This window comes from Candidatus Nitrosopumilus sp. bin_6a, assembly GCF_054095695.1.
Genome location: NZ_JBSWSR010000003.1, coordinates 1 through 54639, shown reverse-complemented (window position 1 = coordinate 54639; position 54639 = coordinate 1). Strand labels below are relative to the sequence as shown.

General features: G+C 33.6%; 74 protein-coding genes, 5 tRNA genes and 1 pseudogene (1 of these 80 only partly in view). 43 read left to right on the top strand and 37 right to left on the bottom strand.

Annotation, left to right across the window (positions count from 1 at the left end):
• Positions 1–328, bottom strand: partial view of an SIS domain-containing protein gene (locus ACW9XA_RS04285; protein ID WP_457763152.1) — the 5' end (the start) only. The gene continues 683 nt to the left of window position 1, outside the view; 328 of the gene's 1011 nt are visible here — the first part of the coding sequence; it begins with the start codon at positions 326–328; its stop codon lies beyond the left edge, outside the window.
• A gap of 81 nt (positions 329–409) precedes the next feature.
• Here ACW9XA_RS04285 and mtnA point away from each other — a divergent pair, with 81 nt between their 5' ends.
• The 9 genes from mtnA to ACW9XA_RS04240 are packed head-to-tail and all read left to right on the top strand — an operon-like array spanning position 410 to position 8608.
• A complete protein-coding gene (mtnA, locus tag ACW9XA_RS04280; RefSeq protein ID WP_457763151.1) occupies positions 410–1468 on the top strand; it encodes an S-methyl-5-thioribose-1-phosphate isomerase in 1059 nt (352 codons plus the stop codon).
• 36 nt (positions 1469–1504) lie between these two features.
• Positions 1505–2146 carry a PqqD family peptide modification chaperone gene (locus ACW9XA_RS04275; protein WP_457763150.1) on the top strand — a complete coding sequence of 214 codons (642 nt, stop codon included), beginning with the start codon at positions 1505–1507 and terminating at the stop codon, positions 2144–2146.
• Positions 2147–2185: 39 nt separating this feature from the next.
• Entirely contained in the window at positions 2186–3769 is a 1584-nt protein-coding gene (locus ACW9XA_RS04270) for a hypothetical protein (protein WP_457763149.1), read from the top strand.
• 59 nt (positions 3770–3828) lie between these two features.
• Positions 3829–3972, top strand: a complete 144-nt coding sequence (locus ACW9XA_RS04265; RefSeq protein ID WP_457763148.1) for a hypothetical protein — start codon at positions 3829–3831, stop codon at positions 3970–3972.
• Positions 3973–3976: 4 nt separating this feature from the next.
• Complete coding sequence (locus ACW9XA_RS04260; RefSeq protein WP_457763147.1) at positions 3977–4801, top strand: sugar phosphate isomerase/epimerase family protein; 825 nt, start codon at positions 3977–3979, stop codon at positions 4799–4801.
• A 1-nt stretch (position 4802) separates the two neighbouring features.
• A complete protein-coding gene (locus tag ACW9XA_RS04255) occupies positions 4803–5603 on the top strand; it encodes a TatD family hydrolase (protein ID WP_457763146.1) in 801 nt (266 codons plus the stop codon).
• Position 5604: 1 nt separating this feature from the next.
• Positions 5605–6432 carry a sugar phosphate isomerase/epimerase family protein gene (locus tag ACW9XA_RS04250; protein ID WP_457763145.1) on the top strand — a complete coding sequence of 276 codons (828 nt, stop codon included), beginning with the start codon at positions 5605–5607 and terminating at the stop codon, positions 6430–6432.
• Positions 6425–7261 (top strand): UbiA family prenyltransferase, encoded by an 837-nt coding sequence (locus tag ACW9XA_RS04245; RefSeq protein ID WP_457763144.1) that lies wholly within the window; start codon positions 6425–6427, stop codon positions 7259–7261. Before ACW9XA_RS04250 ends, ACW9XA_RS04245 begins: the two co-directional genes overlap by 8 nt.
• Before the next feature lie 39 nt (positions 7262–7300).
• Complete coding sequence (locus ACW9XA_RS04240; protein WP_457763143.1) at positions 7301–8608, top strand: alkaline phosphatase family protein; 1308 nt, start codon at positions 7301–7303, stop codon at positions 8606–8608.
• A gap of 1 nt (position 8609) precedes the next feature.
• Here the strand turns inward: ACW9XA_RS04240 and ACW9XA_RS04235 are convergent, their stop codons facing one another.
• From ACW9XA_RS04235 to ACW9XA_RS04225, 3 genes are all read right to left on the bottom strand, one after another.
• Entirely contained in the window at positions 8610–9590 is a 981-nt protein-coding gene (locus ACW9XA_RS04235; RefSeq protein ID WP_457763142.1) for an alcohol dehydrogenase catalytic domain-containing protein, read from the bottom strand.
• A gap of 71 nt (positions 9591–9661) precedes the next feature.
• Complete coding sequence (locus tag ACW9XA_RS04230) at positions 9662–10309, bottom strand: SDR family oxidoreductase (protein ID WP_457763141.1); 648 nt, start codon at positions 10307–10309, stop codon at positions 9662–9664.
• Between the two features lie 24 nt (positions 10310–10333).
• On the bottom strand, positions 10334–10573 hold the full coding sequence (locus ACW9XA_RS04225) for a hypothetical protein (protein ID WP_457763140.1): 240 nt from the start codon (positions 10571–10573) through the stop codon (positions 10334–10336).
• A 118-nt stretch (positions 10574–10691) separates the two neighbouring features.
• On the opposite strand from ACW9XA_RS04225, the gene ACW9XA_RS04220 reads away from it, so the two are divergent.
• Positions 10692–11285: a hypothetical protein gene (locus ACW9XA_RS04220; protein WP_457763139.1), complete on the top strand. Its 594-nt coding sequence runs from the start codon at positions 10692–10694 to the stop codon at positions 11283–11285.
• On the opposite strand, the gene ACW9XA_RS04215 is transcribed toward ACW9XA_RS04220, so the two are convergent.
• Complete coding sequence (locus tag ACW9XA_RS04215; RefSeq protein WP_457763138.1) at positions 11249–11740, bottom strand: hypothetical protein; 492 nt, start codon at positions 11738–11740, stop codon at positions 11249–11251. The two genes, ACW9XA_RS04220 and ACW9XA_RS04215, sit on opposite strands and share 37 nt — an antisense overlap.
• A gap of 42 nt (positions 11741–11782) precedes the next feature.
• Positions 11783–11857: transfer RNA gene (locus ACW9XA_RS04210), tRNA-Arg, on the bottom strand.
• A gap of 44 nt (positions 11858–11901) precedes the next feature.
• On the opposite strand from ACW9XA_RS04210, the gene ACW9XA_RS04205 reads away from it, so the two are divergent.
• Positions 11902–13089: an aminotransferase class I/II-fold pyridoxal phosphate-dependent enzyme gene (locus ACW9XA_RS04205; protein ID WP_457763137.1), complete on the top strand. Its 1188-nt coding sequence runs from the start codon at positions 11902–11904 to the stop codon at positions 13087–13089.
• Here the strand turns inward: ACW9XA_RS04205 and ACW9XA_RS04200 are convergent.
• The 3 genes from ACW9XA_RS04200 to npdG are packed head-to-tail and all read right to left on the bottom strand — an operon-like array spanning position 13070 to position 14372.
• On the bottom strand, positions 13070–13471 hold the full coding sequence (locus ACW9XA_RS04200) for a pyridoxamine 5'-phosphate oxidase family protein (RefSeq protein ID WP_457763136.1): 402 nt from the start codon (positions 13469–13471) through the stop codon (positions 13070–13072). The genes ACW9XA_RS04205 and ACW9XA_RS04200 overlap by 20 nt on opposite strands.
• Positions 13455–13688 carry a hypothetical protein gene (locus ACW9XA_RS04195; protein WP_457763135.1) on the bottom strand — a complete coding sequence of 78 codons (234 nt, stop codon included), beginning with the start codon at positions 13686–13688 and terminating at the stop codon, positions 13455–13457. The genes ACW9XA_RS04200 and ACW9XA_RS04195 overlap by 17 nt, the downstream gene beginning before the upstream one ends.
• A 12-nt stretch (positions 13689–13700) precedes the next feature.
• The gene (gene npdG / locus ACW9XA_RS04190) at positions 13701–14372 is read right to left on the bottom strand and encodes an NADPH-dependent F420 reductase (protein WP_457763134.1); all 672 of its coding nucleotides are present in this window, start codon (positions 14370–14372) and stop codon (positions 13701–13703) included.
• Between the two features lie 52 nt (positions 14373–14424).
• Between npdG and ACW9XA_RS04185 the strand changes: the two genes are divergently transcribed.
• From ACW9XA_RS04185 to ACW9XA_RS04160, 6 genes are read left to right on the top strand one after another with little or no spacing between them, the layout of a single operon-like run.
• The gene (locus ACW9XA_RS04185; protein ID WP_457763133.1) at positions 14425–15048 is read left to right on the top strand and encodes a histidine phosphatase family protein; all 624 of its coding nucleotides are present in this window, start codon (positions 14425–14427) and stop codon (positions 15046–15048) included.
• A gap of 55 nt (positions 15049–15103) precedes the next feature.
• Complete coding sequence (locus ACW9XA_RS04180) at positions 15104–15364, top strand: heme transporter CcmC (RefSeq protein WP_457763132.1); 261 nt, start codon at positions 15104–15106, stop codon at positions 15362–15364.
• A 2-nt stretch (positions 15365–15366) separates the two neighbouring features.
• Entirely contained in the window at positions 15367–15795 is a 429-nt protein-coding gene (locus ACW9XA_RS04175) for a hypothetical protein (RefSeq protein WP_457763131.1), read from the top strand.
• A gap of 49 nt (positions 15796–15844) precedes the next feature.
• The gene (locus ACW9XA_RS04170; protein ID WP_457763130.1) at positions 15845–17371 is read left to right on the top strand and encodes a cytochrome c oxidase subunit I; all 1527 of its coding nucleotides are present in this window, start codon (positions 15845–15847) and stop codon (positions 17369–17371) included.
• 12 nt (positions 17372–17383) lie between these two features.
• The gene (locus tag ACW9XA_RS04165; RefSeq protein ID WP_457763129.1) at positions 17384–18355 is read left to right on the top strand and encodes a plastocyanin/azurin family copper-binding protein; all 972 of its coding nucleotides are present in this window, start codon (positions 17384–17386) and stop codon (positions 18353–18355) included.
• A gap of 10 nt (positions 18356–18365) precedes the next feature.
• Complete coding sequence (locus tag ACW9XA_RS04160) at positions 18366–18809, top strand: COX15/CtaA family protein (protein ID WP_457763128.1); 444 nt, start codon at positions 18366–18368, stop codon at positions 18807–18809.
• Here the strand turns inward: ACW9XA_RS04160 and ACW9XA_RS04155 are convergent.
• The gene (locus ACW9XA_RS04155; protein WP_457763127.1) at positions 18799–19323 is read right to left on the bottom strand and encodes a hypothetical protein; all 525 of its coding nucleotides are present in this window, start codon (positions 19321–19323) and stop codon (positions 18799–18801) included. The genes ACW9XA_RS04160 and ACW9XA_RS04155 overlap by 11 nt on opposite strands.
• Before the next feature lie 97 nt (positions 19324–19420).
• Here ACW9XA_RS04155 and ACW9XA_RS04150 point away from each other — a divergent pair, with 97 nt between their 5' ends.
• The 3 genes from ACW9XA_RS04150 (at position 19421) to ACW9XA_RS04140 (ending at position 20988) form a co-directional block, all read left to right on the top strand.
• The gene (locus ACW9XA_RS04150; RefSeq protein WP_457763126.1) at positions 19421–20023 is read left to right on the top strand and encodes an SRPBCC family protein; all 603 of its coding nucleotides are present in this window, start codon (positions 19421–19423) and stop codon (positions 20021–20023) included.
• 61 nt (positions 20024–20084) lie between these two features.
• Positions 20085–20158 (top strand) — tRNA-Lys (locus ACW9XA_RS04145).
• Positions 20159–20340: 182 nt separating this feature from the next.
• Complete coding sequence (locus tag ACW9XA_RS04140; protein ID WP_457763258.1) at positions 20341–20988, top strand: sensor histidine kinase; 648 nt, start codon at positions 20341–20343, stop codon at positions 20986–20988.
• 6 nt (positions 20989–20994) lie between these two features.
• On the opposite strand, the gene ACW9XA_RS04135 is transcribed toward ACW9XA_RS04140, so the two are convergent.
• From ACW9XA_RS04135 to ACW9XA_RS04125, 3 genes are read right to left on the bottom strand one after another with little or no spacing between them, the layout of a single operon-like run.
• The gene (locus ACW9XA_RS04135; RefSeq protein ID WP_457763125.1) at positions 20995–21549 is read right to left on the bottom strand and encodes a class I SAM-dependent methyltransferase; all 555 of its coding nucleotides are present in this window, start codon (positions 21547–21549) and stop codon (positions 20995–20997) included.
• Positions 21550–21587: 38 nt separating this feature from the next.
• Positions 21588–21749, bottom strand: a complete 162-nt coding sequence (locus ACW9XA_RS04130) for a hypothetical protein (protein ID WP_457763124.1) — start codon at positions 21747–21749, stop codon at positions 21588–21590.
• 40 nt (positions 21750–21789) lie between these two features.
• Positions 21790–22704 carry a branched-chain amino acid transaminase gene (locus ACW9XA_RS04125; protein ID WP_457763123.1) on the bottom strand — a complete coding sequence of 305 codons (915 nt, stop codon included), beginning with the start codon at positions 22702–22704 and terminating at the stop codon, positions 21790–21792.
• Between the two features lie 94 nt (positions 22705–22798).
• On the opposite strand from ACW9XA_RS04125, the gene ACW9XA_RS04120 reads away from it, so the two are divergent.
• A complete protein-coding gene (locus tag ACW9XA_RS04120; protein WP_457763122.1) occupies positions 22799–23005 on the top strand; it encodes a hypothetical protein in 207 nt (68 codons plus the stop codon).
• A gap of 149 nt (positions 23006–23154) precedes the next feature.
• On the opposite strand, the gene ACW9XA_RS04115 is transcribed toward ACW9XA_RS04120, so the two are convergent.
• Positions 23155–24570, bottom strand: coding sequence for an amino acid kinase family protein (locus tag ACW9XA_RS04115; RefSeq protein ID WP_457763121.1), 1416 nt, complete (start codon positions 24568–24570; stop codon positions 23155–23157).
• 45 nt (positions 24571–24615) lie between these two features.
• Entirely contained in the window at positions 24616–25632 is a 1017-nt protein-coding gene (locus ACW9XA_RS04110) for a glycosyltransferase (protein WP_457763120.1), read from the bottom strand.
• A gap of 79 nt (positions 25633–25711) precedes the next feature.
• On the opposite strand from ACW9XA_RS04110, the gene ACW9XA_RS04105 reads away from it, so the two are divergent.
• Positions 25712–25786: transfer RNA gene (locus ACW9XA_RS04105), tRNA-Val, on the top strand.
• 9 nt (positions 25787–25795) lie between these two features.
• Here ACW9XA_RS04105 and ACW9XA_RS04100 read toward each other — a convergent pair.
• Both ACW9XA_RS04100 and ACW9XA_RS04095 read right to left on the bottom strand, forming a co-directional pair.
• Positions 25796–26092, bottom strand: coding sequence for a hypothetical protein (locus tag ACW9XA_RS04100; protein ID WP_457763119.1), 297 nt, complete (start codon positions 26090–26092; stop codon positions 25796–25798).
• Positions 26093–26174: 82 nt separating this feature from the next.
• A complete protein-coding gene (locus ACW9XA_RS04095; protein WP_457763118.1) occupies positions 26175–26666 on the bottom strand; it encodes a hypothetical protein in 492 nt (163 codons plus the stop codon).
• Positions 26667–26747: 81 nt separating this feature from the next.
• On the opposite strand from ACW9XA_RS04095, the gene ACW9XA_RS04090 reads away from it, so the two are divergent.
• Both ACW9XA_RS04090 and ACW9XA_RS04085 read left to right on the top strand, forming a co-directional pair.
• Positions 26748–26999 carry a hypothetical protein gene (locus ACW9XA_RS04090; protein WP_300326679.1) on the top strand — a complete coding sequence of 84 codons (252 nt, stop codon included), beginning with the start codon at positions 26748–26750 and terminating at the stop codon, positions 26997–26999.
• 40 nt (positions 27000–27039) lie between these two features.
• Positions 27040–27492, top strand: coding sequence for a hypothetical protein (locus ACW9XA_RS04085; RefSeq protein ID WP_457763117.1), 453 nt, complete (start codon positions 27040–27042; stop codon positions 27490–27492).
• Here the strand turns inward: ACW9XA_RS04085 and ACW9XA_RS04080 are convergent.
• The gene (locus tag ACW9XA_RS04080; RefSeq protein ID WP_457763116.1) at positions 27489–28370 is read right to left on the bottom strand and encodes a radical SAM protein; all 882 of its coding nucleotides are present in this window, start codon (positions 28368–28370) and stop codon (positions 27489–27491) included. The two genes, ACW9XA_RS04085 and ACW9XA_RS04080, sit on opposite strands and share 4 nt — an antisense overlap.
• Before the next feature lie 102 nt (positions 28371–28472).
• Between ACW9XA_RS04080 and ACW9XA_RS04075 the strand changes: the two genes are divergently transcribed.
• From ACW9XA_RS04075 to ACW9XA_RS04050, 6 genes are all read left to right on the top strand, one after another.
• The gene (locus ACW9XA_RS04075; protein ID WP_457763115.1) at positions 28473–28775 is read left to right on the top strand and encodes an ArsR/SmtB family transcription factor; all 303 of its coding nucleotides are present in this window, start codon (positions 28473–28475) and stop codon (positions 28773–28775) included.
• Between the two features lie 25 nt (positions 28776–28800).
• On the top strand, positions 28801–29085 hold the full coding sequence (locus tag ACW9XA_RS04070) for a hypothetical protein (RefSeq protein ID WP_300326668.1): 285 nt from the start codon (positions 28801–28803) through the stop codon (positions 29083–29085).
• 35 nt (positions 29086–29120) lie between these two features.
• Entirely contained in the window at positions 29121–29564 is a 444-nt protein-coding gene (locus ACW9XA_RS04065; protein ID WP_457763114.1) for a hypothetical protein, read from the top strand.
• Positions 29554–29910 (top strand): reverse transcriptase-like protein, encoded by a 357-nt coding sequence (locus tag ACW9XA_RS04060; RefSeq protein WP_457763113.1) that lies wholly within the window; start codon positions 29554–29556, stop codon positions 29908–29910. The genes ACW9XA_RS04065 and ACW9XA_RS04060 overlap by 11 nt, the downstream gene beginning before the upstream one ends.
• Before the next feature lie 63 nt (positions 29911–29973).
• Complete coding sequence (locus ACW9XA_RS04055) at positions 29974–32070, top strand: 4-hydroxybutyrate--CoA ligase (RefSeq protein WP_457763112.1); 2097 nt, start codon at positions 29974–29976, stop codon at positions 32068–32070.
• 73 nt (positions 32071–32143) lie between these two features.
• The gene (locus ACW9XA_RS04050) at positions 32144–33670 is read left to right on the top strand and encodes a 4-hydroxyphenylacetate 3-hydroxylase family protein (RefSeq protein ID WP_457763111.1); all 1527 of its coding nucleotides are present in this window, start codon (positions 32144–32146) and stop codon (positions 33668–33670) included.
• A 191-nt stretch (positions 33671–33861) separates the two neighbouring features.
• Here the strand turns inward: ACW9XA_RS04050 and ACW9XA_RS04045 are convergent, their stop codons facing one another.
• On the bottom strand, positions 33862–34638 hold the full coding sequence (locus tag ACW9XA_RS04045) for a signal peptidase I (RefSeq protein ID WP_457763110.1): 777 nt from the start codon (positions 34636–34638) through the stop codon (positions 33862–33864).
• A 43-nt stretch (positions 34639–34681) separates the two neighbouring features.
• Positions 34682–35425: a hypothetical protein gene (locus tag ACW9XA_RS04040; protein WP_457763109.1), complete on the bottom strand. Its 744-nt coding sequence runs from the start codon at positions 35423–35425 to the stop codon at positions 34682–34684.
• Positions 35426–35540: 115 nt separating this feature from the next.
• Here ACW9XA_RS04040 and trxA (ACW9XA_RS04035) point away from each other — a divergent pair, with 115 nt between their 5' ends.
• Entirely contained in the window at positions 35541–35867 is a 327-nt protein-coding gene (gene trxA, locus ACW9XA_RS04035) for a thioredoxin (protein ID WP_179361089.1), read from the top strand.
• Positions 35868–35934: 67 nt separating this feature from the next.
• Positions 35935–36468 carry a zinc ribbon domain-containing protein gene (locus tag ACW9XA_RS04030; protein ID WP_457763108.1) on the top strand — a complete coding sequence of 178 codons (534 nt, stop codon included), beginning with the start codon at positions 35935–35937 and terminating at the stop codon, positions 36466–36468.
• 24 nt (positions 36469–36492) lie between these two features.
• Here the strand turns inward: ACW9XA_RS04030 and ACW9XA_RS04025 are convergent, their stop codons facing one another.
• Positions 36493–36852, bottom strand: a complete 360-nt coding sequence (locus ACW9XA_RS04025) for a zinc ribbon domain-containing protein (protein ID WP_300327056.1) — start codon at positions 36850–36852, stop codon at positions 36493–36495.
• Between the two features lie 44 nt (positions 36853–36896).
• Positions 36897–36968, bottom strand: a tRNA-Ala gene (locus ACW9XA_RS04020).
• A 273-nt stretch (positions 36969–37241) separates the two neighbouring features.
• On the opposite strand from ACW9XA_RS04020, the gene ACW9XA_RS04015 reads away from it, so the two are divergent.
• The 3 genes from ACW9XA_RS04015 to ACW9XA_RS04005 are packed head-to-tail and all read left to right on the top strand — an operon-like array spanning position 37242 to position 40345.
• Complete coding sequence (locus ACW9XA_RS04015; protein WP_457763107.1) at positions 37242–38645, top strand: dihydroorotase; 1404 nt, start codon at positions 37242–37244, stop codon at positions 38643–38645.
• A gap of 53 nt (positions 38646–38698) precedes the next feature.
• Positions 38699–39619: a hypothetical protein gene (locus ACW9XA_RS04010; RefSeq protein WP_457763106.1), complete on the top strand. Its 921-nt coding sequence runs from the start codon at positions 38699–38701 to the stop codon at positions 39617–39619.
• Between the two features lie 60 nt (positions 39620–39679).
• Complete coding sequence (locus tag ACW9XA_RS04005; RefSeq protein WP_457763105.1) at positions 39680–40345, top strand: protein-L-isoaspartate(D-aspartate) O-methyltransferase; 666 nt, start codon at positions 39680–39682, stop codon at positions 40343–40345.
• A gap of 8 nt (positions 40346–40353) precedes the next feature.
• Here ACW9XA_RS04005 and ACW9XA_RS04000 read toward each other — a convergent pair whose 3' ends face one another.
• Entirely contained in the window at positions 40354–41184 is an 831-nt protein-coding gene (locus ACW9XA_RS04000) for an MEMO1 family protein (RefSeq protein ID WP_457763104.1), read from the bottom strand.
• A 21-nt stretch (positions 41185–41205) separates the two neighbouring features.
• Complete coding sequence (locus ACW9XA_RS03995; RefSeq protein ID WP_457763103.1) at positions 41206–41826, bottom strand: TIGR00296 family protein; 621 nt, start codon at positions 41824–41826, stop codon at positions 41206–41208.
• 34 nt (positions 41827–41860) lie between these two features.
• Here ACW9XA_RS03995 and amrS point away from each other — a divergent pair, with 34 nt between their 5' ends.
• Positions 41861–42931 (top strand): AmmeMemoRadiSam system radical SAM enzyme, encoded by a 1071-nt coding sequence (gene amrS / locus ACW9XA_RS03990; RefSeq protein ID WP_457763102.1) that lies wholly within the window; start codon positions 41861–41863, stop codon positions 42929–42931.
• Positions 42932–42950: 19 nt separating this feature from the next.
• On the opposite strand, the gene ACW9XA_RS03985 is transcribed toward amrS, so the two are convergent.
• Entirely contained in the window at positions 42951–43424 is a 474-nt protein-coding gene (locus tag ACW9XA_RS03985; RefSeq protein WP_457763101.1) for an Hsp20/alpha crystallin family protein, read from the bottom strand.
• A 313-nt stretch (positions 43425–43737) separates the two neighbouring features.
• On the opposite strand from ACW9XA_RS03985, the gene ACW9XA_RS03980 reads away from it, so the two are divergent.
• Positions 43738–44400, top strand: coding sequence for a hypothetical protein (locus tag ACW9XA_RS03980; RefSeq protein WP_457763100.1), 663 nt, complete (start codon positions 43738–43740; stop codon positions 44398–44400).
• 43 nt (positions 44401–44443) lie between these two features.
• Here ACW9XA_RS03980 and rpiA read toward each other — a convergent pair whose 3' ends face one another.
• The 7 genes from rpiA to ACW9XA_RS03945 all read right to left on the bottom strand — a co-directional run bounded on the left by rpiA (position 44444) and on the right by ACW9XA_RS03945 (position 48251).
• A complete protein-coding gene (gene rpiA, locus ACW9XA_RS03975; protein WP_457763099.1) occupies positions 44444–45118 on the bottom strand; it encodes a ribose-5-phosphate isomerase RpiA in 675 nt (224 codons plus the stop codon).
• Complete coding sequence (locus tag ACW9XA_RS03970) at positions 45119–46069, bottom strand: hypothetical protein (protein WP_457763098.1); 951 nt, start codon at positions 46067–46069, stop codon at positions 45119–45121.
• Positions 46070–46237 (bottom strand): 50S ribosomal protein L37e, encoded by a 168-nt coding sequence (locus ACW9XA_RS03965; RefSeq protein WP_014964369.1) that lies wholly within the window; start codon positions 46235–46237, stop codon positions 46070–46072.
• 10 nt (positions 46238–46247) lie between these two features.
• Complete coding sequence (locus ACW9XA_RS03960) at positions 46248–46484, bottom strand: LSm family protein (protein WP_014964370.1); 237 nt, start codon at positions 46482–46484, stop codon at positions 46248–46250.
• A 58-nt stretch (positions 46485–46542) separates the two neighbouring features.
• Positions 46543–47265, bottom strand: a complete 723-nt coding sequence (locus tag ACW9XA_RS03955; RefSeq protein WP_457763097.1) for a creatininase family protein — start codon at positions 47263–47265, stop codon at positions 46543–46545.
• Between the two features lie 9 nt (positions 47266–47274).
• Positions 47275–48111, bottom strand: coding sequence for a formyltetrahydrofolate deformylase (locus tag ACW9XA_RS03950; protein WP_457763257.1), 837 nt, complete (start codon positions 48109–48111; stop codon positions 47275–47277).
• A gap of 55 nt (positions 48112–48166) precedes the next feature.
• Positions 48167–48251 (bottom strand) — tRNA-Leu (locus tag ACW9XA_RS03945).
• 47 nt (positions 48252–48298) lie between these two features.
• Here ACW9XA_RS03945 and glmM point away from each other — a divergent pair.
• From glmM to infB, 6 genes are all read left to right on the top strand, one after another.
• The gene (glmM, locus tag ACW9XA_RS03940) at positions 48299–49645 is read left to right on the top strand and encodes a phosphoglucosamine mutase (RefSeq protein ID WP_457763096.1); all 1347 of its coding nucleotides are present in this window, start codon (positions 48299–48301) and stop codon (positions 49643–49645) included.
• 62 nt (positions 49646–49707) lie between these two features.
• Positions 49708–50094 (top strand): 50S ribosomal protein L7Ae, encoded by a 387-nt coding sequence (rpl7ae, locus tag ACW9XA_RS03935; RefSeq protein WP_300326928.1) that lies wholly within the window; start codon positions 49708–49710, stop codon positions 50092–50094.
• Positions 50091–50303: a 30S ribosomal protein S28e gene (locus ACW9XA_RS03930; RefSeq protein WP_457763095.1), complete on the top strand. Its 213-nt coding sequence runs from the start codon at positions 50091–50093 to the stop codon at positions 50301–50303. Before rpl7ae ends, ACW9XA_RS03930 begins: the two co-directional genes overlap by 4 nt.
• 8 nt (positions 50304–50311) lie before the next feature.
• Positions 50312–50512: a 50S ribosomal protein L24e gene (locus ACW9XA_RS03925; protein WP_014964376.1), complete on the top strand. Its 201-nt coding sequence runs from the start codon at positions 50312–50314 to the stop codon at positions 50510–50512.
• 2 nt (positions 50513–50514) lie between these two features.
• A complete protein-coding gene (gene ndk, locus ACW9XA_RS03920) occupies positions 50515–50916 on the top strand; it encodes a nucleoside-diphosphate kinase (protein WP_457763094.1) in 402 nt (133 codons plus the stop codon).
• A gap of 6 nt (positions 50917–50922) precedes the next feature.
• Positions 50923–52704: a translation initiation factor IF-2 gene (gene infB / locus ACW9XA_RS03915; protein ID WP_457763093.1), complete on the top strand. Its 1782-nt coding sequence runs from the start codon at positions 50923–50925 to the stop codon at positions 52702–52704.
• Between the two features lie 35 nt (positions 52705–52739).
• Here infB and ACW9XA_RS03910 read toward each other — a convergent pair whose 3' ends face one another.
• The 5 genes and pseudogenes from ACW9XA_RS03910 to ACW9XA_RS03890 all read right to left on the bottom strand — a co-directional run.
• The gene (locus ACW9XA_RS03910) at positions 52740–53156 is read right to left on the bottom strand and encodes a hypothetical protein (RefSeq protein ID WP_457763092.1); all 417 of its coding nucleotides are present in this window, start codon (positions 53154–53156) and stop codon (positions 52740–52742) included.
• A 60-nt stretch (positions 53157–53216) separates the two neighbouring features.
• The gene (locus ACW9XA_RS03905; RefSeq protein ID WP_457763091.1) at positions 53217–53468 is read right to left on the bottom strand and encodes a hypothetical protein; all 252 of its coding nucleotides are present in this window, start codon (positions 53466–53468) and stop codon (positions 53217–53219) included.
• A 68-nt stretch (positions 53469–53536) separates the two neighbouring features.
• Positions 53537–53938, bottom strand: coding sequence for a thioredoxin (gene trxA, locus ACW9XA_RS03900; protein WP_457763090.1), 402 nt, complete (start codon positions 53936–53938; stop codon positions 53537–53539).
• A gap of 31 nt (positions 53939–53969) precedes the next feature.
• On the bottom strand, positions 53970–54137 hold the full coding sequence (locus ACW9XA_RS03895) for a hypothetical protein (protein WP_457763089.1): 168 nt from the start codon (positions 54135–54137) through the stop codon (positions 53970–53972).
• A 48-nt stretch (positions 54138–54185) separates the two neighbouring features.
• Positions 54186–54639: pseudogene (locus tag ACW9XA_RS03890) on the bottom strand (hypothetical protein); the annotation flags it as partial.

Below are 54639 nucleotides of genomic sequence, written 5' to 3'. Positions count from 1 at the left end.
GATCTAAAGTAGATTTTAATACACTAAGTGTTTCCACAGTATTTCCTGAAATACTGGTAGCTATAACTAAAGAATTAGAATCAATCGTTTTTGGAAGGTGATATCCCTTTACTACTGAAACATGAATGTTAGTTTTTGAAAGAATTGATGAAAAAATATCTCCCAAAGTACCTGATCCGCCCATTCCTGCAAAAACAATATTATTGATATTTGAATAGTTTACAGGTTCTAATTTAGAAGAAAATACCTCTTTTGCTATTTGTGGCCATTTATCATATATCTGATACATTCTTTTCGAATCATACAATTCAATTTCATTTAGTTCCAATTTGCTATTCTAATGTTATAGAAATATAATAATTGATGACTCGACTATTCATTTTTAATATGGTTTCATTTTCAATATTTAGTGGATGAAATTCAAGTAAACCCTTCATTGAGAACTGTTGAATGGAAAAATAATAAAGTCGTCATGATTGATCAGACTAGATTACCAAATGAATTAACTTTTGTAGAATATGATGATTATAATCAAGTAGCAAACGCAATTAAAACTCTGATTGTTAGAGGTGCTCCTGCAATTGGAGTTTCAGGTGCGTTTGGATTAGCATTGGCTGCATTACAAAGTCATGCAACTTCAACAAACGAATTGATCTTAGATTTAGAAAAAGCAAAACAAATTCTATTTGAAACAAGACCTACTGCAGTAAATTTAGGATGGGGATTAGAAAAAATTATGAAGATTGCAAAAACTGGAAATTCAGTTGAACAAATTAAAGAATTAGTGATTTCTACTGCTAAAAATATGGCAGATGAAGATATTGAAATTAATAAAACTATGGGAAAGAATGGTTCAGTTCTTTTTGATAATAATGATACTATTATGACTCATTGTAATGCAGGTGCATTAGCTACTGTAGCATATGGAACTGCTTTGGGTGTAATTAGAGCAACTAGAGAGAGTGGAAAAAATGTTAAAGTTATTGCTACTGAGACTAGACCAATACAACAAGGTTCACGATTGACAGCATTTGAATTAAAACATGATGGATTTGATGTTAGTTTAGTACCTGATACTGCTGTCGGATATTCTATGGCAAATGGTTTGGTGAATAAAGTTGTAGTAGGTGCTGATAGAATTGTAAAAACTGGCCATGTCTTTAATAAAATTGGAACATACCAAGTAGCAACAATGGCAAAACAACATGGTATTCCATTTTATGTTGCAGCCCCATTATCTACAATAGATTTAGAAACAAAGGCCCAAGATGTAATTATTGAAATGCGAAAAGATTCAGAGGTTACTGGAATTGGTGAGAATAAGACTGCGCCTGATGATATTGGTGTGATTAATCCCGCATTTGATATGACTCCACCTGAATTGATTTCTGGAATTATTACTGAAAAAGGAATCGCTATGGCTCCATATGAAGAATCAATTCCAAAATTATTTGAAGCTAATAATTAGAAAGTTTTTATTGTTTTTCAAACTACCATTGATAATATGAGTACTGTTTCTGCCCAAGCAATTGAAGAATCCCTCAAACAGTGTATGGATCCTGAAGTTCCACTAAACATTGTAGAAATGGGATTAATTTATGGAATTGATGTTACAGAAAATAATGATGTTAACATCAAAATGACAATGACTACACAAGGCTGCCCCTTACATGAAACTCTTGTTGAAGATGCAACAAGATTTGCTAAAAAAGTACCTGGAGTAAATAATGTCAAAATAGACATTGTATGGGAACCTGCATGGTCAATGGATAAAATGACTGAAGAAGGAAAATTAAAAATCAAAAATATGGGTGCTGCTATGAATACCCCTGCACCAATAAACTATGAAACTGCATTACCTCAAGGAGTTGGAAAACTAGTGCAACAAGAAGATGGTTCAATTGTATTGGCAAACGATCATGAACAAGGCTTTATGGTAAATCAAGCAATTGTTGACTTTTGGAAATCTTGTAATGGACAACGTAAAGTAACAGAACTTGTGGAAGTTTTTGCTCAACAAACTGGATTACAAAGAAAACAAGTTGAAAAAGAAGTCATGCAATTGTTACAACAACTTCGTGATGGTGGATTAATTGCTATTGCTGGTCAATCAGATACCCCAAATGTTGAATTCAAACATGATTAACTCACTCAATTTTAAATATTAAGAATTTTTTCTAGAATTATGAAAAGTTTCTATGATCATTTGCGTTCCAGACTTGAATTTGGAGAAGATATACAAGATAAAAGAAAACCTGTCATGCGTAGTTCTGCTATTTTTCCAGTTGTTCAAAACTCTAAATACAAAACACAAATTTTGTTTATGGGTTACTGGTTAATCAAGAGGGATATCACTAATATCAGTTCCTTAGTAACACTTCGTGATAAATCTGGGAATATTTTAAAAAGAGAATTTATGTCTATTTCAGAGCCTAAATCTTATTCTTTAAACCTTGATTCAATGTTAAAAGATCATTATTCCAAAAATGATTTTTTGGGATCATTAGAAATTGAATTCTTCTCTACATCTGATATGGTTTATCCTTTTCCAGCTGTAGTATTGAATTATTTTAATGATGAATTCAATACATGTGTACACACAACAGGAAGAATTTATAATGATTTTGAAGATTTGATTGAAAATGAAAAATTTTCAGTTCCTGAATCTGGTTTTGATATTCATTCCGACAAAAACTTATCATCATTTTTAGCATTTGTCAACGGGCCAAAAATTAATGACAATGGAATTATTGATTTTACTTTAACAAATCATGAATCAAAAAAATTGTCTGGAACCTTTTCAATTGGCAAAATAAATTCATATGAAACTGTCTTCTTGAATTTTTCAGAATATATCCCAAAACTAAATGAATTTTTAGAAGGGAAATCTGGTTCTATTTCTTTAAAACATAATTTTACAGGTTTTTATCCTAGATTCCTTGTTGGAACCATTCAAACATCTTTTCCTTCAGTAAGTTTCACTCATAGTTATTATGATTGTACATCATGTGATTCTGCATCTGATTATTGGGATCGAATAAGTGATGATTACTACGATAGCTCTCTTTACATACCCTTATTTACAAAAAATAACCGGTTCACTGAATTAATTATATATCCAAATCTGTCTCCTTCACAACTTAGTCTACAAATTGATTTGTACGATGATGAGGGACATATTTTAAATTCTTTTTCTAATTATATGATAATTGATAGCTCCAAGTCAAAATTAACAAAAATTAATTTTAACGAATTACTTTCTGAATCTAAATTATCTTCTAAAAAAGTTTTTTGCGCTCATATTATTACCAATTCTCAAGATAGAAAAATCCCCACACGTATGAAATTTGGTTTGAATATAGGTGTCAAAAATCAAAAATCACAAATTCCGTGTAATATTTGTTTTAATTCTAAATTAGGAAATCCTCTCATTGAAAATAAACCTGGTTCTTTCCATTGGTGCCCAATTTTTACAAATGATACATCAATTATAACCATTGGAAATTTTTCTCCAAAAAAATCATATTCTAAACCTGCTCAAATCATAATCAACTTTTATCGTGAACAAGACTCTGAAACCTTACAAAAAACAATCAAAATTCCACCTAATGGAGAATACCGTTTCATAATGGAAGAAAATGATGATGTAAAATCATTTCTTAATGATTCCAATGGGTGGATTACTTTCAAATCTGATAATCCTTTCATTCAGGGTTACTACTTTAATTTTCATTTATCTGGTTCTGTTGCAGGTGATCATTGGTTTTAGGCATATTTAATTTTTAAAAATTAAATATGTTTTTTAATAAAAACAATTTATTGATCACAATGTCCAAAGATGAACACAATAAAATTGCAAAAGTAGAAAATTTAATTTGGGAGATTGCAGAAATATTACAACCAAACATTATAATTGAAAATTCAAAAATACAAGAAGCAAAACAAACTTTACTATTGATTTTTAAAGAATAAAATCATGAAAATAGGTTTTAGTTCAAATGCTTTTATAAAAACCACACTTTATTATGGAATAAAAAAATTATCTGAATTTGGATATGATGGAATAGAAATAGTTCTTGACTCACCTCATGCATTTTTACCCTTGACAAATGAAGAGGTATCTAAAATTCAAAATTCTCTCAAAGAAAATCATCTTGAAATATCGAACTTAAATTCAAATACTGTTTCTGGATTTGACTCTTACAACAAATCTCCTTTTGAGCCATCTCTTTCAAATAAAAACGAAAACCTACGTAATTGGAGAATTTCATATACTAAAAAAGCAATTGATCTTGCATCTCGGATCAATTCCCCTTCAATTTCAATAACTTCTGGTCTCATGAACAAATCAAATCAAATTGATGAGTTTGACTTTTTTAAAAATTCTTTAAAACTTTTAGCCGAATATGCTGAACAAAAAAATATTTTATTGGGGATAGAATATGAGCCTGGACTTTTAGTTAACAATTCTGAAGATCTTTGGGATTTAATTTCAAATGATTTTAAAAATATTGGACTAAATCTAGATACTTGTCATGCTGCAGTTCTTAATGAAGATATTTCTAAAATTATTCAAAAATTCAAGAAAAAAATTTTTCATACTCATATCAGTGATTGTAAAAATAATGTACATTTTCATCTAATTCCTGGTTTGGGAGAGATTAATTTTCAAGAAATCTATATCTCGTTAAAAAAAGTGAATTATTCTGGATATTTAACTGCCGAATTATATCCTTATTCTGAATTTCCTGAAGAAGCAGCATCAAAGGCTTTTATCTATTTAACAAATCTGACTAAATGAATTGAACTTCGTTGATCCTCATATACACATGTATTCTAGAACTACTGATGATTATGAAAAAATGGCTTTAGCTGGAATTAGAACAGTCATAGAACCGTCATTTTGGTTGGGTCAAGAACGTACATCTCCTGACACGTTAGTTGATTACTGGGAATATATTATCACTTTTGAAAAAAATCGTGCATCACAATTTGGAATTGATCACTATTGCGCTATATCAATAAATCCAAAAGAAGCAAATAATAAAAAATTTGCAGAGAAATCATTACTTCTAATCGAAGATTATCTTCAAAGAGAAAATGTTGTAGCCTTAGGTGAAATTGGCTTTGATTTAATTTCCATTCAAGAAGAAGAAATTTTTAGAAAACAATTACTATTGGCAGATAAATTAAAAATTCCTGTTATTATACACACTCCTCATATCAATAAACTTGAAGGCACAAAGAAAACTTTTGAAATAATTGAAGAAACTCAAGTTGAACAATCAAGAATAATTGTAGATCATAATAATGAAGATACTATAGAATTATCTTTGTCCTATGATGTTCATTCTGGAATTACTGTTTATCCTAATACAAAACTGAGTCCTTTCCGTGCAGTAAACATTCTAAAGAAATTTGGAACTAATCGAATTTTGATTAATAGTTCTGCAGATTGGGGCATATCTGATCCTCTAAGTGTGCCTAAAATGGCTCTTGAAATGGAATCACACGGGTTTTCAGAAAATGAAATCACAAAAGTACTGTTTGATAACCCTAACTCTTTTTTTAAACAATCAAAAAACTATAATCCTCTGAAATAAAATGAAATTTGCATTTAGTTCAAATGCTTATCGAAATTATAGTATTGAAGAATGTATTGATTCAATTAATTTAGCAGGATATGATGCAATTGAAATAATGTGTGATGCTCCTCATGCTTTTCCTCCACTTTCAGATGAAAAAATTCACTCCATAAAAAATTCACTCAAAAAAAATTCCATGTCCATTTCTAATCTAAATGGCTTTATGATGAATGCAATAGAAGACTTTCATCATCCATCATGGATTGAAGAATCTAAAAATTATAGAGACAAACGAATTGAACATACAAGAAATTGCCTTAAATTGGCAAATCAATTAGGTGTAAATTCTGTTTCCACAGAACCTGGAGGACCAAAAACAAATCTAACCCATGAAAAAGAATTGGAACTTTTTCAACATGGTTTGCTTGAAGTTTTGCCTTTAGCAGAAGAATTAAAAATACATTTGCTTATAGAACCAGAACCCGGATTGTTACTTGAAACGTCAAATCAATTTAAAAATTTTATCAAAACACTTGATTCTGAATATCTTGGATTAAATTTTGATATTGGACATTTTTTTTGTGTAAATGAAGATCCAGCAGAATTGATTATTGAATTACAAGACTATATTCAACATATTCATCTTGAGGATATAGATTCTCATAGAAAACATCATCACCTAATTCCAGGACATGGAGTAATTGATTTTAAAGAAATTTTTAATTCCATAGATTCCATTAACTATAATGGATTTGTTACTGTAGAACTTTACCCTTATCAAAATAATCCTCAAAAAGCTGCTGTTGACTCTATGACATTCATAAAATCTATACTTGAAAATGTTTAAAGACTATTTACAACTGGTTAGAATTCCCGGCATTTTTACTGCATTTAGCAATGTTCTGATTGGTCATTTTTCCCCATTATCCATCACTGAAGTCATTTCTTTTCCATTCCTTCTTCTAACTTCAGGCATGTTATTCTGTTCTGGTATGATTTTTAATGATTATTTTGATCTAAAAATTGATAAAAAAGAACGCCCTAACAGACCATTACCATCTGGAAAAATACCAAAACAAAATGCACTATTTCTTGGAATTATTTTTGTAATACTTGCAAATTTCTTTGCATTCGTTGTTGGATATTATTCATTAGTTATTTCATTAATTATGACTGCTGTGATAATTTCTTACAATTATAAACTAAAATTTATTTCATTTCTAGGAATTATCAACCTTTCATTGATTCGATTTCTAAATGTATTGCTAGGCTTTTCAATAATCTCTATTTCTTTTGAAATTATTCAATATGCAATTCCTATAGGAATTCTTGTAGGGGGAATTAGTATATTAGCAAGAAATGAAGTTGATTCAACTACACATATTTCTAAAAAATTAAATAAAATTTTCATTTTAATTACAATCGGTTATGTTTTTCTTTTAATAATAAATAATTTTCAAATAACGTCCTTAATTTTTCTAGGATTATTTTCTGCGATTTCATTATATGTATCCTATGAGAAAAGAGTTCAGAAACAAATTACATTTCAATTGCTTTCAATTATTTTATTAGATGCTACTATAATTTCCACTTTTACTTCATTTCATACCCCTATTTTGATATCTTTGCTAATTATTCCTGCATATTTTATTACAAAAAAATTATACTTGACATGATTTCTATGGGTTTATTTCTATCCACTTCTCATAAAAATTGTGAAAAAATTAATTGTTTTAGATATTGTTGGTTTATCTAAAAAACAATTTGAAAAATTAAAACCAAAAAATATTTCTAATATTTTGGAAAACGGTTCATATGGATCATTTGAGCCTTCTTTTCCTGCTGTAACATGTAGTGTTCAGGCATCAATATTTTCTGGAACTTTTCCTTCAAAGCATGGCATAATTGCTAATGGTTATTATGATGAAATCCTTAAACAGATATCTTTTTGGGAACAGTCATCAAATTTAGTACATTCGCCTAGAATCTGGGATTTATTAAAAAAAAACAATCCTAATTTTATCTCTGGATTACTATTTTTACAAAATTCCCTTTACGCAAATTCTAATATAGTAATTACTCCAAAACCGATTCATCTTGATAATAAGATGATTATGTGGTGTTATTCTAAACCTGAAAATTTTTATGAAAAAATCACTCAATCCATAGGAAATTTTGATCTTAGATCTTACTGGGGTCCACTATCATCCATAAAATCTAGTCAATGGATTATTGAATCAGCTAAAAAAACAATCCAATACTACTCTCCTGATCTTCTAGTTGCATATCTCCCACATCTTGATTATGCTTCACAAAAGTTTGGACCTGATAGTAATGAATTCAAAGAAAGTGTGTTAGAATTGGATAATTTGATAGGTGATTTTTTGCTATTTCTAAATCAAGAATTTCAAGATACATATGAAATCATGATTTTATCTGAATATAGTTTTAATAATGTAAATAAATCAACTTCCCCGAATTTACTTTTACGACAACATGGATTACTCTCAACTAGAAGAATAGAAGAAAAAGATTACATTGATTATGAATTTAGTAAAGCATTTGCAATGGTTGATCATCAGATTGCACATGTTTACATTAAATCTGGTTATGAAGATGAAGTATATTCAATTCTTAACAAAGAAAATTTGGGAACAATTTTAGATGTTAAATCACAACAACAATACAAAATTAATCATCCAAAAAGTGGAAATTTAATTTTATGTTCAGAAATCAATTCATGGTTTGATTACTATTGGTGGGATGATATCAAATATGCTCCAGATTTTACATTCAATGTTGACATTCATAGAAAGCCTGGATATGACCCTTTAGAATTATTTTTTGATTTTAAAACTAAACAAATTAGTCATGATACATCATTGATTAAGGGTTCTCATGGATTAATTTCTAAAATTGAAGATGATTTACCCCTTATTGGTACATCATTTAATTCAGACATTAATAAAAAAATATCTGTTATTCAAATTAAAGACACTATTCAGACTTTTTTCAATAAATGAATTAATAATCAGTAGAAACAATTACTTTGATTCTATTTTTGCCCTCTCTAGCAATGTTTATTGCTTTTTCCGCGTCTTCAAATTTTATATCATGAGTAATGAATTTATTTAAATTAATCTTATTTTTCGAAATAAATTCCATTGATTTTATGAAATCGTTATTTGATGCTGAGTAACTAGTAATAATTTTGATTTCTTTAGAGTATATTGTTGAAAGATCAACTCTAATTGTAGAATTTGACCTAGGTTCTCCAAAAAATAGAATCGTTCCCCCCTTTTTTACTATATTTATTGCAGTATTAAGACATGATAAATCTGGATTTGCAATAATACAAAGATCAACTCCTTCTATTTTCTCAGGTGTTGCATCGTTAACATTTACAAATCTGTTTCCAAAATTTTCTTTTTTTCCAAAATCCTTTCTAAATTCATCATCATCTACAATTATTGTTTTTATTTTTTTGAAATTAGCAATAATTGAATGAAATATACCTATCGTACCAAATCCAAATATGATAACTGAATCACTTTTTATATTTTCCATTTTATTCCAAGCTCTTAAACAACATGCAAGTGGTTCGATTAGTGTTGCTTCATTAAATGACATATTTTTTGGAATTTTAAATATTCCACCTTTTTTTATAATCCAACTTGATACTTTAAAATTTTCAGCTAGTCCACAAGGTTCAATTTCTTCTGTAAATTTTTCACACATGGTTTCATTTCCATGTAAACAAAAATGACATTGTTCACATGGACAATGATGGTTTACTACTACTTTGTCATCTACTTTCCAATTTTTAACATTCTTTCCTATTTTCGAAATTATTCCTGAAATTTCATGACCTATCTTTTTTGTAGGTTTAGATGAATTCTCAAAAATATTCCCAATATCCGTTCCACATATTCCACATGCTTTTAATTTTATTATGATTTCATCATTACCACATATCAATTCAGGGTATTTTTTTATTTTAGGCAAATTTGATTCAATAGAAACTTTTTTCATATAATTCATTTTTTAATCATCTATAAATTTTGAATTGATTAGTCCTAAAAAATACTATTTGAATTTGCACCATCAAAGTTTATTGTAACCCCTGAAAGATATTTTATTTTGTTTTCAATTATGGATTTTACAAAATTCCCAATCTCTTCAGGCTCGCCAAGTCTCCTCATGGGCAATGTCTTTTCAAATTCTCGTATATTCTCAATTAATTCCTGAGTTCTATCTGTGTTGATTGGACCTGGCGCAATGTTGATGCAACTGATATTTTTTCCTGCATATTCTTTACTTAACACCTTGAAAACTTCAGCAAATGCAGCACGGTATGCTGAAGATATTATCAATTTTGCATTTGGTTCTTTGATCACACTAGAACTAATCAAAAAGATGTATCCTCCATCATTAATTTTGATTTTCTGTAAAATGGTGACAAATCCCAGAAATAGCTGATTGTGGTATAGTTTCCAATCTTCTTCTGTAATAGTCAAGAAAGGTTTTGGTGCAGGCCCTCCTGTGTTTAAAACAAGAATGTCTGTTTCATTATGTTTTTCTAAAAATTTTCCAACACTGTCTAAATTTGATGTATCAATATCGTTTTTTGATGCTGCAAAAACATCAATATCTATTGATTTTAATGAATCCGAAATTGCTTTTCCTATTCCGCGGGAACCTCCAAGAACAACTGCACTAGTCATAATATTTTAAAAAACTCTTGATAATTAAATTTCTTTGATCTCTGTTATAACACCTAACACTGAATCCATCTGAATTATCGCCTTTTTCTCATCCCATCCTAACGCGACATACCAATCCCCTGCATCATCATGATACTTTGTTTCCAATGTTTTGATGTCTTCTGGCTTTACATCATATTTTTTTGCAATGCCTGAAATTGCAAGTGCAATTGCCTCTTTTTCCTTTTCTAGGCGTCTCTTCATCAATCCTATACCTGGACTCATAATCAGACTAGATCGTCTCATTTAATATAGTTAATTCATAAAATTACCTATCATGTTGAACTTTTCCAATGATACTCTTACAATATTTCAAATAATCCAATAATATTATACAAACAAAATGAAACTGATTCAAAAATTATCCAATTTGACGCTTGCAAAATCTAGCACGCTTGTTTCACTTGCATCAATTTTAGCAGTAATTGGTCCTATTGTGATTGTTTCAGCGGGATTTTGGGATGCCATATCTCATATCCAAAAAGAACCTGAATTTTTCTGGAGCCCTTCCCATGTTGTAGTATACTTTGGAGTTTCCATGACTAGCTGTGCAGCAATTATGGGTGGCATACTAGTAATTAGAAAATCAGTTCGTGGTTCTCTAAAAACTGGAATCAAACTGGTAATTTTAGGATCTGTCTTACAGATTGTTTCAGGCTTTGGTGATTCTTTGTCTCATGATGTTTTTGGAATTGATGGATTAATTTCCTGGTCGCATCAACCACTAGAATTAGGCCTAGTACTTGCATCATTGGGGGCAGTATTGATATTAAAAAATAGAGAGCATACAAGACTCAAAATATTTCTGCCCTTCTCGATTATAGCATTTTTATTTTTTACAACTTGGCTGATTTTTAATCTAGTGTTATTCTTTGGACATACAATCCAATGTATACAAATCTATGAGATATTCTCCTCTGGCTGTTCTATATTGTAATTTTTTATCTTCAAATATGATACTATCATAATTGCAAGAGCGCCAGCAAGTATCATTATTCCTGATGGAACCATTTTTTGAGAGTTTGTATTTCCAAATTCTATTTGTAACTCAATTGGGTTTTTTGCAATATTTGTAATTTTTATTGTATGCTCTCCATTTTCACTAAAATCAAAATATCCTACTGACATCTTTGTCTGAATCATTTGTTCTTGAATCACATTGTCTTTTGTATCTAAAATCTGAACAAACACTTCTTCTCCTGAAAATTCAGGCATGTGTAATTTGAAATATCCAATATCTGCACCTGAAAATTCTTGTATTGTCTGAAAAGAGCTTGATTCTTTGAGAGTTATTGCATCATATTTTTTTTCAGTCTCATCAAAAATAATTGCTGTCCAAACTATTCCTACTATAATCAATACCAATCCAATTTTGAATGGAGATATCTTCAATTCACCATGCTGAGAAATTATTTACTTTATAAGATAATCTAAAGGGCTCGGAGGGCTTCGATCCCTCGACCTAGCGGTTCGAAGCCGCTCGCACTATCCAGACTGTGCAACGAGTCCAAACAAGTAAGATTTTAACGGGTGTAAATATCTGTCTAGATACTTTGAAGGTATCAAAAAAAGTTGTTGGAGTAGAATATGCAATTAGAGATATCGTACTTGCTGCTAGAAAAGTAGAACAAAGAGGAATGCAAGTTGATTATCTCAACATTGGTGATCCTGTCCAGTTTGGATTTCAACCTCCAAATAATGTAAAACAAGCTTTGATTGATGCAATTAACAGAGGTGATAATTTCTATTCTACATCTGAAGGTCTCTTAGAATTAAGACAAGAGATTGCTAAAAAAGAAAATGTAAAAGGACTCTCAATTGGGGCTGATGACATTCTAATCACTAATGGAGTTTCAGAAGGACTCGATATGGTGATTTCATCTATTGTTGAAGAAGGAGATGAGGTATTGCTTCCAGGACCTTACTACCCTCCATATGCTTCATACGTTAGATTGCATGGTGGTGTTCCCGTAGAGTTTGCAGTTGATCTGAATAATTCAACTCCTGATATCGAAGATATAAAATCCAAAGTCACATCAAAGACTGTAGCTATATGTCTAATCAGTCCAAACAATCCAACAGGTGTCGTGTTTAATGAAAAGGCACTCAAAGAACTAGTAAATATTGCAAATCAGCACAATCTCTACATTATCTGTGATGAGATTTATGATCAAATAGTATTTGATGAAAAATTTGTAGGAATTGGCAAAGTTGCAGGAGACTCTCCAGTTATTGTTCTAAATGGATTCTCCAAAGTACATCTAATGTCTGGTTGGAGAATAGGGTACATTGCATTTAATCAATCGCCGCAACTTGAGCAATTACGTGAACATCTTCCAAAATTAGCTAGAGTGAGAATTGCAACCAGTCTTCCTGTACAATATGCAGCTTTGGAATCTCTTCGCGGACCTCAGGATTACATTGGTAAATTTGTTTCAGAAATGAAGAAACATAGAGACTTTGTTGTTAAACGACTAAATGAAATACCTGGATTGTCATGTCCGAACCCAAAGGGATCATTTTACGCATTTCCAAAAATTGAAGATAATAGATTCGGAACTGACAAGGAGTTTGTTACAAAATTGTTGGAAGAAAAGGGCGTGCTTACTGTTCATGGTTCTGGATTTGGAGAGAAATACGGCAGTGGACATTTCAGACTAGTGTATCTTCCTGATCTGAAAATATTAGATTCAGCAATGAATAAAATTGAAGAATTTGTAACTAGTAATTCCAAACTGTAACTTTATCTGGAATTATCTCAATAATACAATCAGTATCCTCTAGTAATTCTTTTGCTGACTTGTTATCAAGTGTCTTAAAATATCGCAAAAGAATCTTTTTTGCAATTGATTTGACTTTGGAATTTTCTAAAATTAGATTGGCATTTCCTTGCCCCATCACTCCGTAGATATTTGGAGCACTAATCCCTACATCCACACAAAATGAAACTCTGTTGTTTTCTTTGATATTTTTGATTTTTTGCCTGCTTGTGTTTGTCCCAATATAGAATTTTTTAGTACTATATCGATACCAAACTGGTGAGATATGAGGGGTTTTGTTCTTGCCTATTGTAGCTAAATGTAATATTTTCTGCTCTGATAGGAATTCATCTTTTTTGTTCATGTTTTCTAAATCCTAATGCTATCATAAAAAGTCCAAAACATATCATTGCTACTGAAACTTTTTCGTTTGTAAATTCAGCATTAAACAAAAAATCTACCACAAAATCTATTCCCCAAATCAATAATTGTTGAACAAGAACTATTCCTCCCATCACGCAAAACAGCACACCTATGGCTGTAAACCAATTCCTGCCCCGTCTATAATACTCGTGACTCATGATAAATGAGACTTAGATAATTTTGATGCCCGGATTCTTTATCTTGTTTCTAATCATTGCATTGAGCAACAACGGAGTAGACATCTCTGCAAGATATGATAATTCGATTGGCCCCAAGTATATCGATCTTAATCCTTTGATTTGATCAATCAAGCTGTTTACAACTGTAACTGATTCCATGTCATCTCCACAAACAAAGATATCGTAATCTAGTTCTAGAGTTGGATTGACAAGTTTTTTTTCGGAAATTACATGAAATGCTGAAACAAGTTTTGATTTATCTTTCATATGTTCTGAGACAAGTTTGTATGAGAATGGCTTGTTTTCTTTAATTGAAACACATTCAAATCCTACATCTGTTTTTGTCATTGGTACAATTGGTGATACCACAACACAACTGTCTTTGACTTTTGATAAAATTCCAGAACATACAGAATCAATATTCTCATATGGGATTGATAAAATTAAAACATCACTTTCTTTTGCAACTGAAACATTATCATTTCCTGTAATTGATCCTTTGATTTCTCCAAATGCTTCTTTTGCCAAGTTTGTATATTCTACAGCTGATTCTGATGCTCTTGCAGCATCTCTAGAGCCAACTATTACATCATTGTTTTGTGACCATCTCAAAGCAAATCCTTTGCCCATTCCACCAGTTCCGCCGATAATTCCTATTTTCATGATTTATCTATCTGACAATGTTATTATTATCTTTATTTGAAAATCGATCAAATTGGGACAGATTATCTTCCTTAGACATGGACAAGCCAAAAATAACACTGAAAGAATTCTAGCTGGACGAACAGAAGGTGTCCCATTAACTGAAACTGGAATCAAACAAGCAGAACATACTGCTGAATTACTTGAACACATGAATGTCTCAGCAATTTATTCCAGTCCTATTCAAAGAGCAAAGCACACTGCTGAAATTGTTGGAAAACATAATTCAATTGATGTAACAATTGATGATCGTCTAATTGAACTTGATATGGGAAAATTTACTGGAATGCCTTATGATCAGATCTTTACCAGCCATGGTAATGTCTTTATGAAATTCTATAACGGCGAATTGGAAATTGCTCACAACGGAGTAGAAACATTTGATCAAGTCAAAAAACGAGTTTTAGGAATAGTAAATCATGTAATTGAAAAGCATCCTGATGAAAATGTCGTTCTAGTAACTCACATGGATCCAATAAAGGCAATGCTTTCAACAATTGTCGATTTATCTGCCACTAATCTCTTTGAATTAATCATTGCAAATGCTTCTCTTAACATCTTTAGGGAAAAAGAACAAAAATTCTCCCTTTCAGGACTTAATGTAATGCATCCTTCTCGATTCGATCAGGGTTGGTAGCTAATAATCCTGAAAACCCTTAAATAGAAATTGTAGGCCACGTCATTCAATCACTATGAAGAAATTCGTTGGGTTATTCTTGGTATTGGGCGGTTTAATGTTAATTCCAGCTGTAGACTTGGTATTTGCTGCTGGTGATGAGCCTGGTGAATATCTTGATCGTAGAGTGGTTATTTGGAATTTATTTTATAGATTAATGACAGTCGGATTTACTGTTGGTGCAGTAGTATCTGGTACAATTATTTGGCAAGTTTGGAGATTTAGGGAATCTCATCCTAAAGCTAAACCAACTCCATATGAGGGCACGGACTGGTAATCATGGGTGGACACTCTAACTGGCCTGAATGGATCTACACTGGTGTTGTAGTGGCTTTGATGTGCTGGGTAGGTGCTGAAGCTTGGGAAGCAGAACGACTAGTTGAACATACCCCAGAGGATGCTGAAACAATTATTGTAACTGGCCAGCAATGGTACTGGACTTTTGAACATGAAGATGGAACTAAAGAAATTGGTGAACTGCATGTAGATGTTGGCAAAGCTTACAAATTTGAAATTCACTCTACAGACGTTAATCACTCTTTTAATATTCACGATTATGTTGTTTTGATGGATGCAATTCCTGGTAGAGTAAACACAGTGTGGTTTGCTCCAACTGATGCAGGAGAACATGACATTCAATGCAGAGAATACTGTGGATTGATTCACTATAACATGAGAGCAAAATTAATTGTGGAGGATCCATCTTGACAACGCTTTTATCACAACTTTCATTGGTAAACACTGAGGAGATTAACCAATGGTTCTAGAATTACAAAAGCCACGTCCAATTTGGCAAATTATGTTTTCAACACATCATACTGATGTCGGTTTACTATACCTGATCACATCACTAGGATTCTTGTTCTTAGGTGGAGCATTAGCACTTGCAATCAGAGCAGAGTTGTTCTTACCAGGAGCACAAATTATTGGTGATGCAATGACCTTTAACAGAATTTTTACAGTTCACGGTACAACATTGATCTTCTTGTTTATCATTCCATTTGCATCTGCAGTTGGTAACTACTATGTTCCAATTATGGTTAGATACAAAGACATGGCATATCCAAAACTCAATGCAATCGCATTTTGGATGATTCCACCAGGTGGAGCACTCATTTGGTTAGGATTTGCAGACTTTACTTGGTATGCAACACCACCATACTCTATCATCAGTGCTCCTGGCCCTGCTGCCGATATGTGGATTTTTGGACTAAAGATTTTAGGTATTTCATCTGTATTAGGTGCAATCAACTTTATCGTTACAATTCTCAAATGCAAACACCCTGACATGTCAATTGGACAAGTTCCATTGTTGGCATGGTCTTTCCTATCATCATCTTTGATTATCCTTGTTGCAATTCCAACATTTGCAGCAGCTCTCTTAATGTTACTAACTGACAGACTCGGTGTAAGTGGATTCTTCAATCCTGCAATGGGAGGAGATCCAATTGCATATGCACACTTGTTCTGGTTTACATTCCATCCTGAGGTGTATGTACTTGTTATTCCAGCAATCGGTATGATGTATGAAATCATTCCAAGATTTTCAAGAAAACCAATTTACAGCTATAACTCTGGTGTCTTTGCATTTGTTTTACTATCTATTGTCGGTTTCTCATCGTGGGCACACCACATGTATGCAACCGGAATGTCATTTACTGAAAAAACTGTATTTATGGTAGGAACATTAGCAGCAGTTCCAGCATCTGCCATGCACGTATTCAACTTTGTCGCAACAATGTGGAATGGCAGAATTAAATTCTTAACCCCAATGATGTGGTCCGTTGGTGGAATTGCATTATTCTTCTCTGCAGGAGCTGGGGGTGTTGCAAATGCCGCTATGCCATTAGACTTTACTACACACGATACTTACTGGGTTGTAGGTCACTTCCATCTCTTTGTGATGGGTACAATCGCATTTGGTTCAATTGGATTCTTCTACTACATGTTCCCATACGTAACTGGTAGAATGTACAATGAGACAATGGGTAAGATTCACTTTATCATGACCTTTGTTGGTACAGTACTAGTATTCTTTACACAGCACGTACTTGGTTTGTATGGAATGCCAAGAAGAATTTTCGATTATCCGCCAATCCCAGAATGGATTGCTATGAACCAAATTGCAACAGTTGGTGCAATGATTATTGGTGTCAGTATGGCAATATTCTTAGTAAACATGATTTACAGTTCTGCAAGAGGAAAACCCGCAAATACCGAAGATCCATTTGGAGTCGGTGGGAAATACTATTATCCATTTGAGGCAAAGAATCCATCACATTAGGAGATTTATGAAATGAGTCACGATAATTCCCAAATTTACAGAACAACACCAGCTAGAACTGGAAAAATGATGATTATCATGTTGGGTATTTGCATTGTTGGTGGAGCAATCTTCTTTGGAATGTGGGACTATTGGATATCAGAACCGGCCCCAGTTGTAGCAATGATGGCTGGAGATTCTGCATCAGCAGGTCCAGCAGCACATACTGGTGATACAATCATGGCCACACTTTCATTTATTGAATCATCAGACTTTAGGACTTTGGCATTTAATGCATTACCAGGAGATCCTGATAACAATCCAACAATCAACATGGAAGTTGGAGATAAAGTAGTCTTTAATGTAAATAATGCAGGAAAATCATTCCATGCATTTGGTGTTACTGCAGAAACTGAAGGATTTGGAGGAATTATTCCAGGAAGTGAAGTTGCATCTGCATCAAATCCACAAAAACCAGGCGATGCTGGAACATCCGAGTTTGTTGCAGGCGAAGAAGGAGTTTATTATTACATTTGTACAGTTCCAGGCCATAGAGAACAAGGAATGGTAGGTAAAATCATTGTAGGTGATGTTTCAGTTGAAGAAGAGGTTATGAAAGCCGCACCAGAACCAGAGGTTCTAGAAGAAGTAAAGGCACCAGAACCAGAGGTAATGAAAGAAGTTGCAGTATCAGAACCAGTAGCATACGATGGAGTGATATCTCTACCAGAAGGTTCTGGAGTTCCTGGATGTGATGAAACAAACGAATGTTACATCCCATACCATGTTACAGTTTCAGCAGGTCAAGAAATTACTTGGTCAAATGATGATTCAGCAGCTCACACAGTTACAAGTGGAACACCAGCAGGTGGTCCTGATGGAATATTTGATAGTAGTTTGTTTATGGCCGGTGGCACATTCTCAGTTACATTAAATGAAGCAGGTGAATACCCTTACTTTTGTATGGTACATCCATGGATGATCGGTATTGTTACAGTAAACTAGTAGAGAAATTTTGGCCATTCAATATCTAGCATTAGCAACAATGATTGTTTTGTATTCATTGATGTTTATTGGTGGATATATTTCAGCAGCTGGCCTTGGCTTGACTTGTCCTGAATGGCCTCTATGTCCTAATGGAATAATGCCCTCTGAAGAATATCTTATTGAATGGATTCATAGAACAGTTGCTGCAACTACTGGGGTATTGATTATTGCCACCATGGTTGCAAGTTTAATCAACAAAAATTCCGACTCAAAAATAAAAATTACTAGTTCCCTTGCAACAGGTTTGGTAATTACCCAGATTACACTAGGAGCTCTAGTCATTGACACAAAACTACATGCAGTACTAGTTGCAATTCATTTGGGAATTGGAATATGGCTATTTGCTATGGTGTTGTTAACTGTGATATTTGCATTTAGAATTGCAAAGTCTTCTAAGACAATCACTGCTTAGATTTTTTTAGAATTTTTGGCAAGTAAATATACAACATTACACCTACAAATACCAGGGCACCTGTAGTAATTGCACCGATGAATATTACTCCAAATGGACTTTGTGTTCCCATGTTAAATGTATAAGTCAAAATTCCGTCAGTTCCTTCCATATCATACAAATCAACTTTGACAATATGATTTCCTATATTCCTCCAAACGTAATCGAAATCCCAGTGGGATCCCTCTACTGAGGTAGGTGGAATGGCATCTACTTGTTGATCATGATAAAATACTCTGATCCCCATTGTAAAACGATCTACTTCTTCATACTCAAATCCTTTAGTGACTTTGATGAGAAATTGAGATGGCTCATCGATTTGTGGAAATTCTGGGGCTGTGGCCACTTGGACCCTATAATTGCCATTTGACTGCTCAGCAGAATTAAACATGGAATGTGCATATGCTGAACTAAATCCTGAAAATGATGAAAATATCAAAATAAAGATCAAAAAACCTGATCGCTTTTTAGTCATTCAATTTCCTATGTGCTATGGATGAATATATTGTAAGTCTATTTCCTTAGGAAAATCTTCAAAACCTTTAAATCCTTATTGGCAAGAAACTCAATCGTTGACCCTCGTTACAAAATCAATCAATATCAAAACACCTGTAGAGAATGTTTTCACCTACTTTGCAAGACCAGAACATGTTTCTGATCAAATCAAAAATGACACTGTAGGCATGACAGTCGTTCCTATGGATATCAAGGAAGGAATGGGTGTTGGTACAACCTTTAGAGTTATCGGTGACTTTAGCGGAAAACGTTTAGAGTGGGATTGTGAAACAACTGAATTCATCAGAAATGAGAAAATCACTGCCAAACAAATTGAAGGTCCTTTCAAGAACTGGCAAATTACCAACGAATTCAAAGCATTAGGTAATAATCTCACAAGAGTAACCATGTCAGTAGATTATGAGATGCCATTTGGTCCTTTGGGAGCAATTTTGGATAAAGCAAAGTTTGCAAAATCAGCTGAGAAAGGAATGGAAACTGCTCTATACAACGTTAGAGGACTACTAGAAGGAAACGGTTCAATTCCAGTATACATCACACTAGATGCATACCAAAAACTTCTAGCCGAAAAGAAAAAGATGAACGATGTTCCAGTTTCAACTGCACTTACAGCAATTATTGAAAAGTACAATGAAATTGAAGCTAAAGCACAAAACTAAAAATTTTCATTTATTTTAAAATCTTAAGATTAATAACAACTCTAGGCTTATCCATTTTGGTGGGTCTATGGCGCAGCCAGGTAGCGCACCGGACTCTTAATCCGGTTGTCAAGGGTCCGAATCCCTTTAGACCCGCTTTTTAATTCTGAAATAAATTTTTAGATTTGATAATACTGAATTATTTTTCAAGCTTTGATCTGATTGTATTTTTTTACAAGAGCAAGCAATTCGTTTACTCCCAATGGTTTTGAGATAATCTTGAAAATCTTGTTGAAGAAAAAACCCAACAAGTATTAAAATCTGAGCGATTATCCGCAATTGGAGAATTATCTGGACGACTAGCGCATGACTTGAGAAATCCTTTATCTGTAATGAAAATGTCTGTAGATCTGATTAAGCAAAGTCCTTCTGATTTAAAAATATCTGATCCAAAAATAACAAAACGGATTGATCTAATCGAAAAGAGTATCGATAGAATTTCACATCAAGTTAGCGATGTTTTGGGTTATGTCAGACTATCTCCATTAAAATTGACAACTGTTTCACTCTATGATTCTATTAGTAACTCTTTGAAAAAAATAAACATTCCATCTGATATTCAAGTGAATTTTCCTCAAAATGATGTTCAAATTGAATGTGATGTCATAAAACTTGATGCAGTTTTTATCAATCTGATAATTAATTCAATACAGGAATTACATCAAGGAGGCAATATCTCGATTGAAATTTCAGAAAAAGATAATGTGGCAATTTTAAAATTCATAGATTCAGGAAAAGGAATTCCTGATGAAGAGTTATCTAAAATATTTGAGCCTCTTTTTACTACCAAACAAAAAGGAACTGGATTAGGTTTGGCAAGCTGTAAAAATATTATTGAACAACATGGAGGAGAAATCAGCGTAACAAACAATCCTACAACTTTTACTATAATGCTGCCAAAAACATCAGTCAAACGTAAAAAATAGATAAAATTACAATTTTTTTAATAACGTGAATCTGGGCTTTTCAGGTTCTATATCTTCGTGCATGTCTACATTGCTAACGAATTTCACGTTATATTCAAGCCATCTTTTTTTCATATTACGAAACTTTTGATTTTCATCAATTTGTTTTTCATTTTCTTCAAACTTTTCACAATTCATAATGTATTTGCCTGCAACTCTAAACATCTCTGCAATTCCTTTTTCAAGTGTATTATCATCCAAGTAATTCATCAATCCATGCGTGAACACAAAGTCTACTGAATTATCATCAAATGGCAATTCAGTGATAGATCCTTTCTTAAAGTCTGCAATGGGTTGTTTTTCTTTTGCAATGCTTAATGCATTATCATTTAGGTCAACACCATGGATTTGAAATGTATCTGGAAATAATCTTAAATCAATTCCTGTACCGCATCCGACCTCTAGAATACTCGTACATCTCAAAGAAGTTGCTAAATCTCGAACAAATTTAGAAAATTCTTCATTATACCTTGCTTCGTTTTCGTTACAGTATTTGTTCCAAAATTCTTCATTGTAATTCATGAAATTTTTCAAACAAAGCTGTATTTGATACTAGTTGTTTAATGCTGACATTTGCATGTAACAAGTTTTGTATCAAAAGTACAATCATGAGGTCCATCTGATTTCCCTTGGGTAGGAATCTCTTTCATACAATCACCATGACGGCCTTTTCTGCAAAACCAGCATATTTCTTGTGTATCCCCAGTTTCACATGAATCCATATTTTCTAGTCTATCTTGTGGGTAAAAAACCTCATGGAGTTTAGATAAATGTCAACCATGGCAAGAATCTTTCATCTTTTCCCATCACTACATCTGAAAATGACTTTTGCAATGCTTTGGTGATGCTTCCCATTTTTCCATTCCCAATCTTTATTTTGTCAATTTGAGTTACAGATTTTACTTCAGCTGCTGTTCCTGTCATGAAAATTTCATCTGCGTTATAAAGATCGTCTCTCTCTAGATCACGTTCAATTACAAATCCTCCGTTCTCCTCAATCATTTGTATTATGCTATCTCTAGTGATTCCTTCCAATCCTCCTGCTGAAAGAGGTGGTGTTTGAATAATGTCATCTTTGATTATGAAAATATTCTCTGCGCTACCTTCTGCAACTTTGCCGTGATAGTTTAGCATTATTGCTTCATCATATCCGTTATCTAATGCCTCCATTCTTGCAAGAGCTGCATTTGCATAGTTTGATGCAGCTTTTGCTTGCATTGGTTGGGATCTTGAATCAATTTTTGTCCAACTTGATATTTTACATTTTGCTCCTGAAAATTTACCTGCCTTTGATTCTCCCATCTTCCATTCCCAACATGAAATTGAAACATCTACGCTATTGGTAGTGGGTGTCAATCCCATTGTTCCATATCCGTAATATGCTAATGGTCTAATGTATGATTCTTTGAGCCCTCCCGCTTTTACAGTTTGAATGATGGCATCTGAAATTACTTTTTTTGAGAATTGCATTTTCATTGAATATAGTTTAGCAGATTTGAAAAATCGATCAACATGTTCAGGCAATCTAAAAATTGCTGATCCATTAGGTGTGTCATAACATCTGATCCCTTCAAAAATTGATGTTGAATAATGTAAGGCATGAGTTAATACGTGAACTTTGGCATCTTTGAATGGGACTAGCTTTCCATTCATCCATATTTTTCCAATCTCTTGCATAGGAGAGCAAAAAAACAATGCTAATTTAAAGAATTATCTTTTTTTGTTCTTAAAGCATCTCAAACTTCATATCTCATTAATCATTAATTCAAGTATGGAGTGGACTTTGGGTTTTGCTGGTATTGTATGTCTTGTTGTAGGCTTGGTTGGTCAGGCATTTGAAATGAGAAAAATTCGTCTGACTGCATACAAAGATGAGGATCTAGGCTCTGCCAATATTTTCATGAATAAGAAAAATTTCAAGTGGTATGTCATACTAGGAATAGGAATCGTTTTGTGGTTCGCAGCTGAGCGTATGTGAATGGATCTATATAGATCAGCTCTAAATACTATGAATTGTAACCAATAATATCGCGTGTTTTGGGTAACGCCGGACTAACTCTAGATAAAGGTCCAAGAACAAACCCATGATGGCGCTTACAGGTGAAAGCCCGTAACGCCACTTTTACATTAAATAAAATTAATCTTTGAAATTTCTTGGTGTACTGCTTTGATAGCTTTTGTGATGTTGTCATGTGAATCTTCTACAACGATGATTATTCGTGATGTTTCTTCCTGTGCATCCATATTCAAAATATTTAATCCTGATTCACCAATCTTTGCACTGGTTCTAGAAGCTACTTGCTGAACCCTCCACATCTCATCTCCAATCAATGTAATGACTCCCCTGTTGTATGTAATTGTGGCAAGTGAATCAAATGCTAAAAGATATTTCTCATTTCTCTTAACATATTCACCATCTAAGAATAATATTCTGGAGAATTCTATCCCGTCTTTTGTAAATGGTGACAATATGACAAATTCACTGTAATGTTTGTCTTTTTCCAAAGATGTCAATAATTTCTGAATTGAGTTTGTCTCAATTCTAAATATTGCACAATTCTCTTTTCCTGTTACTATTTTTATTGGATGTCCTTTTTGCTGTTGAAGATTTCTTTTAATTGTAGTAATTTTTTCAGGATTTTTCATATTTGTAATTGTAATTGGCATGTCTACGCCATTTTCTACAATCTCTTTAATTGCAATAGGATCTAAAATTTTCATTCCAAACATTCCTGCCAATCTTGCTTCATTATATGATAATTGAATTACTTCTCTCAATTCAGAATCTACTACTTTTGGATCTGCAGAAACTACTGCACTGTCTTTTTCAAAATCTATGCTGGTTTCATATTTTTTATGAAACAATATGCCTAAATCAGCTGCTGTTCTATCTGAACCTCCACGCTCATATGTTGTAGTTATACCATCAACTGTTTTACCGATAAATCCCCCGATTGTTACTACTTGATTGTTTTCTACCAATTCTGCTATTTTGTCCATTCTTTCTCTAGATTCTGCTGAGAGAAAATTTGTAAATTCTATATTATGATCAGTTATTATTGGCCAATCATCAAATTCCACTGCTTCTGTTTTGATATCATTGCTTCTTAGAATGTAGGCCATTACATGCGACATCAAAATTTCCCCTGAAAATGCTAATGCCCTTGAGCGTACTTCATTGACAAATTCTTTATTGTTAAATGCCTCATCAAGTGCTTTTTGTGCCTTTTCTAGGTGAAAGTCAATTGTTTTCTTACATTCTTCTCTATTGTTTTCATCGACCATTTCTAGAATTTTTTGATAAGTTGTTCTCACAACATCTAAAGATGGTTTTATTCCATTTTCCGCATTTTTACCCTGTTCTAAAATGACATCAGTCAATGAACGCTTTTTTTCATTATGAATTGTTAAAGGGGCAGAAAAAACTGCAATTACTTTTGAATCTACTCTTAAATCTGAAATCCTTTGAATAATTCTTGGAATTGTCTCACCATTTCTACCTATAGCACTACCGCCAAATTTGGCAACTATTAGATTAGTCATGGTACTTTATCAAAACCAAATGGCCTTCTATTAAGCATTAGGTTGTTAATCTGTCAATTTCTGAATAATTTCAGCTGCAACTTTGGCACCGTTTACATTTACCTGATTTCTTTTGGCCTCTAATTTTTCCAAAATCAATTCTTCTAATCTGTTTATGTCTTCGAATTCAAATCCTTCTTCTCTGGCATTGTCTTCTTGTTCAAAATGCCTTTTGATTGGTATGAATATTGCAGGAGTTCCATATGCTTTTGCCTCATCTATAGTTGATTTTCCTGCTAATGAAATAAGCAAATCTGCTGCAAAAATTAATTCATGTAAATTATCAACAAATCCCAAATTTTTCACATTGTCAAATTTTTTACTTATTGCTGGACCTGAGACTAAAACCACATCAATGTCTTGATTGATTTTTGAAATGTCTTTTATTGCTTTTTCAATTAGAAACAACCCTGCATCAGTTCCTCCTATGGAAATAATTATTGTCTTTTTCTCAAAAGAAAATTTTTTCCTCAACTCTTCTCTAGAGTTATTAGTCTCTCTAACAATAGGTCCAACTCTCTTAATATTGTTTTGATCATTGCCTATTTCAGGAATAATTACCATGTCACATTTTTTGATAATGTCTTGCATTGATTTGTTCATCTTTTTTTCTATAAATGATGCAATTCCTTTAGTAAAGTGAGTTTCTAAGATATCTGTAACTAGTACTGTTGGAATTTTCATTTTTTGTGCTATGATGAGCGATGCAAAATCTTCATCACTAATAACTAAATTCGGTCTGTCTTTATGCAGAATTTTATCTGAGATATTTTTACAGTCTCTATAATATTGATAATAATTCCATAGCCATTTTGCAGGACTCTTTAAAGATCCATTCTCAATAATAAATGAAGGAGGATTGTATGCATCTTGTACATTGTAATTTAATTTTTTTAGAATTTTTGCAGCGCCACTTCCTGAAACAAAATTTGTTGAAATATTTTCAAAGTTATTCACAATTGCAATATCTCGAGTCACATGACCTAAACCAATTGGACTGGAAAAAAAACTGAAAACATCCATGATTTTCCTAGTTTTTTATCAAATTTCTAGATTTTCTCTTGTCTGAAAGTTTAAATGGATTTTAACAAGGTAGGTTTCTGGGCTCATAGTCCAGGTCGGTTATGACGTCGCCCTTACACGGCGAAGATCCGGGGTTCAAATCCCCGTGGGCCCATTTTTGTTCCTAATTTGTTGGATTCATCAAGGCAGCACGTTCTTTTGTTTTTTGATCAACTAAAGCACTAACACGCTGGCCTGGTTCTGCGTTACAATCTCCTATATTTACTGCATAACCGTCCATGGTTTCAGCGATACATCCGTCATTTGTAACTGCAATTACTTTTACAATCTCCATTTTTTCTACCGGTGCAGTATAGAACATCAAATAAGCAAAAAGCAGACCTGCTCCAAGTGCAATCACACCAGCTATGATTAATGTGGAATTTTTTCCTGATTTTTTATCTGATCGATTATTTCCCATTGACATAATATTACTACGTGAAAACTACATAAAAACACACGCTATATCTTCAAAGATGATTTTTATCAAAAATTTATTGAAATTACCCTATCTTACAACAACTTTTACTTTGTAGACCTCTTGCAATCCACCAAATAGAAAAAATCAATACTCCTACTGAAATGAATTTCAATTCCAATCCTTGCATTGGAAACAATGACAGTCCTCCAACTGCACCTAGAATTACGGCTAAAGGTGCTGTACATGCAGGACATCCTGGAGTAAATGCAGCAAATGCTCCTCCAAACAATGCAGAAGAATTTGATTTTACAGAATTCATCATTTTCATCCTCTTTATTTTAAAAGCCATCATTGCAAAATTGATTCCAGCTAAAGCAGAAACTGTAATGGTTAGTCCAACTGATGTAAGAATGTAAAATGGCATTATTTCCATTGTAGTGCTAAGATGAGAAGGTAGCATTGACATTGTCAAAAAGTAATAGATTATTCCTAATCCTGTGCCACTAATTATTGCAATACCAGCATATTTTCTTGTAGTTAGGACATTTGAAATTAACTGTGATTTACTTACCAAGTAGAATTACTTACCGTTCATCATATTTTAACTATATTTGATTAACCAAAGATTATTAGCCATAATTATCACTGATAAAATATGACTGAATTCTCTTCTGAAGAAAAAACAATCCTTGTTCAATATGGGATTAAAAAATATGAAAATGAAGAAACAATCTTTGAAAAATTAAAAACAATATTACCCGAAAAAGATATTCAGAGAAATATTGATACTCTTTTAGGAACCCAACGAGTTAGGCGAATTGGTCCTGAAAACCTTCAAAACAATGAGAGTCATACAGAATTACCAGATCTTCCAGAACACCTCAAATCTATAATTGATGATCTCTAGTTTGAAAAATTCTTAAACTCCTATAATGCATGATATTGATATGAACAAAGTAATTTTATTTTCAGGCGTCTTGACTTTGATTTTCGTTCTAGGACTATCAACTGATTCATCTTTTGCACATCCACATCCAGGTCATATTCTCATTAACGGCCATACACATGAACCTCAAACTGAAATCATTCCTCTGAATGGAAATATTGTACTTGAAAAATCAACTATCTTTTTCCATGTTTCTGAAAAAAATACATTGCCTTGGGCATTTGTTGAAGGAAATGTAGCAAATCATGTTGAAGGATATCCTGTAATCATTCAAATTTTCAAAGAAAATGATGCAGTTCACTTTGCCCAAACAAATGTCGAACAAGATGGTGATTATGAGTATAAATTCAGAGTTTTGAATTCTGAAAATGGCGTTACAAGTAAAATCTTTGATGGCGATTATCTAGTTAAAATTTTCAAGGTAGTCTACGTTAACCAAGAAAATTCAATTTAGAATCCACGCAATCCTTGTGGTCGTACAATCTCTGGATGCTGTTTCATCCATTCCACTTTTTCTAACATTTCTTGCTTATCCTGTGGGAATGTCCCCTTTACTGTATATGCATTAGAACCATGATTTACCCTGAAGATAATTTCATCTTTAGTTTCAATCTGTTTAATTAGATCATACAGTTCTTCTAATGATTCATCGTCATTAATTCTAACAAATTCCCCATCATATTTGTCAATGAACTCTTGCTTGATTCCATTTTCTAAATACAGTGTTAATGCACCAACATAATTTGGTGAACATGCACTGAGCACTTCTGCAGTTCCTTTGATGTGTTCTTTAGAATATTTTTTTCCACCCAGTCCCAAGATTACCATGCAAGACATTACATATCCTGCATCTTTAGCTTTGTTAACAGCTTTGATGATGGTTTTTGCAACGGCTCCTTTTGTTACTTTTTTCAAGACAATGTCTGAACCACTTTCAATTCCCAGATAAAACATATCCAAACCTGCTTCATTCATTTGCTTTAATTCCTCAGGTGTTTTCTTTAGAATGTTCATTGGCATTGCATAACAAGAAATTCTCTCAATGTTTTGAAATTTTTCTCTAATGTATTTTACAATTTTAATCATATATTCTGAATCAATGTTAAGTGCATCACCGTCTGCAAGAAATACACGTTTTGTATCTGGCAAGTATCCTGCCATCATGTCAATCTCTGCTTTCACATCTTCCCATGGTCTTTCAGAATACTCTTTTGATCTATACATATCACAAAATGAACACTCGTTAAATGAACAACCAAGAGTTACTTGAAAAATCAGTGATCTAGCTTCAGATGGAGGTCTATACAACGGGGCATCATAATTTAGCATCATTTTTTAATTCATACAAATTTGTCTGATTTGTTTTTTATACTTTCTATTTTCTTCTATCCCAGAATACCTTTTAGTAGTAAATTGGAAGAAATTTCATAAATCATGGTCAATGATACTGATGCAAAACGACTTTTGTGGTTTGTATTTGCAGGTTCACGAGGTGGGCTGAATCGTTTAAAAATTATTTCAAAATTAAAGGAAAATCCGTATAATACTAATCAACTAGCAAAAGAATTAGGTCTTGATTACAAGGCAATTCAACATCACATTAAGGTTCTAGAAAAAAATAACATGATAAGCAAAGTAGGAGAAAAATACAACGTGAACTATTTTATCTCAACTTTTCTTGAAGTAAATATGGAGACATTTGAAGAAATTGAAGGAAAACTGGATAAAAGTAAATAAAAGCTCAATAGGTGTTTTACACTAAATGGAATCTACTTCTCTAGTTTTGTCTATTGTTTCAATTGCAAATATGGGAATTTTAGGAATTCTTATCTGCATATTTGGAAAAATGTATGGAAAGACAAGAGCACAGCTTCCATTAGGTATGATTGTTGTTGCAGGAATGCTCTTCTTACATAATGTCATTGGTGCATTTGCTTATTTTTCTATGGAAGAGATTTTCTCGCATGAAATTTTCCCATACATGTTAGGAGTAGGAATTGCTGAGCTGGCAGGATTGATTATATTTTTGAAAATCACATTGGACTAATCTTAGTTTATTTGTAACAAATTATATCTCAATACGTGTTTCAAGAATACCTAAAATTAAACAAAAATGTTCTTGTGGCATTTTTTGCATCGATTATCATTTCAGCTATTATTGCTCAAGTCTTATCTGATCAAGACGATATTCTTAATACAACATATACCACAATTGCAGATTACGTAGTCTATTTTTCAGTTTTTAGTTTTTTATTTTATATTGATAATAAAAAAAAATATCTGCTTGATTCTGGTAAAACTGATACTGCAAAATTAAAGCATGATCTAAAAAAATTAATCACTTCTCTAGGAATTGCTGAGGTTGTATATACTGTAACAAGATGGGTATTGCAATATTATTTTTTAACTATAAACTACGATCCATATATGGCATCTATTGTATCTCAAGGAATGTCTACAATTATTTACATGGTAGTTCTAAATCTAACTGTAAAGATAACGAGGTTGTATAAAGATGGGAATTAATATTTACGTTGATGGTTCTGGTGGAACAGATAGTGGGTATGGATATTTTGTTAAAGAAACAGGTGAGTCTTTTTATGAAAAAAAACCTAATCTCACTAACAATCAGGCAGAATATCTGGCAATAATTTCTGCACTAAACAAGTATGTTGATTCAGATGAGGAGATTACAATTTACAGTGATTCTAAAAATACAGTAAACCAATTGAATCATGAATTTGCAATAAATAATGAAGAATTGAGAAAATTGGCACGAGAAGCATGGGAAATTATGGGCAAATGTTCAAATTTATCCATTCTTTGGATTCCTAGAAAAGAAAATTTGGCAGGAAAAATGTTGGGAAGCTAAAACAAGAGATCAGAAATTTCTATGAATAACTTTATTATACAAAATCCTTAGATTCAAAATATCATGGCAGAATCTGTCTTTTTATCTCCAAAATCAATTGCAGTGATTGGAGCATCTGACAAGAGAGGAAGTGTCGGAGCTACTATCACATCAAATATTATGAATGGTTTCAAAGGAACAGTTTTTCCAATTAGTCCATCTAGAGATACAGTATTTTACAAAAAAGCATACAAGAGTGTTTTAGATGTTCCAAAACCAATTGACCTTGCAGTCATTGTAATCAAAAATACTTTGGTTGCACCAGTTTTAGAAGAATGTGGAAAGAAAAAAGTCAAAGGCGTTATCATAATCACTGCAGGTTTTAAAGAAGTAGATGAAGAAGGAGCAAAACGTGAACAAGAAATTAAAGATATTGCTAAAAAATACAAAATCCAAATCATTGGACCAAATTGTCTTGGAGTGATGAATCTTGATCCAAAGACAATGATGAATTCAACATTTCTCAAAGTCACACCAAAGTCTGGAAAAATTGCACTTGTATCTCAGAGTGGTGCAATATGTGCTGCATTAGTTGAAGATGCAAGTGCACAAGGAATTGGCTTCTCTGCAGTTGTAAGTCTTGGAAACAAAGCTGCAATGAGTGAAGTTGATATTCTAAAGATCCTTGCAAATCACAAACAAACCAAAGTCATTGTAATGTATCTTGAAGATATGGGCAATGGCCAAGAATTTCTCAAAGTTTGTAAAAATATTACTAAAAAACTCAAAAAACCTGTCCTTGTTCTTAAATCTGGTCGTAGTCCAGAAGGTGCAAAGGCTGCAATGTCTCATACTGGAGCCTTGATGGGCTCAGATGAAATCTATGATGCTTTACTAAAACAATCAGGTGCAATTAGAGTAGATACCATGGAGGAGCTCTTTGATTATGCTACAGCATTTTCAAAACAACCACTTCCAACAGCAGGTGGTTTAGTGATTGTATCAAATGCAGGTGGACCTGCAATAATTTCTACTGATGCATGTTCAAAAGCAGGAATTAGAATGGCAAAAATTGATAGCATTCGTCCAAAGATTGATGAGGTAATTCCTCCTTGGGGAAGCTCAAGAAATCCTGTAGATATTGTAGGAGATGCTGATTTTAACAGATTCCACAATGTTTTGGACAGGGTTCTAAAACATCCAAAAGTCGGCTCTGTTATTTCCATGTGTACACCTTCTGGAACTCTCAACTATGACAAACTTGCAGAAGTAATTGTTTCTATGTCAAAGAAATACAAAAAGACAATGCTTGCAAGCCTGATGGGATTAGATGAAGGAATTACTAATAGAGAAATTTTATCCAAAGGAGATGTTCCTTATTACACATATGCTGAAGGGGCAATCAGAACTTTAGCTGCAATGATAAAATTTGCAATTTGGGTAAATACTAAAGAAGGAAAAATCACTAAATTCAAAGTCAACAAGACAAAAGCAAAAAAGATCTTTGACAAAGTCAAAAAAGAAAAGAGACCAAATCTTCTAGAAGAAGAAGGACAGGAAGTTCTGAAAGCATATGGCTTACCACTTCCACAAAGTGCTCTTGCAAAAAATGAAACAGAAGCAGTAAAGATTGCAAAAAAGATTGGATATCCTGTCGTAATGAAGATTGCATCACCACAAATCATCCACAAATCTGATGCAGGAGGAGTTAAAGTTAATCTGAATAATGATGCTGAAATTAAAGATGCATTCAAAACTATTGTAAAAAATGCCAAAAAATACAACAAGGATGCAGAGATCAAAGGTGTTTTGATTGTAGAAATGGTCAAAGGTGGCAAAGAACTCATCATTGGCTCAAAACTTGAACCTGGATTTGGTCCAGTAATTATGCTCGGAATGGGAGGAATCTACGTAGAAGTTCTAAAAGATGTAACATTCAAACTTGCTCCAGTTACCGATAAGGAGGCTGATGATATGATTGCGTCTATAAAGACTCAAAAATTGCTACAGGGAGTTAGAGGAGAAAAACCATCTGATATTGTAAAACTTTCTGAATGTATACAGAGGTTATCCCAATTAGTTTCTGACTTTAAGGAGATCAAAGAATTAGACATGAATCCTGTATTAGTCATGGAGAAAGGAAAAGGTTGTAAAATTCTAGATGTTCGAATAGGACTCTGATCGCAATTCATACCTAAAATTTTACTCTTCACAATTTAGAATATTTATACAACATAGAAATGAAGATTGTTACATGACTGATGGCGCTAAGTCAATTGTAACAGGTGATGATTACATTGAAAGTCTTAGAGGTCGCGATCTTAAAATTTACCTCTTTGGAGAATTAGTAGAAAATTATGTTGATCATCCAATTATTAGACCTTCAATTAATGCTGTTGCTGAAACTTATGATTTGGCAGTTCGTGAAGAAGCACTTGCATCAGCTAACTCATCACTATCTGGATTGAAAATTAATCGATTTTTACATATTGTAGAAAGTGCAGAAGATTTAGTTTTACAAAATAAAATGCAGAGAAAACTAGGACAAAATACTGGAACATGTTTCCAAAGATGTGTTGGGATGGATGCAATGAATGCATTACATTCTACTACATTTGAAATTGATGAAAAACATGGAACTGATTATCATAAACGATTCTTAGAATTTGTAAAGATGGTTCAGAAAGAAAATTTTGTGATTGGAGGTGCTATGACTGATCCTAAAGGTGATAGAAGTAAAGGGCCCTCAGAACAAGAAGATCCTGATCTCTTTACTAGAATTGTAAAAACCGATGAAAATGGAGTCTATGTTTCAGGTGCAAAAGCACACCAAACTGGATGTATCAACTCTCACTGGATAATTTTGATGCCAACTATTAGACTAACTGAAGAAGATAAAGACTGGGCTATTGTTGGAGCAATTCCTGCAGATGCAAAAGGTGTTACTTACATTTACGGTAGACAATCTTGTGACACAAGAAGCATGGAGGAGGGTGATATTGATGATGGTAATGCAAAATTTGGTGGACAAGAAGCTTTGATAATTTTAGATAATGTGTTTATTCCATGGGATAAGGTCTTCATGAACGGTGAATATGAATTTGCATCAATGCTTGTAGAGAGATTCACATGTTATCACAGACGTAGTTATGTATGTAAAACTGGTCTTGGTGATGTGTTAATTGGGGCAGCTGCAACTATTGCAGATTACAACGGTGTTCCAAAGGTATCTCACATTAAAGACAAAATTATTGAAATGACTCATCTCAATGAAACAATCTTTGCTGCAGGTATTGCATCATCTCATCAAGGACAGAAAATGAAATCTGGTGTTTATCTAAATGATGACATGCTTGCCCAAGTTTGTAAACACAATGTAACTAGATTTCCTTATGAAATCAGCAGATTAGCACAAGACATTGCAGGTGGATTAGTAGTTACATTACCATCTGAAAAAGACTTTAGACATCCAGAAGCTGGACCACTACTCAAAAAATACCTTGCTGGAAGAAAAGGTGTTGATGTTGAAAACAGAATGAGAATTTTAAGATTAATTGAAAATATGACCCTTGGAAGAAATGCAGTTGGATATCTTACAGAATCCATGCATGGTGCAGGTTCACCACAGGCACAAAGAATCCAAATCCAAAGACAGATGCAAATTGGTTACAAAAAGAATTTGGCAAAAAATCTGGCTGGAATTAAAAATGATATTGAAGAACCAAAAGAAAACTCTGATTACTTTAAGCGAGTCTTTAAAACAAAAGATTCTGTTTTATAACACTGGTTTTATTTTCAACTTTACAAAAAATTGTTAGTATTAGATAAGGTGTACTACTCTTGAAACTTATGATTTATCAGGATTATTTTTTAATGATTTTGACACAATGATACTACCAAACAAACAGGACGATCTATTGCACTTTTCATATGTGCATAATGTGAACCTGTTTGTCTGAAAAATTCTAAAAACTAGTATTCTTTTTCTTTCTTCTTTGGATTTTCATCTTTTTTCTTGGAATCTATTTGTTCTTCTTCAATAGATTCTTCAATGTCTTTTAATTTATCTTCAATATCGGATGTTTTTGCTAAGTCTTCAGGCCCTTCATCAGAATTTTTTTTTTCTATCTTTTCTTCAACATGCTCTGAATATTCTGAATCTTTTTCAATTTTATCAAGATCTGATAATTCTTCAATAGTATCTGGATTTTCTGAATTTAATGGATCTGTAAACGAAAGCTCTTTCTCACTCTTCTTTTTTAAGAACTGTTTTACGACCATGATTCCCACAACTATTGCAATAATTGCATAATTAATTGGAGGTTTCAGTAACTGTGTAACATATCCTACTTGTGGAAGTGTATATGCTACTTTTCCTATGTATTCTTCTTCTGTAATTGGAAAGTCAGTTCCAGGAATTGATGCAGGATTTGCATCTCCTTGGGTTCTAATTGTTTTAGGATCTTCTTGAATAATTGATGCGACTCTATGCACAATAACTCTGTTATGATCAGATGGACGATTAAAAACAATAATGTCTCCTACTTCGATATCTTCAAAGGGCTCATGACCCTGAACAATTAAGACATCATAAACTTGTAAAACTGGAATCATGCTTCCACTTGCAACAACATAAAATGGGTTCTGAGTTCCAAATGCAACTTGTAGACCAATCCATATTACTAAAACTCCGACACCGACAATTATGATGTCTTTGATAACTCCTTTTGGTACTGATCTTTTTGCCAATTATATTATCGCCTTTAGTACCATTGATTAAATTTACTGACTATCAGATCTTATTTCCACATTCTTCACAGAATTTGGAACCTTCTTTATTTCCAAATCCACAGTTGGAGCATTTTCCTGGTTGAGGTGCAGCCTCTTGAGGTTTTCCTAAAAGAACTACTTCCCCAATCTTTTTGATACTACTCCAAGGTATACTACCTTCAGTGCCATCATCTTTAGTAATTACGAGAACCATTGATTGAGTAGAATCAATTCCAACTTGTTTTGCAGTTCCTATCTTGTTTGCATTTTCATCAAATACTATTTTTCCTTCAATTGAAGTAACCGAAGTTGCTGGACTTGGTTTAGTAACTGTCTCTTGTTGAGTTGTTGCAGGTTGTGCTACTTGTTGAGATATAGTTTCTGGCTGTGGTGTATTTTGAACTTGAGGTTCTAATGGTTTTGCACTTCCAACTTCTCCTGCTTCATCTTCTTTTTTGAAGTCTCTGTATTCTGCAATTGAAGCATTACATGAATTACAAATGTATTGACCTCGCTCTGCAAGAATTAGATTTTCTGCAACTTCCTCATTTGGATTTTCATATTCAATTTTTGGAGGACCTTCAAATTCTTTCTCACAAGTGTTGCAAAAGTGTTTAGTTATTTTATCTGGATCTAATCTTCCAATTGGTGCTAAAAACAGATCTGGACCACCTAGGTTTCCTTTCATTTGTTGTTCATCTGTAACAGTAGCCATTACATAGCCTCCAGATCCTCGTAATTTTTTAAGTCTAAGTTCTGAACTCATATCTCAGATTTACCAAAACGTCATTTAAGTATATATCAAAATTAATTTTACTACAAAAAATACGGTGTAAATTCTGGTGAACGTTTTTAGGTATGTGTAATAAAATAATGTTAGAATGGCTGTAACACAAATTTCAGATGCAAAATCATGGGAAGTAGATGTCATAAATTCTGACATTCCTGTATTTGTAGACTTTTGGGCCGAATGGTGTGGTCCATGTAGAATGGTAGGTCCAGTAGTTGAAGAACTGGCAGCTGACTATGATGGCAAAGTAAAATTTGTCAAGGTTAATGTTGATGAAGCCAATGAATTGGCATCAAAATACAATGTCTTTAGTATTCCAACTTTAATCCTATTAAACAAAGGTGAAATAGTTAGCCAACAAGTGGGTGCCGCATCTAAAGAATCATACCAAGGTATGATTGATAGAGCACTTGCATAATTCCAAACACACGTTTTTCTCTTTTTTGATCCTAAAGTAATTAATATTCCAAAAACAGAGTGAGATTATGTCATTTGGAGAAGTAGATACACTGAACATGCTCTTTGATAAACTACAGAGTTTGTTTGATGAGTCTCAAGGATACTATGAATCATTTCTAGATACAAATAACATGTACAAAAAAGGTCAACTTAGTGACAAAGAATTCTTTCAAAAATTAGGTGATTATACTGTTGCATATTCTGCATTGGAATTTTTAGCAATCAAAGTAATCTTTGAATTAAAAAAATCAATAGGGACTGGTTCTGGAAATACCCAATCTCCTGGTTTGATGCCTGGAATGGGTCAACCTGGAATGATGGCAGGTGGAATGGGACAACCACCAAGAGCTGGAACTGCACAAAATCCAATAGGAGGAGGCCCACCTGGAATTGTATCTGCAAAAGAAGCATTTGGAGATGTTGGAACATTACCCTCTCCTGATCCATCTTTAATGCCAAGACAAACAATGCCACCACAAAGTGGAAATGGATGTTCTTCATGTGGTGCTCCACTTAGAGCTGGTGCAAAGTTTTGTACAAAATGTGGCACTAAAGCATAAAACTAGTGATTAAAAATTATTTTTCTATTCTTGTGTTGTTCCACATTCAGGACAGAATTTTGCTGTAGCTGAAAGACTAGTGCCACATTCAGAACAAAACTTTCCACTTGAAATTTGTTCATTGTATGCATTTCCAACAAGAGCTGAACTTTTTACTGCGCCTGATGGTACATATGTTTCATCATCAATTAAGACCGGTTCAAAGTCTTGCTCTACCAAATATGTCATCATTCTTGGAATTCCTTTCCCTTCGTTTTTTGGATCTGGAACCGAATCTCCTAACCAAAAAGCAAATCTCATTAGAGTTAATTCTGGTGTAGAGAATGCTAAAGTATGCTTTGACATGTAATCTTGTGCAGCTTTTTTCCCGTCAAAACCTTCCATACTGATTCTATTTTTTTATTTATGTATAATAGTTTCTGGAAAAGTGGACCGGGAGGGAATCGCACCCTCGACATCCTCGTTGCGAACGAGGCATTATACTCCTAAACCACCGGCCCCAGAATATCTCTTTTCTGTTGTTCTTTTATTCATTTTCTCAAGAAAGTTGACTAAATTCTATATTTCACAGAAGCAATGATTGAGGCATACAGTAGTCTAGTCATTGAACAAACAATAGAGAAATTGCTTAAGAGGAATTCGTAGAAATCATTAGATTAAATCATCCTGACAATTTTAATACCTGTTTCCAAGTCAAAACAGGTTTTTCTGTATGAACTTAAGCATAATATTTGTCTCAACGCATAATAGCCTCAATTTCATAAAATTTACAGATGACTATTGATACTGTAATCACTGACTCACATGTTATCCTTCCTCAGGGAATGGTTGAGAAAAATATCTTAATTGATGAAGGAAAAATTGTAGGATTTACAACTGATACACCTGCATGTGATCATAAAATCAATGGGGCAGGACTAGTTTCGATTCCAGGACCAATTGACACTCATGTTCATTACGGAGTTTATTCTCCAATTAATGAAGCTGCAAAAACTGAGTCTCATGCTGCAGCAATAGGTGGTATTACTACAATGATGCGCATGTTAAGACTTGGTGATCCTTTCTCTAGTTCTTTACAGTCTCAACTTGATTCTGCATCTGAAAATCATTATGTTGATTATACAATACACGCTTCTGTCTTTACTACACAGCAAATCAATGAGATGAATCTGTGTGTTGAAAAGGGAATCACATCTTTTAAAATTTACATGAATCTTGGCGGTGAAGTTGGACATGTATACATGGATATGCCACCAAATTCCCAAAACCTTGTTGCAGCTCAAGTTGATGTTACAGATGAAATTGTCGAACAAACTGTAAAGACTGCAGCTGAGCTTGGTTGTCCTGTATTAGTTCATGCTGAAGACTATGAGTCATGTGGGTGTGGAATTAAAACCGCAAAAGAAAAACATCAGGATGGATTATCTGCATGGTCTTCTAGCCGTTCTCCTGAATTTGAAGCTAAAGCAATCAAAACAGTTTCAAAATTTGGCAGAGACTATGATTGTGTAATTTATTTTGTTCACATTGGTTCAGAACGTGCACTAAAACAAATTGAAGAAGAGAAAAAACTTGGAACAAAAATCTTCGTTGAAACATGTCCTCATTATCTGACGCTCTCTTATGAGAAACAATCTGGCTATCTTGCAAAGGTAATGCCTCCAATCAGGACAGAAAATGATCGAAAGGCTGTATGGGATGCACTATCTCACAACAAAATTGACACAATAGGCACTGATCATGTTGCAAATCAACTCAAACTCAAGTTAGGGGGAGATGATGTATGGAGTGCCCTAGCTGGATTCCCTGGAATAGGCACGGTAATTCCTATTTTGCTTAATGATGGTGTTAATCAAAATAGAATAACCTTGGAACAATTTGTACGATTTACCAGCCAAAATGCCGCTCAAATATTCGGGATGTATCCTCAAAAAGGAACATTGGAAAAAGATTCTGATGCAGATGTGGTCATGTTGGATTTGAAAAAAGAAAAAATTGTTACCTCAGATTTGTTTGGTAGCTTCTCTGATTATATTGTATATGAAGGAAGAAATCTAAAAGGATGGCCTGTAAAAACAATTGTTAGGGGAGAACTGGTCGCTGATAACTTTGAAGTGATTGGCAAACTTGGTCATGGTAAACTAGTTGAAAGAAAAATTAACTTGTTTTCAAAATAATTCACTTTGATTTTCACGATTACTTTTTAAGTGAAAAACTCTGATTGTTCATATTGCAACTAAAGTTTCTGTTTCTCTTAACTATGATTTTCACAATTACTATAAGTTCTACATATTTTGAAACGTCTCTTGCTCAAGAAATGTCTCCACATCAACAGTGGAAAAAATTTGCAGATCTTGATATGATCACTTGTAAACCTGGATATTTGTTGTTACAAAAAAGTAATGGAAATCCTTCATGTGTTATGCCATCAACATATTTGAAATTAGTTGATAGAGGGTATGGCCATCACAATCAACAATTTTTGGAAAAACATCCTGAAATGATGAATAATCTAAAAGATGCGATAGCATCAAACAAGAATATGATGTTTCATTGGCATGAAATGATGCAAAATGATTCTACCCTGGTAAGTAATACAATGGTTGATTGGGTATCTCAAATGCATGGTAATCCTGAATTATTAAAAAATATGTTAGGTCCTATGACTAGTGATCCCGAATTACGTGAAAAAATGATTCAAATCATGAAAAATCACTCACATATGGAAACAATGATGAAACAGAATTCAAAATGGATGGATTCAGTCCATGATTCAATGATGGGTTCTGGAATGGGACAAGGAATGCATCATTCTCAATGTGCTTGGTGCCCTGATTATGAAGAACATTCTATTTCACATTCAATGAATTCTGACAAAATTGATTCACACTTTATGGGGTTTTCAAATTCTAATAGAATGATGGATATGATGCATCACATGTGGATTAATCCTGAAATGGTTCAAGATATGCATACTATGATGCTTGAAGATCCTTCCCACATGGCAATGATGTCCAATCAATTGATGGAACCCATGCTAAATGCAGTAATGGATGATCCAATGTTAAGAGATCAAATGATGGAATTAATGTTAGAACATCAAGATTTCATGAATACAATTAGACATGATAATCCTGATTCAGAAAACTAATCTAAAATCAAAAATGAAAACACACCAAGTGTTTTAATTATAAAAAAGACATTATACTAGATGGGAAAATTTCAAACTGAAAAAAAATATCACACTGCAATAAATGATTTAATTATTCATCTGAAAAATTCAAAATTTCTAACTGATGATCGTGTAGAATCTGCATTAAGAAACATTCCAAGACATGAATTTGTTCCAAAATCAGAACTAGATTATGCATATAACAACGAACCTCTCCCAATCATGAAGAATCAAACCATTTCTCAACCTGGAGTTGTTGCAAGAATGACAGAATGGTTGGATGTAAAAGATGGACAAAAAATTTTAGAAATTGGCACTGGTTCAGGCTGGCAGAGTGCAATTCTTTCTTACTTGGTAGGAAAGGGAGATGTTTATTCTATTGAGCGACATCCAGAACTAGTAAGATTCGCACAAGAAAATCTGAAAAAACTAAACATTGACAACGTACATGTAATTTTAGGCGATGGCAGTCTTGGATATTCTGAAGCATCGCCCTATGATAGAATCATAATAACTGCTGCGTGTTCTGAAATTCCTATGCCTTTACTTGATCAACTAAAGGAAAATGGGCTCATAATTGCACCTGTTGGTGATTCTTCCCAGTCATTAGTTTTGTTACAAAAAACCTCTCAAGGAATAGTTGAGATTAAAAATCATTCAAAATATGTTTTTGTTCCATTACATGGTAAATTTGGAAAAAAGTAAACACAGTTTTAAACAAATTTGATAGATCCATAACCTACAACTGATTCTGTATCTCCTGATACATCACCACTTGTTGCATAACTTAGTAGTTCGCCTTTTTTTGCGCCGAGATTTTTACATGCAATCATCGTTGATGCAATTGCACCATATCCACATGCAGTTACTTTTCTTTCATTTAATACTTGATAGAATCTTTCTAAATTCATTTCTAAAATTGGTTCTATCAATGCTTTGTCTTGTTGATGTGCAAAAGAATTTTCCTCATAATGTGTAAAATCTGATGATGCAACAATTATTGCATTTTTCTTTTCTACAATTCTTGAAACTGCATTTCCAACATCTATTGCAGTACTCATGTTTTGTGATCGTAAAATTATGGGAAGAATCTGAAAATCATTTGAAAGAATTTCTTGCAACATTGGAATTTGTACTTCTAAACTATGATCTTGGGAATGAGAATACTCGTCAATTTCAATGAAATTTGATATTTCAACTATCTCTTTTGCGGAATCTGAATCCACTTGAACCATTCCCAAAGGAGTTTTCCATTGTGCATCTGTCATTGTGGCTACGTCTTTCCCTACTCCAAAATGATTCGGTCCAATAATGATTACAAGTTTTGGATTTTGTGATGCAATTGATTTGTAAGAATGACATGCAGTAGGACCTGAATAGATATATCCTGCGTGAGGGCAAACTATTCCAAAAATTTTTTCATTTGATGTACTAGGCTTGCTACCTGGGCCATATTCATGTTCAATACACTGTTTTATCATATTCCTCAACTCTGTGCTTGTTCCAGGGTAAAACTGCCCTGCAACTACTGGCTCTCTGATCATTGCCTTGTTTTGTTTATTATTTTATAAAAAATCATCAGATGATTCTCTGATGATGTTTCCATTAGGCGTCTCTTCTTTGAAAATTACACCTTCAAATTTTGAGATTTTAGTATCCATATCTTTCCATGCCTCTTTGTCTAGTCCAGCTTTCTGGCATGTGTATTCAAGAAATTCTTCAACATTCCAACCATATTCAGTTGGAACCTGTGGTAATAGCAAACCTGACGAGCATGAATTCTCTACAATCAATCCATCTCTACCGACTTTAATCTCTTTGAGATAATCCTTGAACTGTTCTACTTTGATTTCAACAGGCGGAGTAAGAACTGTGACTTCAAAAGTAATCTTGTCTATTTCATCAGAACTCACTGGGCTAAATCGTGTATCTTGAGTCGCAGCAGATATTGCAGCATCAATTAATCCGTCAGATAATTTTTTTACTGGAATTGGATATCCTATACATCCTCTTAACGAATCTTGTTTGTTTAATGTAACAAATACACCTGAACTAAAATTAAATTTGGAATTAAATTCATCATCATCAATCTTTGAATTATTTTTTAAAAATTCTGTAACTGCTCTTCGAGCAAATTTTACTAGTTCTTCTCCATCAGCATCAGAAAATTTCTTTGATTCCCTCATACTTGTTAAATATGTTAAAACACAATAAAAAACATTGACGGAAATACTGGGAAAAGAAGCAGAACTTTATGAGACATTGCCTAATGATAAGGTAAAATGTACTGCTTGTGCTAGATATTGTGAGATTGGCAAAGGCCAAATCGGTTTATGTGGAATTAGAGGAAATGAAAATGGTAAACTGCAACTATATGCGTATGGTAAAGTAATTTCAGGCCACGTTGACCCTATTGAAAAAAAACCACTAATTCACTATTATCCTGGCAGTAAGGTGTACTCTATTGCAACAACTGGATGCAATTGGCTCTGCAGATATTGTCAAAATTCTGATATCAGCCAGCGTAGAACAGTTGAGGGAATTGATATGACTCCTGATGATGTTGCAAATACTGCAGTCAAATATGGCGCACATGGAATTGCATACACCTACAATGAACCATCTATCTTCATCGAGTTTGCACGTGATTGTGGACTAGCTGCAAGAAAAAAAGGACTGTTCAATGTTTTTGTCTCAAATGGATATGATACTCCTGAATCAGTTTCAATGATGAATGAATTTCTTGATGGAATTACTGTCGATTTTAAGGGAAATGCGGAAAAAGAATTTACTAGAAAATTTATTGGAGTCCCTGATCCACAGCCAATCTTTGACACTCTATTAGAAATTAGGGATAAAACAAAAATCCATGTAGAAATTACTAACTTGATCGTACCCAAAGTAGGTGATGATTTAGAACATGCAAGAAAACTTTCAAAATTCATTTATGATGAATTTGGGCCTGAAATGCCAATTCATTTTTTGAGATTTCACCCTGATTATAAAATGATGGAGTATCCTAGTACTCCTGTTGAAACTTTGGAAAAACACTATCAAGTTGCAAAGGATGTTGGGTTAAAGTATGTGTATTTAGGAAATGTTCCTGGCCACAAATGGGAGCATACGTATTGTTCTGAATGCAATAAGATAGTTGTTAATCGTTATGGATTCAGCATTAGAGAATGGCATCTTGATAAGAAAAATTGCTGTGAGTATTGTGGAAATAAAATCCCCATAGAGGACAAATTACAAGAAGGTTACAAACAAGATCGTTTTCAGTTTGTTTCTTAGTAAAAAATCAAAAAAAAAATCACTGTACTTTTACAGGTTTTTTCTTTTGTGGAGTAGTTGGCTTATTCTTTGGAAGAGTAACATCTAAAACTCCATCAGTAAGTTTTGCTTTTACTTTTCCAGGAATTACTTTTTCAGATAATGGTATGGTCTGATAATATGACATACTGTGTCTTTCTTTTCGTAAGTAATTCTTTTTCTTCTCTTCCTCCTTATGTTCACCAGTCACTTCAATTGAATTGTCTGTTACATTGAGATTGATTTCATTTTTTTTCAATCCAGGCATATTCATCTTCATTCTAAACTGGTTCCCTTCATCAATTATGTCACATCCAGTTTCATGCAATTTTGGAAATGGTGAAAAATCTATTCTTGGAAATGAAGAAAATGATTTTTCTAAATCTTTTCTAAAATTATCAAAAACACTGTCAAATTCAGAAAAACTTGACTTTGCTGGTGTTGATGCAACTTTTTTTACAGGTTTTTTTGCCATGCAAATAATAAGTCATAAATTATTTCAATGATTGCCTTATTCTCAGAATTGACAACATCCGATTTATTTTTCAAGGAATTTTACAATAATAAGTCATGGTAGGTGACAATTTCTGTCATTGTGGCTCTTGTGGTCATGAAAAAATTGATGAATGTTATTCTAAACAATGTGGTTGTTGCCTAACTGATCATCAAGGTCCGTTTGATAAGAATAGATAATTAAAAATTAAACTTTCTATCTATACTGAATATTCTTAATTTCAAACTTGAGAAAGATAAGTGTTAATTTATATGATTTTTTTCTATTATTCACAATGAAAACAAAGTACTTTTCTTTGGTAGTTGTTGCAATTATCCTTTCAATGGTAATGATTGTTCCATCTGATATGACTCAAACTGCTGATGCCGCAAAAGCAACAGGGGTAAAAAATCAACAGTATGGACAAGCAACAAGTAACAAAGTTTGTGGTGACAGACTATGTACCGCAGAAGACTTTACAAAAGAAGGAACAAAAAAAGAGATTGCTCCAACTGGAAAATCTTCCATCAGTTCCAATTTTGCTATGAGCAAAATGGAACGTCTCTTCGAACTTCATAGAGTTCAACTTTTATCAGCATGGGATTCGATGTCTGATTCAGAAAAATCTCACATGTTGAAGATGCTTGATGAAATGTATGAGAAGATGCAGTCCATGAGTTTTGCTGATCACATGCAACACATGTCAAAGATGATGGATGGAAAACATGACATGAAATTCATGCATGATAAAAGTGGATGCTCCTGTGGAGATGGTGAACACGGATGCTCCTGTGGAGATGGTGAACACGGATGCTCCTGTGGAGATGGTGAACACGGATGCTCCTGTGGAGATGGTGAACACGGATGCTCCTGTGGAGATGGTGAAGAAGGATGTTCTTGTTCCGAAGATGGAATTTGTAATTGTGGTACAGGCTGTACTTGTGCAGCATGTAACTAATCAAATAATTCCAAAAATCTAATTTTTTCTTTTTTTACTTTGACTAAATGATTTCAAATCTGCCGTTTTCTTTGGCCTTGTAAATCACATCAGGCTTTCTAAGAAATATTCCTGATTCTAAGACTCCTGGAGTCTGTTTTATCTTTTGAGTAAGTACTTTAGGATTCTTTATTGTTCCAAAATCACAATCCAAAATTATGTTTCCATTTTCTGTAAAGAACGGATATCCTCTATCAAGTGAGCGAACCTGAGATTCCCCTCCTAGTTTTTTAATTGATTTTATAACAGAGTTTCTTGCAAGTGGATGGATTTCTACTGGAACCGTTCTTGTGAAATTTTTTACAAACTTTGTCTTGTCTGCCATCACTACAACTTTTTTTGCAAGACTAAACAAAATATTTTCTCTTAGCAATGCACCACCACCACCTTTGATTACATATTTTTGTGAATCAATTTGGTCTGCTCCATCAAATACCACATCAATGTGTTGCACTTGATCAGCTTCCACCAAAGGAATACCCCCATCTTCTGCAATTAATTTAATTTGTAACGATGTTGGAACTCCTCTAATGTTGTATCCTTTTAGTTTGATTAATTTTGCAAGCGATTTTACAAGTGCAGTTGCTGCACGACCACTACCTAATCCTATAACATAATCATCTTTTACAAATTTTAATGCATCATTTGATAATGCCTTAATGGCATCATCATATGTCAATTATTCTACCTCTGCTTGATCCAGTTTTGATAACACTTTCATGATGTCGCCTTTGATTTTGTCTAAATCATCTGCATCATCATCAAAGTCATCATCTAATGTAACTGGTTTTTCTTTTATTGGTTCTGGAAGTGCCTTGTGCTCATTAATTTTCGCAACTTCTTTTTTAATGTCAGGTTTTGACTCTAGTTTAGTTTCAGGTTTTGTTACTGATTGGACGATCTCAATTTTATCTTCAACTTTTGGCTTTGGTTGTATAATTTCTTGAATGATTTCTTCTTTTGGCTTGATTGTCTCTGTTGGGATTATTCTTGCTTGCGGCATTGGTTTTACAACTTGTTTTGTCTCTTCAAACAATGGGAACTTTGGCTCTTTTCTTGGAATATTTGTAAGAGTTGTTAATTCAAATGATTGTCTTGATCTTGTTGGTGGAATCTCAATTGGTTCCATCTTGTTTTCTTTTGGTTTATCAAAGTTGAATATTTCAGATACTCTCTGTTTTGTTTCTTGTTTTACTTCAGGATCTTTTACTTTTGGTGTCTCAACATTGGTACTTACCATCTTTGATGACAATTCATACAATCTATCATCTAGTTTTGATAATTTTTGATCCATTAATGTAATCAAACCATCACCAACTGGACCCAAGTCTGGATGATTGCTTGCTTGCTCGAGTTTTTCTAATTTAGCTAATACAATTCCTAATTGGTGTTGATATTTTAGTAACAACTTGTCTTTCTGAATTTTAGAAAATTCAGAATCTGCTTGGTATAATCTTGAAATGGTTTTAGTTAGAATATCTTTTTCAATTTTCAATGAACTGATTTGACTTTTGATGTGTGAGCTAGCTCCGAGACTGAGCAATTGATTTTTGTCTCTTGGCATTTTACGTACGGCAGCAGCTGTAGCTACGCCTGCTAATGAACTAAGAATTAAAACAATTTCTTGCATCTATGTATACCATTTAATCCAGGAATACTTTCTGCGTTTAGCCTCTGGGAATCCACAACTGGCACATTCATGGTGACGTTTGTGAAGTGAGTTCTTACCACATCTTCGACATCTAATGTGAACTTTCTTCTTTGTAAAACCACCCATAGAAGTTGTACCTTTAGTCATTGCAAATCACCTAATTCTGTGCTGGTGGAGGAGATATCATTACGACATTGTCTCCTCTAACTACAATGCTTCCGAGGCTTTTAGAATCGCCTTCAGCAGGAATTTCCTCTGAAGAATCGAGTAGCAGGTTCATGTGTTGGTCAAAACCCAGAAGATTGCCTCTAATGGTCTTGTTTCCTTTGAGTTTTATCAATACGACTTGATTGATACTCTCATCCAATACTTTTACTGCCATATCAACGGACATCAATAATCACTTATTGACTAGGATATCGAGGCGTTATATTAAATTTCCATTGGTGAAACTATGAGCTATGCCCAGTAAGGCAAGTTTGACACTTTTTTCCAAGGTTTTTGATGATTTCATCTAAAATCACTTGTCCTTCTTTCTTTGTGGCTTTTGTAGGATCTCCCCAAATTCCATTTTTGGTAGCTTTAGGAAATGATTGATTTGCCAGTTTTCCTATCTTTGCAATCTGTTGCTTTGTCATTCCATCTGTGATTAGTCCTTTTTTTGCCAAATTCATTTTGACATTTTTTGAAATAGCCAACATTAGAGATGTCTCTACAAATCCTGCATGATCAAATTCTCTTTTCATAAAATGCCAATATGATAATGGAAATACCTGCTGTTTGTTTTTTGAGATTTCCTTGAGTTTTACATCTAAATTCTTTATTGGTTTTAGATTTCCATGATGCCCATTTATTATGAAAACTTTTTTGATGTTGTTTGATAATAATGACAAGCACAAATCTGTTAGAACAGTACGTAGTGTTGATTCTCTTACACTCAAATTAAAAAACGGTGCATGCTCATATGAAACACCATAATTTAATGTAGGAAGTAAAAGATATCCATATTTCTCAGAAATTCTTTTTGCAACCTCAGTTACAATGTCTGAGTCAGTTGATATTGGTAAATGTGGACCATGTTGTTCTATTGAGCCTACAGGTATTATTGCAACTTGTTTTTTCTTTGATATTGCTTTTCTAAGAATTGGATCAAATTGAGTTTTGATATCTGTCATCTAATTCACTTATTTGATGTGAACTTTTCTCCAGCGAACTTCGAGTTTATTTTCCAAGTGCATCTTCATTGCTTTGAGTAATGTGTCTGCTTCTAGATTTTGTCCTTTTGTTTTTATTTTTTCTAATGTATCATTTGGATCTACTTTGAATGAATCTTGGAAAATTATTGGTCCTTGATCAAGGTTTTCTGTAACATAGTGTGATGTAACCCCTACAATCTTTGTACCTCTCTCATAAGCTTGTGCATAAGCTAGGGCTCCTGGAAATGCAGGAAGCAATGATGGATGGATGTTAATTATTCTATTTGGGTATCTCCAAACAAAGTTAGGACTAAGAATTCTCATGTATCTTGCAAGTGAAATTAAATCAATGTTGTATTGTTTACAAATTTTAATGATCTTCTCTTCTGCTTTATCTTGAATCTTTTCTTCTATTGCAACAAAAGGAATCTTTGCTTTTTTTGCTAGTGGTTCTAGTGTTTTTTCCGTACCTATAATTACTGAAATTTTTCCTTTCAATGATTTTGCATTTGCAATGATTGTTTCAAGGCACAGTGGCTCTTTGGTTACTAGAACAGCAATATTTTTCTGTGAATTTGTTTCGTGATGTGTACTGACATCCATTTTTTCCTTTTTAGCAAGACTTTGAATGTCTGAATCAAATTTTTTGACGTCGATTGTTTTTGAAAAAGATACTTCTAGATACATGCCGAAAAGACTCTTGATTACATTTTGATTTACTTTCTCAATGTTTCCGCCTTTGGAGAATGCAAAATTTGTAAACGTAGCTACAATTCCCTCTCTATCTTTTCCTACTACTGTAATACCAACCACTGTCTTTTTCATGACTTTGTTTGCTGAGGATTTTCTCATTATTAATCATTCACAGAAATCAAAATAATGCGGGAGGTGGGATTTGAACCCACGAAATCCTGAGATATAGGGTCCTAAGCCCTACGCCTTTGACCAGGCTGGGCGACTCCCGCAACGGATTAGCCATTAAACACAAATTTATCTATTATTGCACAATAATGTGGCAAAATTTTTTGGAACAAATGGAATTCGTGGAGTCTTTGATGAAGATTTCACATTAGAGTTTGTTCATGATATGACACTTGCAATTGGAACATATTTTCAAAAAGGACCGGTGTTAATTGGATATGATGGACGAGAATCAAGTCCTGTTATATGTAAGGTTGTGAGTTCTGCTCTTAATTCACTAGGAATTGATTGCAATGTTGCAGGACTAGTACCAACTCCTTGTTTAGAATTTGCAGTAAAGAGATTGGGATATTCTGGAGGAATTATGATTACTGCATCTCACAACCCTCCACAATACAATGGCATCAAACCTTGCGCTAAAGACGGTGTAGAGATCTCACGTGAAGATGAATTAGTAATTGAGGAAATCTATTTACAAAAAAACTGGCTAAAATCTAATTCATGGGGAATTGCTGGAACCGAAAATCATGCAATTGAAGTATATCTTAAAGGAATTATTTCACATATTGATTCTAAATTAATAGAATCTAGACATTTCAAAGTTGTTTTAGATTTGGGTAATGGTGCACAAGCAGTATCTGCACCTAACTTTTGTGAAATACTTGGATGTGAAACATTTTTAGTAAATCCTAACATCGATGGTACATTTCCAGGACGTGGATCAGAGCCAACACCACAAAATCTTTCTGAACTTTCAAAAGCTGTGCAAAAACATAACGCAGATGTAGGAATTGCATTTGATGGCGATGGAGACAGAAGTATTTTCTGTGATAACAATGGAAATATCTTGACTGGAGATAAGTCTGCACTAGTACTTACACAACATATTCTAAAGAAAAATCCAAATTCTTTAGTTGTAACTTGTTTGAATTCTGGTTCTAACATTGAAGTTTTAGCTGAGAAATTTAATTCCAAAGTTATTAGAACCAAAGTGGGAAGTGTTGAAGTCTCAAGAAAAATGGTTCCAACTGGTGCATTAATTGGATTTGAAGAAAATGGTGGTTACATGTTTGGAAAACATAATCAAGTTAGAGATGGTTGCATGACTTTGGCATTGATGCTTGACTTGTTAGCAACATCTGAAAGATCTCTTGCTGAAGAGATTGATAATTTACCTCCTTCTTTTACCACCAAAGACAAAGTCGCATGTCCTGCTCAAAAAGTCCCTGTCTTGATTGTCGCCCTAAACGAGGAATTTCCAAATGCTGACACTTCTGATGGAATCAAGATAACAGTTGATCCCAAAAACTGGGTAATGATTAGACCCAGTGGAACAGAACCTATTGTTAGAGTCTATGCAGAAGCTGAAAGTCAAGAGAAATTGGATGCTTTGATGTCTGAATATCTTGAAAAAGTCAATTCAATAATTTCCAGATAACACTTTTAAAACCAAACGCAACGATGGATAGAATGGAGAATGAACCCCTAGGGTGACGAAGTATGGGAAAATCATATTATGTTAAATTTGAGACGCCAGAAGACCTCGTAAATCCAATCTTAGAAGCCGTTAGAGTAGCATCAACTAGCGGTAAAGTCAAGAAAGGAACCAACGAAGCAACAAAGGCAATTGAACGTGGTACTAGTAAACTAATTGTAATCGCTGAAGATGTTGAACCACCAGAGGTAGTTGCCCATCTTCCAATTCTATGTGAAGAACAAGGTGCAGCATACGCATTTGTTCCAAGCAAACAGGAATTAGGCAAATCTTTAGGTATTGATATTACTTCAGCCGCTGCAGCAATTTTGGATGCAGGTGATGCACAACACATTGTAGACCAAGTTGTATCATCCATCGCTAAAATTAAAGGCGGTAAGACCCAAGAATGAGTCAAAACGCTGAAGAAGTAGTTCAATCTGAAATTATTCAAATTGTTGGTAGAACTGGCATTGCCGGTGAAGTTATTCAAGTTAGAGTTAAAGTTCTTACTGGTAAGGATAAAGGAAGAATTCTTACAAGAAACGTCAAAGGTTCTATTAGAACAGGAGAAATCCTAATGCTAAGAGAAACTGAAAGAGAAGCAAAGAAAATCAAATAGGTGTTTAGATGAGTCTTTTAGTTAAACCATGTAATTTCTGTGACAGACCTGTTGCAAAAGGATCTGGTACTATGCTTGCTAAAAATGACGGAACTGTATTATGGTTTTGTTCTGCAAAATGTAAAAAGAATGCACTAGTCTTAAAACGTGATCCAAGAAAGCTAAAATGGACAAAAAAATACGTCAAAGGCGGAATTAGAAAGAAGTAGAATTGACCGAACAATCATTATTCATTGTAAAACCAGATGCAGTAGCTAGAAATCTAGTTGGTGAAGTCATATCTAGATTTGAAAGAAAAGGCTTCAAACTTTTGAAATTAAAGATGTTTACATTTACTCAAGCACAAGCAGAAAATTTTTACGGTGTTCACAAAGACAAACCTTTCTTTGGTGAGTTGACATCATTTATCACATCTGGACCTGTAGTAGCTGCAATAATTGAAGGAAATAATGCAATTGCCACTACACGAATTATGATTGGTGCAACAAAATCATTTGAAGCAGATCCTGGTTCTATTAGAGGAGACTTTGGATTAGGGTTTAGTGAAAATATCATTCACGCATCAGATTCACAAGAAAGTTTTGATCACGAATCGAGGGTAGCATTTGAGTGATCTGATTTGCAAATTCGTCAGCCCATAGTGGCAGTTCTTGGTCACGTAGACTCTGGAAAAACCTCTCTTTTAGATAGAATTCGTGGCACAGGTGTTCAAGGCAGAGAAGCCGGTGGAATTACTCAGCATATAGGTGCAAGTTTTCTTCCAACTGAGACTATCAAAGAAATGTGTGGACCACTATACAAAAAACTAGAACAATCCGAAAACAAAGTTCCTGGAATTTTAGTTATTGATACACCAGGACACGAAGTATTCACAAATCTACGTTCCAGAGGTGGCTCTGCAGCAGATATTGCAATTCTAGTAGTTGATGTTAATCGTGGATTTCAACCACAAACAAATGAGAGTCTTAAAATTTTACAGAGTAGAAAAGTGCCATTTGTTGTTGCACTAAACAAATGTGATCAAATATCTGGATGGCGAAAGTCTGATACAAAATTTATTTCACAATCAATCAAAGAACAGGATGCATCAGTTCAAGCTGATCTAGATCAAAAAGTGTATGATGTTGTGGGAACATTGTCTATTCTGGGTTACAAGTCTGAGGCATTTTATCGTGTGCAGGATTTTAAATCAGAAATTGCCATAGTTCCAATATCTGCTCGCTCTGGTGTTGGGATTCCTGAATTACTCAGTGTTTTAGTCGGATTAACTCAACAATATCTCCAGAAAAGACTCAATCAAGAAGAAAAAGAACCACGTGGAATTGTTCTTGAAGTAAAAGATGAGATTGGGTTGGGACAAACTGCAAACATTATACTAATTGATGGAATCATCAAAAAAGAAAACAGTATTGTTGTTGCAAAACGTGACTCTGTAATTGTTACAAAACCCAAAGCACTTCTCTTGCCAAAACCTCTTGATGAAATGCGTGATCCTAGAGACAAGTTCAAACCTGTCCCTCAAGTGGAGGCAGCAGCTGGACTCAAAATAGCATCACCTGATCTTGAGGGAGTCCTTCCAGGAAGTACTTTGTATGTTGCAACAAATGCTGAAGAGATTGCCAAATACACTAAACTTATCGAATCTGAGATGCAATCTGTATTTGTTGACACAGAAACCAATGGAGTGATTCTAAAATGTGATACTATAGGCTCACTTGAGGCCATAATTGAGATGCTAAGGCGCTCACAGGTTCCTGTTGCAAAAGCAGACATTGGTCCAGTAACTAGACGAGATGTCATTGAAGCTAAAGCTATCAAAGAAAATGATAGACATTTGGGAGTTGTTTTGTCATTTAATGTCAAGGTGTTACCTGATGCAAAAGAAGAATCAGAAACAAATCACATCAAACTATTTGAAGACAAAGTAATCTATAGCTTAATTGACAACTATAATGCTTGGGTTGAAGAAGACTCTGCAAATGAAGAAGATGCAATGTTCTCAGAACTCACACCAATATCTAAATTCACATTCATGAAGGGAATGGTGTTTAGAAATAACAATCCTGCAGTATTTGGAGTTCGTATTGATGTTGGAAATCTAAAACATAAGATTCCATTTATGAATATGAAAGGACACAAGGTCGGATATATTCACCAACTACAACTAGACAAAAAGACTGTATCTTCTGCAAAGGCAGGAGATGAGGTTGCATGTTCTGTCAAAGATGTTACAATTGGAAGACAAATCTTTGAAGAAGAAGTATTCTACACATTCCCACCATCACATGAAGCAAAACAAATTTTGAAAAAATTCATGCACAAGCTTAGTCCTGAAGAACAAGAAGTGTTCAATGATATAGTTAGAATTCAAAGAGAGATTGAACCCATCTATGGTTATTAGATTAAAAAAAGAAAAAAAGATTTTGATGTGATTTTTTATGGTAGTGGATCTTCTGGTGCTGGATCAACAGCATCTAATGCTGCTGTTCTAACATCACATTCTGCTCTTACAACGTTTTCATCATTGTTTACTTCATCACGAAAATCTTGAGCACCATTGACATCTTCATGATTTTGATGACCATTCCATCCATTCTCACTAATGTGAATTACTGAATAATGGGCTGGAATTATCTCTCCAGTTGGCAAACCTGTATCCGGATCTATTACTTCTTCATCATCTTCGAAGTGGCAAACCCAAATTTTGTCTGCTTTAACTGCCATTGCTGGTGAAAGAGCACTCATTCCTAAAATTACTGCAAACATTGCGATTGCAGCAACAGTGTATGTTGTTTTCATTACATAATCATATGATACAGTAATGATATCCTTGATGCTGTATACTCTGAACAAATTTTACAAAACAAAATGAGAATAAATGAAACAAAAAGATTCTAAATGAAAAAAATGATTCTAATCGAAATCATATCCCAATTGTGATTTCCTCATTGACTCTTTCATCTCAGAAGATCCATTTGATGCTCTTTTATTGATTCTAGATAAAACTCTGTTTGGAATCTCGTCTCCATACTCTGATCGTAAATGCTTCATTAAACTGGTACGTACTCTTCCAAATCTTTGCTTGTCTGAAATTATTGCATCTTCGCATTCAAGTTCAGATAATGCCTGCTTATCCAAATTGTCTTTCTTTTCTACCTTTTTCATTATTTTACTTTAGAAAAATTTCAATGAAATATTGTTAGTTGTTCAATTTGAACTACAAAAAAATTGTCTTATTTAGAATGTTTTTTGCAGATCATATGAATTCCAGGAGCTCCTACTGCTCCCATCATTTTATCTACTATCTGTCCAGACTTGAACATGATAAACGTCGGAATTGATTGTACCGCAAATCTCATTGAGATATTTTGGTTTTGATCAACATTAACTCTTGCAAATTTTACATTTGGATATTTTTTTGACAAGTTTTCAAATACAGGATGCATGGATTTACATGGTCCACACCATTCAGCCCAAAAATCTACTAGTGTTGGATTATCTTGAGATATTGTTTTGTCAAAGTTAGATTCGTTCAAATCTATGATTCCAGGCTCAATTTTAGGTTCTGGCTTTGGTTTGAGCATTTCTTCCATTTTTCTTTGCATAATTTTTGCAATTTCTGGATCTTCAGACAATACGTATTGATTCTATTTTCTACTAAAAAATCTATGTCGATGATGATGAATGTTGTTCATCAGCTGATTTTACAGGAATTGATTCAAATCTACGTGAGTTACAAATAGGACACTGATCAATGTATTTTGTAAAGCTTACCGAGGTATATGCAATTCCGCAATCCCCGCAAATTCTAAGATTTCTACTTAATTTTCCCATTTATTATGTTCAAATAGTATTGTGATTAAAACTTAACTTTACAATTGATTACCAAAATTTCCACCATGGTTTTTCTTTTACTTTGTTTTTACCAATAATTTCACAAACTTTTCCCACTAATTCTGTTCCTTCACCACATTGACCGTATTCTATTTCATCAAAAATTGTGCATATCTCTCCCACTAATCTTGTTCCTTCACCACATTGACCAAAATCTGGTTCTTTTACTTTTGGCTCATCTAATCCTACTGCCTCATAAATTGTCATTTCTGGATAGTTTTCATCAAACCATTTCTTGTATGTTGTTTCTTTAGAGTATCTATCGATATAGTATTGTGGATCCAAATTTGGATCTACAAATGGTGCCAATGTTTTTGGCTCATCTAATCCTACTGCTTGGTAAATAGAATCATACTGTGAATAGTTTTCATCAAACCATTTCTTATAATTTGCCTCATTGTTGTATCTGTCAACATAGCTTTGTGGATCCTTTGCTGTATCT

What these genes read in the sequence shown, in the direction of transcription:
- ACW9XA_RS04265 (WP_457763148.1), top strand. Translation starts at nt 3,829, where the DNA reads ATGTCCAAAGATGAACACAATAAAATTGCAAAAGTAGAAAATTTAATT.
- ACW9XA_RS04030 (WP_457763108.1), top strand. Translation starts at nt 35,935, where the DNA reads ATGTCATTTGGAGAAGTAGATACACTGAACATGCTCTTTGATAAACTA.
- ACW9XA_RS04000 (WP_457763104.1), bottom strand. Translation starts at nt 41,184, where the DNA reads ATGATCAGAGAGCCAGTAGTTGCAGGGCAGTTTTACCCTGGAACAAGC.
- ACW9XA_RS04060 (WP_457763113.1), top strand. Translation starts at nt 29,554, where the DNA reads ATGGGAATTAATATTTACGTTGATGGTTCTGGTGGAACAGATAGTGGG.
- trxA (WP_179361089.1), top strand. Translation starts at nt 35,541, where the DNA reads ATGGCTGTAACACAAATTTCAGATGCAAAATCATGGGAAGTAGATGTC.
- ACW9XA_RS04225 (WP_457763140.1), bottom strand. Translation starts at nt 10,573, where the DNA reads ATGAGTCCAGGTATAGGATTGATGAAGAGACGCCTAGAAAAGGAAAAA.
- ACW9XA_RS04180 (WP_457763132.1), top strand. Translation starts at nt 15,104, where the DNA reads ATGAAGAAATTCGTTGGGTTATTCTTGGTATTGGGCGGTTTAATGTTA.
- ACW9XA_RS04090 (WP_300326679.1), top strand. Translation starts at nt 26,748, where the DNA reads ATGACTGAATTCTCTTCTGAAGAAAAAACAATCCTTGTTCAATATGGG.
- ACW9XA_RS04025 (WP_300327056.1), bottom strand. Translation starts at nt 36,852, where the DNA reads ATGGAAGGTTTTGACGGGAAAAAAGCTGCACAAGATTACATGTCAAAG.
- ACW9XA_RS04120 (WP_457763122.1), top strand. Translation starts at nt 22,799, where the DNA reads ATGGAGTGGACTTTGGGTTTTGCTGGTATTGTATGTCTTGTTGTAGGC.
- ACW9XA_RS04125 (WP_457763123.1), bottom strand. Translation starts at nt 22,704, where the DNA reads ATGCAAGAGATTGGAAAAATATGGATGAATGGAAAGCTAGTCCCATTC.
- rpl7ae (WP_300326928.1), top strand. Translation starts at nt 49,708, where the DNA reads ATGGGAAAATCATATTATGTTAAATTTGAGACGCCAGAAGACCTCGTA.
- ACW9XA_RS04250 (WP_457763145.1), top strand. Translation starts at nt 5,605, where the DNA reads ATGAAATTTGCATTTAGTTCAAATGCTTATCGAAATTATAGTATTGAA.
- ACW9XA_RS04100 (WP_457763119.1), bottom strand. Translation starts at nt 26,092, where the DNA reads ATGGGAAATAATCGATCAGATAAAAAATCAGGAAAAAATTCCACATTA.
- ACW9XA_RS04055 (WP_457763112.1), top strand. Translation starts at nt 29,974, where the DNA reads ATGGCAGAATCTGTCTTTTTATCTCCAAAATCAATTGCAGTGATTGGA.
- ACW9XA_RS04110 (WP_457763120.1), bottom strand. Translation starts at nt 25,632, where the DNA reads ATGGATGTTTTCAGTTTTTTTTCCAGTCCAATTGGTTTAGGTCATGTG.
- ACW9XA_RS04075 (WP_457763115.1), top strand. Translation starts at nt 28,473, where the DNA reads ATGGTCAATGATACTGATGCAAAACGACTTTTGTGGTTTGTATTTGCA.
- ACW9XA_RS03995 (WP_457763103.1), bottom strand. Translation starts at nt 41,826, where the DNA reads ATGAGGGAATCAAAGAAATTTTCTGATGCTGATGGAGAAGAACTAGTA.
- ACW9XA_RS03930 (WP_457763095.1), top strand. Translation starts at nt 50,091, where the DNA reads ATGAGTCAAAACGCTGAAGAAGTAGTTCAATCTGAAATTATTCAAATT.
- npdG (WP_457763134.1), bottom strand. Translation starts at nt 14,372, where the DNA reads ATGAAAATAGGAATTATCGGCGGAACTGGTGGAATGGGCAAAGGATTT.
- ACW9XA_RS04170 (WP_457763130.1), top strand. Translation starts at nt 15,845, where the DNA reads ATGGTTCTAGAATTACAAAAGCCACGTCCAATTTGGCAAATTATGTTT.
- ACW9XA_RS03965 (WP_014964369.1), bottom strand. Translation starts at nt 46,237, where the DNA reads ATGACTAAAGGTACAACTTCTATGGGTGGTTTTACAAAGAAGAAAGTT.
- ACW9XA_RS03970 (WP_457763098.1), bottom strand. Translation starts at nt 46,069, where the DNA reads ATGCAAGAAATTGTTTTAATTCTTAGTTCATTAGCAGGCGTAGCTACA.
- ACW9XA_RS04245 (WP_457763144.1), top strand. Translation starts at nt 6,425, where the DNA reads ATGTTTAAAGACTATTTACAACTGGTTAGAATTCCCGGCATTTTTACT.
- ACW9XA_RS03925 (WP_014964376.1), top strand. Translation starts at nt 50,312, where the DNA reads ATGAGTCTTTTAGTTAAACCATGTAATTTCTGTGACAGACCTGTTGCA.
- ACW9XA_RS04040 (WP_457763109.1), bottom strand. Translation starts at nt 35,425, where the DNA reads ATGAGTTCAGAACTTAGACTTAAAAAATTACGAGGATCTGGAGGCTAT.
- ACW9XA_RS04200 (WP_457763136.1), bottom strand. Translation starts at nt 13,471, where the DNA reads ATGAACAAAAAAGATGAATTCCTATCAGAGCAGAAAATATTACATTTA.
- ACW9XA_RS04070 (WP_300326668.1), top strand. Translation starts at nt 28,801, where the DNA reads ATGGAATCTACTTCTCTAGTTTTGTCTATTGTTTCAATTGCAAATATG.
- ACW9XA_RS04050 (WP_457763111.1), top strand. Translation starts at nt 32,144, where the DNA reads ATGACTGATGGCGCTAAGTCAATTGTAACAGGTGATGATTACATTGAA.
- ACW9XA_RS04260 (WP_457763147.1), top strand. Translation starts at nt 3,977, where the DNA reads ATGAAAATAGGTTTTAGTTCAAATGCTTTTATAAAAACCACACTTTAT.
- ACW9XA_RS03905 (WP_457763091.1), bottom strand. Translation starts at nt 53,468, where the DNA reads ATGAAAAAGGTAGAAAAGAAAGACAATTTGGATAAGCAGGCATTATCT.
- ACW9XA_RS04275 (WP_457763150.1), top strand. Translation starts at nt 1,505, where the DNA reads ATGAGTACTGTTTCTGCCCAAGCAATTGAAGAATCCCTCAAACAGTGT.
- ACW9XA_RS03950 (WP_457763257.1), bottom strand. Translation starts at nt 48,111, where the DNA reads ATGAAAAAGACAGTGGTTGGTATTACAGTAGTAGGAAAAGATAGAGAG.
- ACW9XA_RS04230 (WP_457763141.1), bottom strand. Translation starts at nt 10,309, where the DNA reads ATGACTAGTGCAGTTGTTCTTGGAGGTTCCCGCGGAATAGGAAAAGCA.
- ACW9XA_RS03955 (WP_457763097.1), bottom strand. Translation starts at nt 47,265, where the DNA reads ATGACAGATATCAAAACTCAATTTGATCCAATTCTTAGAAAAGCAATA.
- ACW9XA_RS04270 (WP_457763149.1), top strand. Translation starts at nt 2,186, where the DNA reads ATGAAAAGTTTCTATGATCATTTGCGTTCCAGACTTGAATTTGGAGAA.
- ACW9XA_RS03895 (WP_457763089.1), bottom strand. Translation starts at nt 54,137, where the DNA reads ATGGGAAAATTAAGTAGAAATCTTAGAATTTGCGGGGATTGCGGAATT.
- ACW9XA_RS04135 (WP_457763125.1), bottom strand. Translation starts at nt 21,549, where the DNA reads ATGAATTACAATGAAGAATTTTGGAACAAATACTGTAACGAAAACGAA.
- ACW9XA_RS04005 (WP_457763105.1), top strand. Translation starts at nt 39,680, where the DNA reads ATGGGAAAATTTCAAACTGAAAAAAAATATCACACTGCAATAAATGAT.
- ACW9XA_RS04175 (WP_457763131.1), top strand. Translation starts at nt 15,367, where the DNA reads ATGGGTGGACACTCTAACTGGCCTGAATGGATCTACACTGGTGTTGTA.
- ACW9XA_RS03980 (WP_457763100.1), top strand. Translation starts at nt 43,738, where the DNA reads ATGAAAACAAAGTACTTTTCTTTGGTAGTTGTTGCAATTATCCTTTCA.
- ACW9XA_RS04015 (WP_457763107.1), top strand. Translation starts at nt 37,242, where the DNA reads ATGACTATTGATACTGTAATCACTGACTCACATGTTATCCTTCCTCAG.
- ACW9XA_RS04220 (WP_457763139.1), top strand. Translation starts at nt 10,692, where the DNA reads ATGAAACTGATTCAAAAATTATCCAATTTGACGCTTGCAAAATCTAGC.
- ACW9XA_RS04195 (WP_457763135.1), bottom strand. Translation starts at nt 13,688, where the DNA reads ATGAGTCACGAGTATTATAGACGGGGCAGGAATTGGTTTACAGCCATA.
- ACW9XA_RS03960 (WP_014964370.1), bottom strand. Translation starts at nt 46,484, where the DNA reads ATGTCCGTTGATATGGCAGTAAAAGTATTGGATGAGAGTATCAATCAA.
- ACW9XA_RS04155 (WP_457763127.1), bottom strand. Translation starts at nt 19,323, where the DNA reads ATGACTAAAAAGCGATCAGGTTTTTTGATCTTTATTTTGATATTTTCA.
- ACW9XA_RS04130 (WP_457763124.1), bottom strand. Translation starts at nt 21,749, where the DNA reads ATGGATTCATGTGAAACTGGGGATACACAAGAAATATGCTGGTTTTGC.
- ACW9XA_RS04165 (WP_457763129.1), top strand. Translation starts at nt 17,384, where the DNA reads ATGAGTCACGATAATTCCCAAATTTACAGAACAACACCAGCTAGAACT.
- ACW9XA_RS04080 (WP_457763116.1), bottom strand. Translation starts at nt 28,370, where the DNA reads ATGATGCTAAATTATGATGCCCCGTTGTATAGACCTCCATCTGAAGCT.
- ACW9XA_RS04085 (WP_457763117.1), top strand. Translation starts at nt 27,040, where the DNA reads ATGAACAAAGTAATTTTATTTTCAGGCGTCTTGACTTTGATTTTCGTT.
- ACW9XA_RS03985 (WP_457763101.1), bottom strand. Translation starts at nt 43,424, where the DNA reads ATGGCAAAAAAACCTGTAAAAAAAGTTGCATCAACACCAGCAAAGTCA.
- ACW9XA_RS04115 (WP_457763121.1), bottom strand. Translation starts at nt 24,570, where the DNA reads ATGACTAATCTAATAGTTGCCAAATTTGGCGGTAGTGCTATAGGTAGA.